Raw genomic sequence first — 56,155 nt, 5'->3', positions numbered from 1 at the left:
CCTGTATCCGATGCTGGGCATCGCTGCGGTGTTCATGGTCGGGCAGGCACTGGAGGGTATGGTGCTGACCCCTCTGCTGGTGGGCGATCGCATCGGCCTGCACCCGGTTGCGGTGATCTTTGCCATCCTCGCCGGGGGTGAACTGTTCGGCTTCACCGGTGTGCTGCTGGCGCTGCCGGTGGCGGCGGTGATCATGGTGCTGCTGCGGCATGTGCATGCCCTGTACAAGGAATCGGATATGTACGCCGGGAACATCGACCCGGAGCTTTGAACACCCCGTGTTTCGTCTTGAGCTGTTTCGCGCCCGCGAAATTGAGCGCCGCCTCGCGGCGCCCGATCTCGCGGGCGCTGAGCACGGTTTGTCCTGCATCCGTCGTTCGCTTGTGCAGCGCAACTTGTTGATTTTGCTTGCCCTATCTGCAGTCGAGATTGTGCGCCCCGCGTTGCGGGTATAGACTTTGCAGATTGTTCACCAAAGGCCCCCAGCGGTCCCGTCGACCGCCCGCGAGCATGAAACCACCGATCCAGTTGCCCCTGGGTGTGCGCCTGCGCGATGACGCCACCTTCATCAACTACTATCCGGGCGCCAATGCTGCGGCATTGGGTTACGTCGAGCGGCTATGCGAAGCCGACGCCGGCTGGACCGAGAGCCTTATCTACCTGTGGGGCAAGCAGGGTGTTGGCCGTTCCCACCTGCTGCAGGCCGCCACCCATCGCTTCCAGCAACGTGGCGAGCCTGCTGTCTACCTGCCGCTGGCGCAATTGCTCGATCGTGGCGTCGAACTGCTCGACTACCTGGCCCAGTACGAACTGGTGTGCATCGACGATCTGCACGTGATCGCCGGCAAGGCTGATTGGGAAGAGGCCATGTTCCACCTGTTCAACCGCCTGCGCGACAGCGGCCGACGCTTGCTGCTGGCTGCCTCGGCATCACCGCGTGAGCTGCCGATCAAGCTGCCGGACCTGAAGTCGCGGTTGACCCTGGCCCTGGTGTTCCAGATGCGCGGCCTGTCCGACGAAGACAAGCTGCGCGCCTTGCAGCTGCGAGCTTCGCGCCGTGGCCTGCACCTGACCGACGAAGTCGGCCATTTCATCCTCACCCGCGGCGCGCGGAGCATGAGCGCGTTGTTCGACTTGCTCGAGCGCCTCGATCAGGCGTCGCTGCAGGCACAACGCAAGCTCACCATTCCGTTTCTCAAGGAAACCCTCGGCTGGTAACCCCCTGAAAACCTTGGGCCAGAGCGGTAAAACAAAAAAGTCACATCTTTTTCGATAAAATTTGCAAATGGCCATGATAGAGGGCATAGTTTCACCCTTCTAAAGGATTACAGACACGGTCGTGCCCATGCTGAAGCGCTTCGCACCCCTCGTGCCACTCGCACTCGTGACCCTGCTTTTTGGCTGCGCGGCCCAAGGCCCGGTATCCCAGCCCCAGGATCACACGCCGATCACTGCACAATCGGCAATCAACGCCAAAGCCTCTTCTTCGTCGGTGTTCGGCGAGCCGGAAGAGCTGGCCACCGAAGATGACCTGGCGTCTTTCTCCGGCAGCAAGCCTTACCAATTGCCGGTTCTGGCTGACAGCATTCTCGAGCGCGGCATGTCGTTGATCGGCACCCGCTACCGCTTCGGTGGTACCTCGGAAAAGTCCGGCTTCGACTGCAGTGGCTTCATCGGTTACCTGTTCCGCGAAGAGGCGGGCATGACGCTGCCGCGCTCCACGCGTGAAATGATCAACGTCGATGCCCCGAAAGTGGCCCGCAACAAGCTCAAGCCAGGTGACCTGCTGTTCTTCAGCACCAATGGCCGTGGCCGGGTAAGCCATGCCGGGATCTACCTGGGTGACAACCAGTTCATCCACTCCAGCAGTCGCCGCAGTGGTGGTGTGCGCATCGACAGCCTCGGTGATCGTTACTGGAGCAAGACCTTCATTGAAGCCAAGCGAGCCTTGGCCATGGCGCCGACCAACATCGCGCGCAACTGATATCAAAATGATGTACCCTGCCGCGGCGGTGATGCTTTAAAAAAAGCTCGCCGCCGTGCGCATTTACAGAAAGCGTCTAATCTAAATTCTCAACTCTTTTCGGCTGCAGCGCAGCGGTCTCAGACAGGATGTTCTGGCCATGGTAAAGATGGCGCGCTTCGCATTTTTCTCCTTGGCAGCCTTGCTGGCTGCATGCTCCAGCCGTGCGCCTGCGCCGGCCCCTGTGGTACAGCCGCAGGTGACCTATAGCCAGCCCAGTCCTTCACCGATTGCCGATGACGTACTGATCCGCGCCATTGGTCTGGTTGGCACGCCCTATCGTTGGGGGGGCAATACGCCGGACTCCGGCTTCGACTGCAGCGGCCTGATCAAGTATGTGTACCGTGATGCTGCTGGCATCAGCCTGCCGCGCTCGACGCGAGAGATGATTGTCATGCGCGCACCGACGGTGGATGTCAGCTCGCTGCAGTCTGGTGACCTGGTGTTCTTCGCCACCAGTGGCGGCTCGCAGGTCAGCCATGCCGGCATCTATGTCGGGGACGGGCGCTTCGTGCATGCACCTTCCACCGGTGGCACCGTGCGCCTGGACTACCTGTCGAACAGCTACTGGGCCAAGGCCTACCTGCAGGCCAAACGGGTGATACCGCAAGGGCATCTGGCACAGAACCCTTGATATCCATGCCTGTAAGCGGTCCCGTTGAGCTTGGGGCCGCTACAGGCTGCCGAGATTCAGGGGGCTACGCCCACCCGCCAAAATCACATTGCCGCCATCGTCGGCCACCGGTATCCCGCCTTGGCCGGCTTCAGTTGGCCTCGCGCCGGCCTCATTGAAGTCGCGCATACTTTGGCGGCATCACCCGCTTCGATTGACGCTCCCGGTGCAACCCTCTAACCTTCGCGGCGTGTTTCAGGTGCCCTGCCAGCCCCGACTGGGCAGGGTGAAACTGGGAAGCCGGTGGGCGCCAGCATGGCGCGATTCCGGCGCTGCCCCCGCAACGGTGGATGAGTAAAAGGCCGCGCAGGGCCACTGGATGCCAGCATCCGGGAAGGCGCGCAGGCCAGGGCCAAGGCCCACTCACAAGCCCGGAGACCGGCCTGATACTGCCAACGGCATCACGGAGGGTGATGCGCGGTGCACCGTGGCGCCCAGCCATGGCCTCTGCGCGTTCTCCGTTTGCCTGCCTATTACCTGTCGCCGCGCATTGCCGTGGTGCCAGCCAGCGGAGAACCCTGATGAGCGATTCCACCGAACGCGACGAACGCCACCTGGCGCGCATGCAGCGCAAGAAGGCGGTCATCGACGAACGCATCGCCAATTCCCCTAACGAATGCGGCCTGCTGCTGGTGCTGACCGGCAATGGCAAGGGCAAGAGCAGTTCGGCCTTCGGCATGCTCGCGCGCGCCTTGGGCCACGGCATGCAATGCGGTGTGGTGCAGTTCATCAAGGGCCGCAACAGCACCGGCGAGGAGCTGTTCTTCCGCCGCTTCCCTGAACAGGTGCGCTACCACGTGATGGGCGAGGGCTTTACCTGGGAAACCCAGGACCGCCAGCGTGACATCGCCGCTGCGCAAGCCGCCTGGGCGGTGTCGCGCCAGTTGCTGCAGGACCCAGGTGTACAGTTCGTGGTGCTGGACGAGCTCAACATCGCCCTCAAACATGGCTACCTCGACCTGGACCAGGTACTGTCCGACATTCAGGCCCGCCCGCCCATGCAGCATGTGATTGTCACTGGCCGCGCTGCGAAGCCTGAGATGATCGAACTGGCCGACACCGTGACCGAAATGGGCATGCTCAAGCACGCCTTCCAGGCCGGTATCCGCGCACAGAAGGGCGTCGAACTGTGAGTCGATCGCGCCACTGCCCCGCCGTGTTGATCGCGGCACCCGCCTCAGGCCAGGGCAAGACTACCGTCACTGCTGCGTTGGCCCGCCTGCACCGCAACCTCGGGCGCAAGGTGCGGGTGTTCAAATGCGGGCCCGACTTTCTTGACCCGATGATTCTCGAACGGGCCAGTGGCGCGCCGGTGTATCAGCTGGACCTGTGGATGATCGGTGCCGAGGAAAGCCGTCGGCTGCTGTGGGAAGCTGCTGGCGAGGCTGACCTGATCCTCATCGAAGGGGTGATGGGGCTGTTCGACGGCACCCCGTCAAGCGCTGACCTGGCGCGCCACTTTGGCGTGCCGGTGCTGGCGGTGATCGACGGCACAGCCATGGCCCAGACCTTCGGTGCCCTGGCCCTGGGCCTGGCGCGGTACCAGGCCGATCTGCCGTTCGCCGGCGTGCTGGCCAATCGGGTAGGCAGCCTGCGTCATGCGCAACTGCTCGAAGGCAGCCTGACCGAGGGCTTGCGCTGGTATGGCGGCTTGTCCCGCGAACGCGGCATCGAGCTGCCCAGCCGCCACCTGGGCCTGGTGCAGGCCAGCGAGCTGAATGACCTGGACACCCGCCTGGACGCTGCCGCCGAAGCGCTGGGCGCCAGTTGCGATGCGGCGTTGCCACCGCCTGTGAGCTTTGCCGAGCCTGAACCGCAAGCCTGTGTTGCTACGCTGGCCGGTGTGCGCATTGGCGTTGCGCGGGACGAGGCGTTCGCCTTCACGTATGGCGCTAACCTCGACTTGTTGCGCAACCTGGGTGCCCAGCTGGTGTTCTTCTCGCCGCTGCACGACCACGAACTGCCGGCGGTAGACAGCCTGTATCTGCCGGGTGGTTATCCTGAGCTGCATCACCATGCGCTGGCCGCCAACGCACCGATGTGCGAGGCGATCCGCGCCCACCACGCGCAGGGCAAGCCATTGCTGGCCGAGTGCGGCGGCATGCTTTACCTGCTCGATGCCCTGACTGACGTGGCCGGTGAACGTGCCGAACTGCTCGGCCTGCTGCCGGGTGAGGCGACCATGCAGAAGCGCCTGGCCGCCCTGGCGCTGCAGGCGGTGGAGCTGCCGGAGGGGACCTTGCGCGGTCACACCTATCACCATTCGCTGACCAGCACTGCGCTGGAACCGATTGCCCGAGGTCTGAGCCCCAACGGCGGGCGTGGCAACGAGGCGGTTTATCGTCTGGGCCGGCTCACGGCCTCTTACGTGCACTTCTATTTCCCTTCCTGCCCGGATGCGGCGGCGGCGCTGTTGCGACCATGAATGATCACGCCTATAGCGACGCCGAGCGCGCCGCCATTTACCGGGCCATCGGCGAGCGCCGCGACATGCGCCATTTTGCGGGTGGCCAGGTGGCGCCCGAACTGCTTGGCCGCTTGCTGGCCGCCGCGCATCAGGCGCCCAGTGTCGGGCTTATGCAGCCGTGGCGCTTTATCCGCATCACCCAGCGTGACCTGCGCGGGCGCATCCAGGCCCTGGTGGAGGCGGAGCGGGTACGCACGGCCGAGGCGTTGGGCGAGCGATCCGATGCCTTCATGAAATTGAAGGTGGAGGGCATAAACGATTGTGCCGAGCTGCTGGTGGCGGCGTTGATGGACAACCGCGAGCCACACATCTTCGGCCGCCGCACCCTGCCGGAGATGGACCTGGCCTCGCTGGCCTGTGCCATCCAGAACCTGTGGCTGGCCGCGCGTGGCGAAGGGCTGGGCATGGGCTGGGTATCGCTGTTCGACCCGCAGGCGTTGGCCGCGCTGCTGGGCATGCCCGCCGGGGCCAAGCCGGTGGCGGTACTGTGCCTTGGGCCGGTCGCCGCGTTCTATCCGGTGCCGATGTTGGTGCAGGAAAGCTGGGCCGAAGAGCGGCCCCTGAGTGAAATGCTTTACGAAAACCAATGGGGAGAGCGTCAATGAGCGTGGCCTTGCTGACCGTGGCCGGGGTGGCCCTGGACGCTTTGCTGGGCGAACCACAGCGGCGCCACCCCTTGGTGGCGTTCGGCAACATGGCCGGCACCCTGGAGCGCCGCCTGAATGCGGGCGGGCGCGGCTGGCGCAGCCACGGCGTGAGCGCGTGGTTTCTGGCGGTGGTGCCGCTGACCCTGGTGGCGCTGGTCCTTTCGTGGCTGCCGTATATTGGCTGGCTGGTTGACGTGCTGGCGCTTTACTGCGCCGTGGGGCTGCGCAGCCTGGGCGAGCATGTGCTGCCGGTGGCCAACGCCTTGCGCCAGGGCGACCTGGCGGAGGCGCGGCACCGCGTTGGCTACCTGGTCAGCCGCGAAACGCGCGAACTGGACGAGCCAGCAGTGGCCCGAGCGGCGACCGAGTCGGTGCTGGAGAACGGCAGCGATGCAGTGTTCGCCGCGTTGTTCTGGTTTGTGGTGGCCGGTGCGCCCGGGGTGGTGCTGTACCGCCTGAGCAACACGCTGGATGCCATGTGGGGCTACCGTAACGAACGTTTCGAGCGCTTTGGCTGGTGCGCGGCGCGCATCGACGATGTGCTCAACTACATACCTGCAAGGCTGGTAGCCCTGACTTATGCGCTGTTGGGCAAGACCCGTCTGGCCCTGGCCTGCTGGCGCAAACAGGGCCCGCTGTGGGACAGCCCCAACGCCGGGCCGGTGATGGCTGCCGGCGCCGGCGCGCTGGGCGTCGAGCTTGGTGGCCCGGCGGTGTACCACGGCGAACTGCATGAGCGGCCGCGTCTGGGCGAGGGGCCAGTGGCCGATGCCGATGCCATCGAGCGCGGCTGGCAGCTGGTGCAGCGCGGCGTGTGGCTGTGGCTGCTGATGATTTGCCTGGGGGCCTATATCAATGCTTGAACATGGTGGCCGCCTGTTACGCGCGGTGCAGCAATACGGTATCCCCCGTGAGCAGTGGCTCGACCTGTCCAGCGGCATTGCGCCCTGGCCATTTCCTGTACCGCCGATTCCCGTCGACGCCTGGGCCCGCCTGCCAGAAACCGAGGACGGCCTGGAGGACGCCGCGCGCGCGTATTACGGCGCCCGCCAGTTGCTGCCGGTAGCCGGCTCCCAGGCCGCTATCCAGGCCTTGCCGCTGCTGCGTACAACGGCCCGGGTTGGCGTGCTGACGCCGTGCTATGCCGAACACCCTTATGCCTGGCAACGGGCGGGGCACCAACTGCTGGCGCTGGATGAGGCGCAAGTTGAGGCTGCGCTCGACGGCCTCGATGTGCTGGTGCTGGTGAACCCCAACAATCCGACCGGCCAACGGGTGTCGCGCGAACGCCTGCTGGCTTGGCATGCTCGCCTGGCGGCCCGCGGTGGCTGGCTGCTGGTCGACGAAGCATTCATGGACAACACCCCGGCGGACAGCGTGGTGGACTGCGCCGAACGCCCGGGGCTGATCGTGCTGCGCTCGTTTGGCAAGTTCTTCGGCTTGGCTGGCGTGCGCCTGGGCTTCGTTGCCGCCGAACACAGCTTGCTGCTGCGCCTGGCCGAGCTGCTCGGCCCCTGGACCGTCAACGGCCCGACCCGGGTGCTGGCCCAGGCCAGCCTGACCGATCAAACTGCCCAGCGCGCGCAGGCCGAACGCTGTGCTGCTGCCGGCCAGCGGCTTGCGCACGTGTTGCGCAGTGCCGGCCTGGCGCCTAGTGGTGGCTGCGACTTGTTCCAGTACGTGCGTAGCGAGCACGCTGCACGCCTGCATGAATTTCTCGCCCGGCGCGGCATCCTGGTACGGCTGTTCGAACAGCCAGCAGCCGTGCGCCTGGGGCTGCCTGCCTGCACGGCGGACGAACAGCGCCTGGCCCAGGCCCTGGCGGCTTATCAGAAGGAAACGGCATGACGACCCTCATGGTGCAAGGCACCACCTCCGACGCAGGCAAGAGCACACTGGTGACCGCATTGTGCCGCTGGCTGTTGCGCCAGGGCGTCGCTGTGGTGCCCTTCAAGCCACAGAACATGGCGCTGAACAGCGCGGTGACGGCTGATGGCGGGGAAATCGGCCGTGCCCAGGCGGTGCAGGCCCAGGCCTGCCGGCTACAACCGCACACCGACATGAACCCGGTGCTGCTCAAGCCCAACAGCGACACCGGCGCCCAGGTCATCATCCACGGTCGCGCGGTCACCAGCATGAATGCAGTGGCCTACCACGACTATAAAACCACGGCCATGCAAGCGGTGCTGGCGTCTCACCAACGCCTGAGTGCCGCGTACCCGGTGGTCATGGTCGAGGGTGCGGGGTCGCCGGCAGAGATCAACCTGCGTGCCGGCGATATCGCCAACATGGGCTTTGCCGAAGCGGTGGACTGCCCGGTGATCTTGGTGGCCGACATCAACCGCGGTGGTGTGTTCGCCCATCTGGTGGGCACGCTGGAACTGCTGTCGACCACTGAACAGGCGCGGGTCAAAGGTTTTGTCATCAACCGCTTCCGTGGCGATATCGCCCTGCTGCAGCCAGGGCTGGACTGGCTGGAACAACGCACCGGCAAACCGGTACTGGGCGTACTGCCTTACGTTACCGACCTGCACCTGGAAGCCGAAGACGGTATCGATGTGCGTCAAGGCGTCAAGCACGCGCGTGTGCTCAAGGTGATCGTGCCAGTGCTGCCGCGTATCAGTAACCACACCGATTTCGACCCGCTGCGCCTGCACCCGCAGGTGGACTTGCAGTTCATCGGCCCTGGCCAGCCGATTCCGGCTGCCGACCTCATCATCTTGCCGGGCTCCAAGAGCGTGCGGGGCGACTTGGCACAACTGCGCGAGCGCGGTTGGGACAAGGCCATCGAGCGGCACCTGCGCTATGGCGGCAAGCTGATCGGTATCTGCGGTGGCCTGCAGATGCTGGGGCGGGAAGTGCATGACCCGCTGGGGCTGGAGGGGGCCGCAGGCTCTAGCCAGGGGCTCGGCCTGCTCGACTATGCCACGGTGCTCGAAGCCGAGAAGCAACTGCGCAATGTGGCCGGCACGCTGAGCCTTGAAGCGGCAACGGTAACCGGTTATGAAATTCATGCTGGCGTTACGACGGGGCCTGCGCTGGCGCAACCCGCGGTCCAACTGGCTGATGGCCGCCATGATGGCGCTGTCAGTGCCGATGGCCAGATCCTCGCCACCTACCTGCATGGCCTGTTCGAAGGCAGCCAGTCGTGTGCCGCGCTATTGCGCTGGGCCGGGCTGGAGGATGTGCAGGCTATCGACTACGAAGCGTTGCGCGAACACGACATCGAGCGCCTGGCCGATCTGGTGGAGAAGCACCTGGACACCGCGCAGTTGCGCCAGCTGTGTGGGGTAGCCTGACATGCGTAACCTGATTCTCGGTGGCGCCCGGTCTGGCAAAAGCCGCCTGGCCGAACAACTGGCCAGTGCCAGCGGCTTGCCGGTGACCTACATCGCCACCAGCCAGCCGCTGGATGGCGAAATGAACGAACGCGTGTTGCTGCATCGTCAGCGCCGGCCGGATGACTGGGGGTTGATCGAAGAGCCCTTGGCCCTGGCCGCGGTACTGCGCGCCGAAGCGGCCGAAGGGCGCTGCCTGCTGGTGGATTGCCTGACCCTGTGGCTGACCAATTTGTTGATGCTGGAAGATGACCAGCGCCTGGCCGAGGAGCGTGATGCCCTGCTGGCGTGCCTGGAACAGTTACCTGGCACCCTTATCCTGGTCAGTAACGAAACCGGCCTGGGCGTCGTGCCCATGGGCGAGCTGACCCGGCGCTATGTCGACCTGGCCGGCTGGCTGCACCAGGCGGTGGCCGAACGCTGTCAGCGTGTCGTGCTGACCGTGGCCGGCCTGCCCTTAATCCTCAAAGGACCTGCACTATGACCCAAGCCTGGTGGCGTGACGCCTGCCAACCCCTCGACAACGCCGCCATGGACCAGGCCCGCGCCCGTCAGCAGCAACTGACCAAACCTGCAGGCTCGCTCGGCCAACTTGAAGCGCTGGCGATTCAGCTGGCTGGCCTTCAGGGGCTTGAACGACCCACGCTGGATCAGGTTGCCATCACCATTTTTGCCGGCGACCACGGCGTGGTCGAAGAGGGCATCTCGGCCTATCCGCAGGCGGTAACCGGGCAGATGCTATGTAACTTCGTCGGCGGGGGCGCGGCGATCAGTGTGCTGGCGCGGCAACTGCAGGCCAGCCTGGACGTGGTCGACCTGGGCACCATTGACGCGCAGCTGGAACTGCCCGGCGTGCGCCATCTGCGCCTGGGCACTGGTACTGCCAACTTTGCCCGTCAACCCGCGATGACCGAAAACCAGCTGCAAGCGGCCTTGCAGGCCGGTCGCGACAGTGCCCAGCGCGGCGCCGAACAGGGCGCACAGCTGTTCATCGGTGGCGAGATGGGCATTGGTAACACCACAGCCGCCGCAGCCTTGGCCAGTGTTCTGCTGGGGTGTCCGGCGTCGGAGCTGAGCGGCCCTGGCACTGGCCTGGACAACGCCGGGGTACAGCACAAGGCTGAAGTCATCGAGAGGGCGCTGCGCCTGCATGGCCTGCGTGCTGAAGACCCGTTGCAGGTACTGGGCTGTGTTGGCGGTTTCGAGATCGCGGCGTTGGTCGGTGCCTACATAGGTTGTGCGCAGGCGGGTGTCGCGGTGCTGGTGGATGGCTTTATCTGCAGTGTCGCTGCGCTCGTGGCAGTGCGCCTCAACCCGCAGTGTCGGGCCTGGCTGTTGTTCGCTCATCAGGGCGCTGAACCCGGGCACAAGGCCTTGCTTGCTGCACTGCAGGCCGAGCCCCTGCTGGCTTTGGGCTTGCGCCTGGGTGAGGGCAGTGGCGCTGCCTTGGCGGTGCCGCTGTTGCGCCTGGCCTGTGCGCTGCATGGGCAGATGGCGACCTTTGCCGAGGCCGCGGTGGCGGACCGCCCGGCATGATCCTCGACTTGCTGCGCCATGGTGAAACGGAACAAGGCGGCCTGCGTGGCAGCCTTGATGATGCCTTGACCGACAAGGGCTGGGCACAGATGCGCCGCGCGGTGGCCGACGGCGGCCCATGGCAGGTGCTGGTCAGCTCGCCGCTGCAACGTTGTGGGCGTTTTGCCGATGAGCTGGGTGCGCAGTTGAACCTGCCTGTGCAGCGTGAGCCCGCCCTGCAGGAACTGCACTTCGGTGATTGGGAGGGCCAAAGTGCCGCGCAGATCATGGAGCACCAGGCTGATGCACTGGGCCGTTTCTGGGCCGACCCTTACGCCTTCACACCGCCCAATGGCGAGCCGGTCGAGGCGTTTGCCGAACGGGTGCTGGCGGCTGTCGAGCGTTTGCGCCTTCAACATGCCGGCAAGCGCGTGCTGCTGGTCACCCATGGCGGCGTCATGCGGCTGTTACTGGCCCGTGCCCGTGGCTTGCCCAGGGAGCAGTTGCTGCAGGTCGAGGTGGGCCATGGCGCGTTGATGCGGCTGGTGCCAGGTGGCGATGGGCAACTGGTCGAGGCGCCCTGAGATGTTGCCGTTCTGGATCGCCCTGCAATTTCTCAGCAGCCTGCCGGTGAGCCTGCCGGGCATGCCGGCACCGCGTGAGGTAGGGCGTTCGCTGCTGTACTACCCGCTGGTCGGGTTGCTGTTCGGCTTGCTGCTGTGGTTGGCCAGTCATCTGCTTCAGGGCACGCCGTCGCCGCTGCACGCGGCTTTGCTGCTGACACTGTGGGTACTGCTCAGTGGTGCCTTGCACCTGGATGGCCTGGCGGACAGTGCCGACGCCTGGCTAGGTGGTTTCGGCGACCGTGAGCGCACCTTGCGGATCATGAAAGACCCGCGCAGTGGGCCGATTGCCGTGGTCACCCTGGTCTTGGTGTTGTTGCTGAAGTTTTGCGCATTGTGGGTGCTGGTCGGGCAGGGCATCGGCGCGCAATTACTGCTGGCGCCGTTGATCGGGCGGGCGGCGATGTTGGGCCTGTTCCTTTGTACACCTTATGTGCGACCTGGCGGGTTGGGCCAGGCGTTGGCCGAACATATGCCCCGGCGCGCGGCGGGGTGGGTGTTGCTGGTTTGTGTGCTGTTCTGCCTCTTCTTGGGCGGATGGAGCGTGCTGCTGGCGCTGGCGGTGTTTGCCTGGTTGCGGCATCTGATGTGCCGGCGCCTGGGCGGGACCACCGGTGATACCGCCGGAGCGTTGCTGGAGCTGCTGGAGCTGGCCGTCGTGCTCGGGTTGGCGCTGGGGCTTTGAGCGCTTGATCTGGACGGCCCTTTAGCGGCTGCTTTGCGGTGCTTTCGCAGCACGCCATAGGTGTGGAGGGGCAGTAACTTCCAGAAACGGTCCGGAAGCGCCTGCCTCTTCCTTGCCGGCGTATCCTCAGCCTCCCCCCAGCAACCAGGTAGGCTTCCCGTGCGTCACTGGATCTTTGCCAGTCTATTGGTCCTGTCCACCCTCCCAGCCTCTGCTGCAGACCTCATGGCGTTCTGGGACACCCCACGCCACGGCGGCAACAGCTTCAACCGGCTGCCACCCGATCAAGCCTACTTCGATGCCCTGAGGGGGTACGGCGCCACATGGGTGCGGCTGTCGTACGACAAATGGCAACCCGTGAAACGTGATTTCCTCCTCGGCAGCGCCGATACCTATGAAGACCTGCCCGACGCCGACCTGGCTGTGCTGCGTGCCACCCTCGACCGGGCGCACCAGGCGGGGCTCAAGGTGGTCATCGCGCCACTCTCGCTACCGGGTATGCGCTGGTCGCAAAACAACCAGGGCCAGTTCGATGATCGCCTGTGGCAAGACAAACGCTACTGGTCCCAGGCTGCGGCGTTCTGGCGAGATATGGCGCGCGAACTGAAAAGTCATCCGGCCATCGCGGCCTACAACTTGATCAATGAGCCAGCACCGGAGAAACAGGGCGGCCTGGCTGAACATGCCGAACTCGGGCAGATGCAGCAGTGGTATGCGCAAGCGCAGGGCGGTGCGCGCGATCTGCCCTTGCTGTACCGGCAACTGATAGCGGCCATACGCGAAGAAGACACTGACACGCCGATCATGGTCGATGCCGGCTGGTATGCAGGCGCAGACGCGTTCGGCTACTGGTCGGCGCCGCTGGAAGACCCGCGAGTGCTGTACAGCGTGCACATGTACGAGCCCTATGCCGCAACCAGTGCGCCGAATATGGCGCGCAAACAGCCCATCGCCTATCCAGGCCCCGTATCTTTTGCCGGGCAGACACAGCTGTGGGATGGGCGGCGAGTTGAAGGCTACTTGCGCCAGCCGCTGGCATGGGCCGAGGCCATGGGGCTGCCGCTTTCTCGCCTGGTGGTGGGTGAGTTTGGCTGCATGCGCAGGCTGCCGGGTTGCCGGCAGTACCTTGAAGATGTACTCGTCGTGCTGGATCGTAACCGGTTGCACTGGGCGTTCTATAGCTTTCGTGAAGACAACTGGGATGGCATGGACTACGAACTGGGCACGGCGAAGGTGCCGTGGCGCTACTGGCAGGCGGTCGAGCAGGGCGCGCCAGACCCCTTGGCGCGCAAGGCCACGGTTGAGTTCGAGCCGATCCGCAGGCGCTTGAACCCGGACTGACGCTTCTCACTCTTTCGTGAAACTTCTTGCAACACTCAGTACGCGGGTATATACACGTATCCATGCTGACCAGTGAATGCATCTGTACCCACCTGCGTCGCGCCGCCCGCGGGGTGAGCCGGCATTACGACGAAGCCCTTGCCGGCTTCGGGGTCAATGTCGCCCAGTTTTCCCTGCTGCGGCACCTGCAGCGGCTCGACCGACCCAGCATCACAGCCCTGGCCGAAGCCATGGGGCTCGAGCGCAGTACCCTGGGCCGCAACCTGCGTGTGCTGGAGGCGGATGGGCTGGTAGCACTGGGGGATGGTGACGACCAGCGTAACCGCGTGGTGCTGTTGACCGAGGCGGGTAAGCAACTGCTGCACGTTGCCCACCCAGCCTGGGAGCAGGCCCAGAAAGAACTGGTTGAACGGCTTGGGGTGGGGCAGCGGGATGAACTGGTGCGACTGCTGGAACAACTGGCCTGAAGTGAAACGACTATAAGCGGGTATATACCCGCAAAACCTTGCGATGTGCTGGAGATAACGACAATGACTTCGGTGTGGCGAACCAGCGGATGGGTGTTGGTGGGGGCGGCCTTGATACTGGCGCTGTCTCTGGGCGTACGGCACGGCTTTGGCCTGTTTCTGGGGCCGATGAGTGCTGATTTCGGCTGGGGGCGTGGGGTGTTTGCCTTCGCCATTGCCCTGCAGAACCTGATCTGGGGCCTGGCGCAGCCGTTCGCCGGCGCCTTGGCCGACCGGCTTGGCGCGGCGCGGGTGGTCATCATCGGCGGTATTCTCTATGCCGTCGGTTTGATCTTGATGGGCTTGGCTGATTCGCCCTGGTCGTTGTCGCTGAGTGCGGGCTTGCTGATCGGCATCGGCCTGTCTGGCACGTCGTTCTCGGTCATTCTCGGTGTGGTCGGGCGTGCCGTGCCGGCCGAAAAGCGTAGCATGGCCATGGGGATCGCCAGCGCCGCCGGGTCATTCGGCCAGTTCGCCATGTTGCCGGGCACCCAAGGCCTGATTCAGTGGTTGGGCTGGTCGGCAGCGTTGCTGGTACTGGGCCTTTTGGTGGCGTTCATCGTGCCTTTCGTCGGCCTGCTGCGCGATCGCCCGTTACCCAGTCACGGTGCCGAGCAGACCCTGGGCCAGGCGCTGCGCGAGGCGTGCACGCACTCTGGCTTCTGGTTGCTGGCGTTGGGCTTTTTTGTCTGTGGCTTCCAGGTCGTATTCATTGGCGTTCACCTGCCGGCCTACCTGGTTGACCAGCACTTGGCTGCGGCCACCGGTACGACAGTGCTGGCGCTGGTCGGCCTGTTCAACATCGTCGGTACCTTCACTGCTGGCTGGTTGGGCGGGCGCATGTCCAAGCCGCGCCTGCTGACCGGGTTGTACCTGCTGCGTGCGGTGGTGATCGTGCTGTTCCTGTGGGCGCCGGTGAGCGAGTTCAGTGCTTACCTGTTCGGCATTGCCATGGGGCTGCTGTGGTTGTCCACGGTTCCGTTGACCAATGGCACTGTGGCCACGGTGTTTGGGGTGCGCAACCTGTCCATGCTGGGCGGTATCGTGTTCCTGTTCCATCAGTTGGGTGCGTTCCTGGGGGGCTGGCTGGGTGGGGTGGTGTATGACCGCACCGGTAGCTACGACCTGGTCTGGCAGATTTCCATCCTGCTCAGCTTGTTGGCCGCTGCCCTTAACTGGCCGGTGCGCGAACGCCCGGTTTCACGCCTGCAGGCACAGGCTGCATGAACCGTTACCTGGTCCGCGGGCTGTTGGCTATTGCCGTGCTGCTGGTGCTGGCACTGGTGTGGTGGGGCTGGCATCAGGGAGGGATGGCGTTGATGCAACTGGGCATGGGTGTTTGTTAGGCGCTACCCTGCAAGTTCAAAGGTAGCGATGCAGGAGAGACGAGTCATGCGTGCACATTGGTTGACGGTGCCGGTGCTGGCCCTGCTTGCCAGTACATCGAGCTGGGCTGCAGATTGCCCGGCATTGTTGCAGGGCAGCCTGCCGGAATTGCGCGGCAAGGGGCAGGTCGAGCTGTGCAAGCGCTTTGCCGGCAAGCCGCTCGTGGTGGTGAACACGGCCAGTTATTGCGGTTTTGCCCCGCAGTTCGAGGGGCTTGAGGCGACCTACAAGGAGTATCACGAGCAAGGCCTGGAAATGCTCGGCGTGCCGTCCAATGACTTCAAGCAGGAAGACGCCGACAGTGAGAAGACTGCCAAGGTTTGCTATGCCAACTACGGTGTCACCTTCACCATGACCAAGACGCAGGCGGTGCGGGGCAAGGATGCGATACCGCTGTTTGCGGAGCTGGCCAGCCAGAGCAGTGCGCCGAAGTGGAATTTCTACAAGTATGTTGTCGATCGCAAGGGCAAGGTGATCGGTAACTTCTCCAGCCTGACCAAACCGGATGATCCTGCGTTCCGCGCCGCTATCGAAAAGGCCATCGCCTCACAGCAGTAACCAGGCTGTGCTTGCTGCGGCTTTTGCGTCTAAGCGCGCGGTAGTTCAGGCGACGCAGATTGCGACTTCAGGAGGCCGAGCGCAGGCCTCCTGAAGTCGCGAAGATCAAGATCAAAAACAGGAAGTGGCTGGCTGCGGTTGACTTCACCGTGCATGCACGGTAATCGCCACCAACCGCACCACCACCGGCCGGACCACCAGCACACACACAAATGCCACCGGCATCGCCAGCTGATAGGCCTTGAGCACATTGCCCAGATACTCCGGGGTAAACCCGGCATTGGCCGCCGTGATCACGAAGCACATCAACAGCGCCATGATCGACGACATGTAGAACGCGAAAACGTAGGGGGTAGCGACCGGGTGCAATTTACGTCGACTGCGCGATCGGGGCAGGTTGCTCATGCGAACTCCTGAAAACTGAGTGGAAGCGCAGATTAGCAACCTGCACGTCTGCAGCTGTAGACCCGCGGCATTGAGTTCTTTATAAAGAAATTCTTACGAATCCAGGCGCTCCCCATGGACCTGCTCAACGCCATTCGCTGCTTCATCAAAGTGGTCGAAGCCGGTAGCATCGCCGCTGGTGCCCGTATCCTCGGCCTTAGTCCGGCAGCCGTCAGCCAGAACCTGGCGCGGCTGGAAAGCCACCTGCAAGTTCGCCTGCTCAGTCGAACCACCCGCAGCATGGCCATGACGCCCTCTGGCGCCCAGTATTACGAGCGTGTAAAGCATATCGAACGTGATTTGGCCCTGGCCGAAAAGGCGGTTACAACACCCGACAGCGAGCCTCAGGGGCGGCTGTGCATTGCCTCGACCTCTGCCTTCGGCCGCCATGTGCTGGCGCCATTGATTCCTGCTTTCAGTGCCCGCTACCCTTTACTTTCGATAGAGTTGGTAACGACTGATCGTCGGGTCAACCATGCCCGTGAAGACGTTGACGTCAGCCTGCGCATTGCCCCGCAGCTCGAAGACCAGCTGTTGGCCCGGCGCATCGCCCGCATCCCGTTCATTTGTTGTGCCTCACCCGGTTACCTGCAAAGTGCTGGCGTACCTGCCACGCCCGAGGCCTTGCGCGGGCACCGTTGCCTGGTGTTTCGCTATCCGGTGGATGGCCGCTTCTTGCGCTGGGGCTTCATGCGGGACGGCCTGCGCTTCGAAGCGGAATTCGGCACTGTATTGATCAGCGACGATATCGATGCCCTGACCCAGATGGCCTTGCACGATGGTGGCATCACCCGTCTGGCCGAGTTCATCGTGCGGCCGCACCTGGCCTCGGGGGCCTTGGTGCCGCTGTTCGAATACTGCGACAGCAGCCAGGCTTACGCCCAGACCGAGCCCATGGACATCTACCTGTGCCTGGCCGATCGCTTTGCCATGACCACCAAGGTGCGCGCATTCATGGACTATCTGCGCGAATGCCTGGGCGACAGCTGGCAAGTGCAGGCATGAAAAAAACCGCCACGAGGGCGGTTTTCATGTCACGCACAGGAATCAGAAGCGGTAGGTGAGGGATGCACCGATACCGTGAGCGCTGTTCTCGTACTTGGCCTGGTAGCTGCCTTTCAACAGCCCTTGTTGCTGCGAGCTTGGCAGGTTGTTGACCTTGGTATCCTCTTCCCACAGATACGAATAGGCAACGTCGATGGTCATGTCATCGTTCGGGCTCCAGCCGGCACCAAAGCTGACCGCTTTACGATCGCCAGTCGGAATGCGTGGCGAGCGATCATGGTTGTTGGTGGGCGACTGGTCGACGGAGAAGCCTGCGCGCAGGGTCCACTCCTTGTTCACCTTGTAGGACGCACCAATGGCGTGGGCCCAGGTGTCGTGCCAGTTCTGCTCTTCGGTGATGGTCTTCAACGGGTAGCCTGCCGGCGCTTCGTTCTCGACGACGATGCTTTCCAGGCGGCTCCAGCGCGTCCAGGTGCTACCCGCATACAGTGTCCAATGGTCATCCAGTTCATGAGTGACCGAGAAGTCCACTGACTCTGGTGTCTTGATTTTCAGGCTGGCGTCGAACTTGCCGTTCAGGCCAAGCTGTGGAATCGGGTAGGAAACGCGGGTATTGCCTTCAAGCTTGTAGTCGACCATCGAGTGATAGGTCAGGCCCAGACGGGTACGGTCCGTAGCTTGTACCATAACGCCGATGTTGTAACCGATCGCAGTGTCGTCGCCCTTGATCTTGGTCTCGCCATCAGGGCCATTGGGCCCCAGGAGGGCCTTGCTGCTCAGGTTCGAACCCAGTTCACCCTTGATACGGTTGATAGTCGGGCCAAAACCGATCGACACTTTGTCGTTGAAGGCGTAGCTGACGGTTGGCTGGAAGGTGACAACCTCGACCTTGCTCTTCTTGCCCCAGTAGCGTGCAGCGTCATCGCTGCCGTAGTCGGTGATCAGGCCATATGGCACGTAAACGCCGAAGCCAACGCTCCAGTGATCATCAATCGGCTTGACGTAATAGCCCATGGGTACGCCAACGAGAGGCACCATGTCACCATCGGTTTCCCCCCCGAAGTTGCTGCCTGGGCCCGATATGTCGGTCTTGGCGATGACGGCAGCGCCGCCCACGGTGAATTGTTCGCGCTTGAGGCGGGACATGCCGGCCGGGTTGCCATACACAGTGCTGGCATCTTCGGCAGAGGACGAGCGCCCCGCAAAACCGGTTCCCATGCCGCTGATACTTTGTTCGTTCAGCGCGAACCCGGCGGCGAGCAGTTGGCTGGAAGCAAGCGCAACAGCTACGCCGAGGGAGGTTTTGAGCATTACTTTTTTCATTATTAGAAAACTCCTTGGGTCTCCGGGGCGAAAAGCTACCAACAAATCACGCGCTGCGCTATAGGCTCAATCGCAGGAGTTAGAGCGGTTTTGTAGGACAATCCGACCAAAATTCCATTTTTTCCGGTTTACTTGTAGGACGCGTCTCAAGATGCCTGTGGCAATTTCTGATCTATGCAGGCATGCCAGGCATGGGTGAAGTCGCGCAGACGACCCTGGGGGTTGAAAATCTGTCGCCAGATACGCGCCAGGGCCAGCAGATCGTCTGCCGCAGGCAATGGGGTGGCCTGCTCTTCGATGAGCATCCAGGCAATGGCAGTGGAATAGCGCAGGTTGACGGTGAGCTCCAGGTGCGGGCCACCCAGGAAGGCGTGCTGGCTGGCCAGGCCGCGGACCAGGCTGGCCAGGTCGGGGTCACGGGCCAGGTATTCGTCCCAGAGCGCCTGGTGACGATGTTCGCCGATGCGGTAAAGGCCGTGCCCGCGTCGGTCGTGCAGGGCTGAGCCGAGTGCTGACTGGCTGGCGGCGATACCCAGTAGCAAGGCTTCGGCGCTGGCGCAGTGACGGTTCAGGTAGACCAGGGTGGGTCGGATCACATACTGACACAATTCATTCGCCGCAATACCCATGATGCCCTCGAGCAGGTAAGGGCCGGACGGGCGCTGGAGCTTGGCAGCTGGTGAATGATCAGGCCCGCCGGGAGCGGAAAGCACCGCTCGAGTTGAAGTGTAGTGTGATAATCGTGGTGTAAAGAGCTGTTTTTAAATCGATTACTGCCTGATGCTCCGGGCTATATGCCCTAAGGCAATTACGCCAAAAGCGTTCAGGCAGTCTTGCGATTGGATGATTCAGCGCTTGAATACCCCGGTATTCGCCGGTCACGCGGTGAGCGACTGACGCGTCCGGGCGATCACCGCCTGCAGCGGTTCATGGCGGCTGTACTGCTCGTGGTACAGGCGTTCGGTGTGGCAGGCAACGCCGTGTTCGTCTACCAAGGTAAAGCTGAAGCTGCCCTTGCGTGGGGCAACGATAAGGCACTTCAACGGCGAGAAGGCCTGGGAGAGGGTGCCAATGGCAGCCTGAATCTGATGATGAGTTTGCATATTGTTGGAGGTTCCTGCTTTAAACACGGGGGATATGATCCGTGCATGATAGAAACGTTCCAGTGACGCCTTTATTAAGGGACGAACGAACCTGACTGGAACAGGGCAGCCAGAGGGGGCGCAATCAAATGTGGGCGCTTGGGCTGACTGGTAGGTACTTCGGAAGGCAGGCAGCACGCCGGGGCCAAGGTTCTAGGCCGTCGAGGTGGGATCCTGATCAATCTGTCATGTGATTCGTGCTTGCGCAGCGTAAGGCTGGCGAGGAAATCATTGAATGGGCCGGTCCTTGTTTCAGCAGGGACGCTCTTGGGGGGAGCGAGTCTGCAAGGACGCATGCGGCCAGAATTGACTTTCAGCTTGGTACTAACGAGGGGCACCTTACCGGAAGCGAAGATGTTTGCCAAGCACTACGTTTGTTCAGGTGAGCCGCGCAGTATGGCGCGAATTTTCGCTGCTGGGAAGAGGGGGTAAATGGCCCGAATGCCGTCCGATGTGCCCTTTTCGTGCACCCAAATGGAGGCTTATGGTGCACTTGTTCACATTCGGGGCAGCGCTTGTAACGGCTTGGCAACACCACCCAGCAGCCTCGCCAATGCCTTGACTGCGTGGTTAAGTCAATGAAAAAAAACACTATTTTTAGCTGGTGAAAAAATCGTCAGTTTGACCAAAGCCCCCAATTCACGGGGGTTTGAGGGGTGTGAGAGGGGGTTGTCCACCGAGTTATCCACAGGAACTGTGGATTGTCCCGAGCGCTTGCTCTAGCACGGGCGTGCCAGCAATGGGATGAACTGTCCGACAATCGCCATGCTCCAACAGACCGGTTGGTCATCCACCTGGAAACGTCAAGAAAAGATCATTGAAATTTTTTTCAATCCTCCAGAAATCGACAGGCCAGGGCGAGAAAAAAAGAGTAGAGTGGCGCGCCTTTCGAGTTACCAAACCTGTTGCTCATGAAGTTTCGCGGTAAACCCTTTCCAGCCCCGCTGCATCGACACCTGCACCTCCTGCCAAACGCTTTTCCCTGAAAGTGGCCTTGTGGTTGCTCGACAGCCCGCGCCTGGGCGACAACCCTCAGGTCAAGCACCTGGCCGGGCGCTTGCTGAAGCAGCCTGCGCGCCAAGGTGTGGTTGTGGCGCAGAGCCGCCTGGGTCAGATGCTGTGCCGCGATTGTGGCAACGCCCGTGACCGGCGTATAGGCCATGAGCTGCTGCGTCAGGCTGCCCGCGCAGGGGATCGGCGGGCGCAGCTGGAGTACGCTCGGCTGTGTCAGCACAACGAGCCGGAGCAGGCGCGCTATTGGCTTGAGCTTGCGGCAGGGCAGGGGTCGCAGGAAGCGCGGCGCTTGTTGCGACAGTGGTTTTCTGTCTGAGCTTTTTTGCCTGCGCGGGCCCTTTCGCGAGCAATCACCGATGTGTGTCCACCGCCGTGGTAGGAGCGGGTTTACCCGCGAATACGGTGGCGGCGGCAACGGTGAATGGCGGGTGGAGATTGGCCAGCAGGGCCGGCCTCTTCGCGGGTGAACCCGCTCCTACGGGCGACCGTGCAGGCATTACCTTTGCCTTCAGGCTTGCGCAGCGGGCAGGCCCGCGATGAGGCCGATGCAGGCAACACGCCAGTCAGGCTGATAAGCTGCACTCTATTTGCATCAGAGCGTTCGGGGTAAGCATGACAGTGGATCTGGCCAGCATTCTGCTGGGCTTGGTGGCAGGCGTAATACCCTGCCTGGTGTGGGTCATGCAGGTGCAGCGCCGCCAGGGCGCACGGCAAGGTGAGCAGGCCTTGCTCGAAGAGCGCCTCAACGCTGCCCAACTTGCCCAGGCTGGCCTGCAGGCGCAACTGGACGCCAGTCGCGACGAGGTCAGCGACCTCAGTGAGGCCAACGCCGTCAAACAGGCCCAGCTGGCCGCCCAAGGCCGTGAGCTGGAGCTGCTGCAGATCGACCGCGACAATGCCCGTGATGCGGCCCACGCCTGGAGCCTTGAGCGCGCCAACCGCGAAGCCGAACTGCGCCGCCTGGAAGCGCAAACCGCGCGCCTGGACGCAGAACTGCGTGAACAGCAGGAAAGCCACCAGCAACGCCTGGAAGACCTGCAGGAGGCCCGTGACACCTTGCGCGCCCAGTTCGCCGACATGGCCACCAAGATCTTCGACGAGCGCGAGCAGCGCTTCGCCCAGACCAGCCAGCAGCACCTTGGCCAGTTGCTCGACCCGCTCAAGGAGCGCATCCAGGCCTTCGAAAAACGTGTGGAGGAAAGCTATCAACAAGAGGCCCGCGAGCGCTTCTCGCTGGGCAAGGAGCTGGAGCGCCTGCAACAGCTCAACCTGCGCCTGTCCGACGAAGCCACCAACCTTACCCAGGCCTTGAAGGGCCAGAAAACCCAGGGTAACTGGGGGGAGCTTATCCTCGAACGCGTGCTGGAGCATGCCGGCCTGGAAAAGGGTCGCGAATACCAGACCCAGGTCAGCCTGAAAAGCGCCGATGGCGAGCGTTTCCAGCCGGATGTGCTGATCATGCTGCCCGGCGACAAGCAGGTGGTGGTGGACGCCAAGGTCAGCCTCACTGCGTACCAGCAGTTCGTTGCCGGCAACGACGAAGCTGCGCTCAAGCAGCATGTGCAGTCGCTGCGCAGCCACGTCAAAGGCCTGTCGAGCAAGGACTACAGTCGCCTTGAAGGCCTGCACAGCCTGGATTTCGTGTTGTTGTTCGTGCCCATCGAGGCGGCCTTTTCGGCGGCCCTGCAGGCCGAGCCGAACCTGTTCCAGGAGGCCTTCGACCGGCAGATCGTGATTGTCAGCCCTACCACGTTGCTGGCGACCTTGCGGGTGATCGACAGCCTGTGGAAGCAGGAGCGTCAAGGGCAGAACGCCCGCGAAATTGCCGAGCGTGCCGGCTGGCTCTACGACAAGTTCGTGCTGTTCATCCAGGACCTGGACGAGCTGGGCAGCCGCTTGCAGCAGGTAGACAAGGCTTATGCCGCTGCGCGCAACAAGCTGTGCGAAGGGCGTGGCAACCTGGTCAGCCGCAGCGAGCAGCTTAAGCTACTGGGCGCCCGTGCCAGCAAGAGCTTGCCGGCAGACCTGCTGGAGCGGGCGCTGTCCGACGAGGCGCTACCCGACGTAGCGGTTACTGAGCCAGGCTCAGATGGCGATTGAGCAGGGCGCGCAAGGCCGCCGGCTTGACCGGTTTGGCCAGGTAGTCCAGCCCTGATGCATGTACCAGGGCGATGGTTTCCTTGCTGCCGTCGGCGCTGATCACTACACCGGGTACCGGCTCACCCAGCCGTGCTCGAAGCCAGCCCATCAGCCCGGTGCCGGTCTCGCCGTCGTCCAGGTGGTAGTCCACCAATGCCAGGTGCGGGCGCATGCCTTTGGCCAGCAGGGCTTCGCATTCGGCCTGGTTGCGCGCGGTCCATACCTGGCAACCCCAGCGGCTCAGCAGGCTGTTCATGCCGATCAGGATGCTGTCTTCGTTGTCCACGCATAGCACGTGCAACCCGGCCAGTGGCTGGCCGCCCTGTTGTTCCACGGGCGCGCTTGGCGCCGCGGCGGCCTGGTGTGCAATCGGTACGCTGACGCGGAACACCGTGCCCTTGCCTGGCCATGAGCGTACCTCCAGCGGATGCCCCAGCACCCGACACAGACCGTCTGCGATGGCCAGGCCCAAGCCTAGCCCCTTCTCGGCACGGGTCTGGTGGCTGTCCAGGCGCTTGAACTCCTGAAAGATCACTTGCAGCTTGTCGTCAGCAATGCCCGGGCCACGGTCCCAGACCTCCAGCCACAGGCGCTCGCCCTGTCGGCGCGCGCCTAGCAGGATCGGGCTCTTGCCGTAGCGCAGGGCATTGGTGAGGAAGTTCTGCAGCACCCGGCGTAGCAGTTTCATGTCGCTGTCCACCCGCAGGCGGCTGCCGCGCAGGCGGAACTCCAGGCCTTTCTCGGCCGCCAGCAGCTTGAACTCGGCGCCCAGGGTGTCGAACAGCTCGTTGAGGGCGAAGGGTTTGGCATCCGGGGTGATCTTGCCGTTTTCCAGGCGCGAGATGTCCAGCAGGTCGCTGATCAGCTCTTCAGCCGAGCGCAGCGAGCTGTCCATGTGCTGTACCAACTGCTGGGCCTCTTCGTTCATGCCCTCGGCCTGTTGCGACAAGGCGGCAGAGAAAAGCCGTGCGGCGTTCAACGGTTGCATCAGGTCATGGCTGACGGCGGCCAGGAAGCGGGTCTTGGACTTGCTCACCGCTTCGGCCTGGCTCTTGGCTTCGGACAGCGCCTGGTTCAACTGCGACAGTTCGTGGGTGCGCTCCGCCACGCGTTGTTCAAGGCGTTCGTTGGCATCGCGCAGGGCCTGCTCGGCCTCGCGGAACGGGGTGATGTCGGTGAAGCTCATGACAAAGCCGCCGCCCGGCATCGGGTTGCCGATCAGCTCGATCACCCGGCCATTGGGGAACAGCCGCTCGGAGGAGTGCGCGCGGCCCTGACGCATCCAGTGCAGCCGCCGCGCCACATGCACTTGCGCCTCGCCGGGGCCGCACAGGCCGCGCTCGGCGTTGTAGCGGATGATGTCGGCAATCGGTCGCCCTACGCTGATCAGCCCGTCCGGGTAGTTGAACAGCTCCAGGTAGCGGCGGTTCCAGGCCACCAGGTGCAAATTCTGGTCGACCACGCTGATGCCCTGGTTGATGTTCTCGATGGCGCCTTGCAGCAGGGCGCGGTTGAACTGCAGCACCTCACTGGCTTCGTCAGCGATGCGCACCACGTCTTCCAGCTGCATGTCGCGGCCTTCGATGGCCGCTTTGACCACGGCGCGGGTCGAGGAGGTACCGAGTACCCCGGCCAGCAGGCGTTCGGTGTGCTCGATCCAGTCGCCATCGGCGTTCTGGTTCGGGTTGAAGCCCTTGCCCTGGCGGTAGGCAAAGCGGATGAAGCTCTGCCGTGCGCGCTCTTCCCCGACAAAGCGCGAGGCCAGGGTCAACAGGTCGTCGATCTGCACCGCCAGCAGCGGCTTGCTGCTGGGCCGCGCGCTGGTCTGCTGGCCAATGAACCGGCCGGCCTGCCAGTGCTCGGAAACCCGTGTGCGCGACAGCACCGAAACCCAGGCGAACAGGGTGAAGTTGCCCGCCAGTGACAGCACCACACCTTGGGTCAGTGGACTGATCGGCAGGTTCAGCGGGTTGCCGTGCAGCCACGCCAGGCCAGGGAACAACTGCAACGACCAGCCCAGGCTGTGCGCGGCAATCGGCAGCACCAAGGTGTAGAACCACAGGAAAATGCCGGCGGCCAGGCCGGCGAACACGCCGCGACGGTTGGCCTGCTTCCAGTACAGCGCGCCAAGCATGGCCGGGGTGAGCTGGGTCACAGCGGCAAAGGCGATCTGGCCGATGGTCGCCAGGCTGGCGGTGGAACCCAGCAGGCGGTAGCTGACATAGGCCAGCAGCAGGATCACCACGATGGTTACCCGGCGAACCGAAAGCATCCAGTGGCGAAATGCTTCGAAAGGCCGCTCGGCGTTGTTGCGGCGCAGCAGCCAGGGCAGCAGCATGTCGTTGGACACCATGGTCGACAGCGCCACTGCCTCGACGATCACCATGCCAGTAGCCGCCGAGGCGCCGCCGATGAACGCCAGCAGGGCAAGGCTCGGGTGCGCCTCGGCCAGCGGCAGGCTGATGACAAACGAGTCGGAGATCACCGTGCCGGGCAGCATCATCTGCCCGGCCAGGGCAATCGGCACCACGAACAGCGCGGCCAGTGCCAGGTACATGGGGAATACCCAGCGCGCCAGGCGCAAGTCCTGCGGTTCGATGTTCTCGACCACGGTAACGTGGAACTGCCGGGGCAGGCAGATGATTGCCATCATCGCCACGGCGGTTTGCACCACCATGGACGGCCAATTGATGGTTTCTTTCCAATAGTCCTGCAAGTGGATCGACTGGCGGGCCTGGCTGAACAGGTCGTCGAAGCCGTCATACAGGTTGAAAACGATGAAGATGCCCACGGCAAGAAACGCCAGCAGCTTGATCAGCGATTCGAAGGCGATCGCCAGGACCATGCCGCGGTGGTGCTCGGTCACATCCAGGCTGCGGGTACCGAAGACGATGGCGAACAGCGCCAGTACCAGCGATATCACCAGCGCGGTGTCCTGCACGCGGGTGCCGGTGGCGTCGGCGTTGGCGCCGATCAACAGGTTCACGCCCAGTACGATGCCCTTAAGCTGCAGGGCGATATACGGCAGCACGCCGACCAGGCAGATCAGCGCCACCACCACTGCCAGGGTCTGCGACTTGCCGTAGCGTGCGGCAATGAAGTCGGCGATCGAGGTGATGTTCTGCTGCTTGCTGATCAACACCATCTTCTGCAGCACCCACGGCGCGAAGATCAGCAGCAGTACCGGGCCCAGGTAGATGGGCAGGAATGCCCAAAGCTGTTCGGCGGCCTGGCCGACCGCGCCGAAAAAGGTCCAGCTGGTGCAGTACACGGCCAGCGACAGGCTGTACACCCAGGCACGCAGCTTTGGCGGCAATGGCGTGCTGCGGCGGTCGCCATAGAAGGCGATGGCGAACATGATGGCCATATAGGCCAGGGCGACCACGGCGATCAGCCCGCTGGACAACGACATGAAGACTCCGAAGCAAAAAGGTAACGCGGTCCCGATCAATCAGTCTGGCACGCAAGTGCCGCTTCGTCAGCGCAGACGATGGTTGTAGGAGCGGGTTCACCCGCGAAGAGGCCGGAACAGGCAACATCAACCCCTGCGGGTACCCAACCCATAGAACACCCCTGCCAGTATCACCGACAACACCAGCAGGTAGAAGACTGCCCCCGGCCACAGGTGTACCAGTGCAAACCCCACCATCACCGGCCCCAGCGCCGCCCCCAGGTTGGACAGGTTCTGCGCGCCGTAATACACCCCGCGCAAGTGCTCCGGTGCGATCAGGTCGATAAACATGTACTCGGCCGGGATCACGATGATTTCGCCCAGCGTGAACACCAGCATCGCCAGGCACCAGGCCAGTACCGAGCCCGCCAGCGCAAAACCCAGCAAGCCGGCGATGAACAGGCCCATGCCGGCCAACAGCCACGGCATCAGGCGCTGGCGGCTGATGCGCCGGCCAATCAGGTACTGCAAGGCAATGACTGTCACGGCGTTGGTGGTGACCAGATAGCCGATCAGCCGTGCCGCTTCGGCCGGGTTGCTGGTGACCACCAGGTACTGGGACAGGTAGGCGGTGAACTGGCCGAACACCACCGCGCTCAGCACCCCACCCACGGTAAAGCACACCAGCCGGCGATCCCGCGCCAGCCCCAGCGCCACTTGGCCGAAGCCGGCCGCAGGTTTGTCCGGCGCGCTGACCTGCAGGCTGCGATCACCCAGGCGCCAGTAAGCCAGGCACATGGCCAGGCCAAGCAGGGCAGAGGCGAGGAACGGCACATGGTCGTTCAGTTCAAGCATGGCCACGCCCAGCAACGGGCCGGCGGCGTAGCCGACGTTGCTGAGGGTGTACTTGATGGCGAATACCTCGGCCCGCTCATCCACCGGCAGTAACGCGCAGAAGCCCGCCTTGGCAGCAATGTCGACCACTGCCAGGGCCAGGTTGATCAATACCAGACAAAAGAAGAACGGCAGTGCCGAACGGCTGGCGACCGCGCCGACGAAGGCCAGGGCGAACAGCAGGGTACTGGCGCTGACCAGCGTGTGGTTGCTCAAGGTGTCGACCAGATGGCCACCGTACAGACTCAATAGCGAGGCGACGATCAGCGCGCCACCGATCAGCAGGCCGATCTGGCTGATCGGCAGCTGGAAATTGTCGGCCAGGTAAACCACCAGGTAGGGCAGGGTGAGGGCGCGGGCGACGGTAAGCGCGAAGGTGGTGGTGAGCAACAGGCGAACGGTGTGCGGGTAGCGTTTAATGGCGGCGAGCATTGCCACGTCCTTGTTGTGCGGGTTTGCCGAGCACAAGCATAAGCCACATGCGGTCCTTGCAGCAGCACCGGCAACGTTCAAGAGAAGATGGCAATGCTCCGGCTGGCTCACAGCCCTTCGCGACACAAGGCCGCTTCACGGACAAAGGGCGACAGGCGGAGGATTGACAGTCTGTCAGGCTCAGGGAATACTCTCGAAAAATTCATATATATGTTTATATAACAAGACGAGAGCGAGACCCATGCACCCATTGACCGGTGATGCTCGACTGCCCCGCTACCAACAACTGCGCGACCACATGGTCGCGCAAATTGCCAACAACCGCTGGCGCCCGGGGGAAGCGATCCCCACCGAAGCAGCCTTGGCCACCGAGTTCGACCTGTCGATCGGTACCGTGCGCAAGGCCGTCGATGTCCTGGTGGCCGAAGGCGTGCTGGAGCGCCAGCAGGGCCGCGGCACCTTCATTCGCCGCCCACAGTTCCAGTCGTCGCTGTTCCGCTTCTTCCGTTTCGAGGCCGCCAATGGCGAGCGCATAGTGCCGGAAAGCCGCATTCTTTCCATCGAGTCGCTGCCGGCGCCTTCGGCAGTGGCCGAGGCATTGGGCCTGGCAGGGGAGGCAGAAGTGATCCGCATCGTTCGCACACGTCTGCTTGGCGCCCAGCCGGTGCTGGCCGAAGAAATCTGGCTGCCGCGCCAAACCTTCCAGCCGCTGCTGGACGTGGATTTGAACAGCAAGGGCCCACTGCTGTACCCGATCTACGAAGCGCTGTGCGGTCAGGTGGTCGCCTACGCCGAAGAAACCCTGACCGCCGAAGCGGTCGACGCGGTGCATGGCCGCTTGCTGCAACTGCCGGCCGACAGCCCGGTGGTCGTGATCGAGCGCCTGGCCCGCGACTATGCCGGCAAACCTCTGGAATGGCGCCGCTCGCGCGGCCATGCGCAGCACTTCCGCTACCGCATCGACATTCGCTAAACCGGTCGCTTCACCCTTTTACCTGTCTGCGCCGTGCTGCCATGGCGCAGTGGCTTCGCCTGCCCGTCACACCACGAATAGAAGGATAACAATCATGTTCAGCTGGTATCGCGAGATCACCTCACGGGAACGCAAGACATTCTGGGCCTGTTTCGGCGGCTGGTCGCTCGATGCGCTGGAAGTGCAGATGTTCGGCCTGGCCATCCCCGCGCTGATCGCCGCGTTCTCCCTGACCAAGGGCGATGCCGGCCTGATCAGTGGCCTGACCCTGGTGACCTCGGCAATCGGCGGCTGGCTGGGTGGCACACTGTCCGACCGCTATGGTCGCGTGCGTACCCTGCAATGGATGATTCTCTGGTTCTCGTTCTTCACCTTCCTTTCGGCGTTCGTCACCGGCTTCTACCCGTTGCTGTTCGTCAAGGCCATGCAAGGCTTTGGCATTGGTGGCGAATGGGCAGCCGGCGCTGTGCTGATGGCCGAAACCATCAACCCCAAGTATCGCGGCAAGGTCATGGGCACGGTGCAGAGTGCCTGGGCTGTGGGGTGGGGGCTGGCGGTGGCACTGTTTACGCTGATTTACTCACTGGTGCCGCAGGAGTTTGCCTGGCGGGTGATGTTCTTCGTCGGTCTGCTGCCATCGCTGCTGATCATTTGGGTACGCCGCAACGTGCCTGAGCCGGACAGCTTCCAGCGCCTGCAGAAAGAAAAAGCCATTCCCTCCAGCTTCTTGCGGTCGATGGCTGGCATCTTCCGCCCGGAACTGCTGCGTGTGACCCTGCTGGGCGGCTTGCTCGGCCTGGGTGCCCACGGTGGCTACCACGCGGTGATGACCTGGTTGCCGACCTTCCTCAAGACAGAGCGCAACCTTTCGGTGCTGAACTCGGGCGGTTACCTGGCGGTGATCATCCTGGCCTTCTGGTGCGGCTGCGTGGTCAGCGGCCTGCTGATCGACCGTATTGGCAGGCGCAAGAACATCCTGCTGTTCGCCCTGTGCTGTGTACTGACCGTGCAGGCCTACGTGTTCTTCCCGCTGACCAATACCCAGATGCTGTTCCTCGGCTTCCCGCTGGGCTTTTTCGCCGCCGGCATCCCGGCCAGCCTGGGTGCGTTTTTCAATGAACTGTACCCGGCTGACGTGCGCGGCGCCGGGGTGGGCTTTTGCTACAACTTCGGTCGCGTGCTGTCGGCCGTGTTCCCGTTCCTGGTCGGGCACATGAGCGAGTCGATGTCCCTGGGCAGTGCCATCGGCATCGATGCCGGCATCGCCTATGGCGTTGCGGTGATCGCAGCCCTGTGCCTGCCCGAAACCCGTGGCCGCAACCTTGAATCTGCACCTGCGCCGGAAACGGCCGGTGCCGTCGCCAAGTAACCTGAACCTGTTTGTATGAGAACCATGCCCGACGCACCCGCTTTGCACCTGACTGCCATCGACAGCCACGCCCACGTGTTCAGCCGTGGGCTGAACCTGGCCCGCCAGCGGCGTTATGCGCCCAGTTACGATGCGCCGCTGGGCGACTACCTGGGCCAACTGCGGGCCCATGGTTGCAGCCATGGCGTACTGGTCCAGCCCAGCTTCCTGGGTACTGACAACCGCTACCTGCTCAGCGCCTTGCAGACCGCGCCAGGGCAACTGCGCGGGGTGGTGATGCTGGAGCGGGAGGTCGAGCGGGCGACCTTGGCGGAAATGGCCCGGTTGGGAGTCAGGGGGGTACGCCTCAACCTCATGGGGCAAGACATGCCTGACCTGACCGGCGCGCAGTGGCGGCCCCTGCTGGAGCGCATCGGCGAGCAGGGTTGGCACGTGGAACTGCACCGTCAGGTGGCGGACATCCCAGTGCTGGTGCGGGCATTGCAGCCCTATGGGCTGGACATCGTGATTGACCATTTCGGCCGCCCGGATGCCCGCCTTGGCCTGGGCCAGCCGGGGTTTGCCGAACTGCTGACCCTGAGCGGTCGGGGCAAGGTGTGGGTGAAGGTGTCCGGCATCTACAGGCTGCAGGGCTCGCCGGAAGAGAACCTGGCATTCGCCCGTCAGGCGCTGTGCGCACTGGAAGCCCATTACGGCGCAGAGCGGTTGATGTGGGGCAGTGACTGGCCGCATACCCAGCATGAGTCGGAGGTCAGTTTCGGTACCGCTGTCGAACAGTTCGAGGCCTTAGGGTGTTCAGCGCAGTTGCGTCAGGCACTGATGGTGGATACCGCGCGGGCGTTGTTTGGCTTCGAGTGACGTAGCGCCAGTGCTGCAACTGCTGGCAGGTCCTTGAACGCAATCTCGCTTGGTCATGCCTGAGCCGGTGCTTGCCAGTCAGCGCATTTCCCATGCAGATTTGTGGCCCGGCGCGCTTGGCGAGCCTCCAATTGAAAAGCCCTCAGGACCAAGGACGATGAGTCACTCTTCGCAATTCACCTTGCTCGGCAAGCGGCGTTTCCTGCCGTTTTTCATCACTCAGTCGCTGGGTGCCTTCAACGACAACCTGTTCAAGCAGTCGCTGATCCTGGCGATTTTGTTCAAGCTCAGCCTGGGCGATGGTGACCGATCGATCTGGGTCAACTTGTGTGCCTTGCTGTTCATCCTGCCGTTTTTCCTGTTTTCGGCGCTGGGCGGGCAGTTTGGCGAGAAGTTCGCCAAGGATGCGCTGATCCGTGCAATCAAACTGGCCGAAATCGTGATCATGGCGATTGGTGCGCTGGGCTTTGTCACCAACCATCTGTGGCTGATGCTGGTGGCGCTGTTCGGTATGGGGACCCACTCGGCGCTGTTCGGCCCGGTGAAGTATTCGATCCTGCCGCAGGCCCTGCGCGAGGAAGAGTTGGTGGGCGGTAACGGGCTGGTGGAAACCGGCACCTTCCTCGCCATCCTCGCCGGCACCATCGGCGCGGGGGTGATGATGTCGGCCGACAGCTACGCAACAGTGGTGGCCGGTGGCGTGGTCGGCACGGCGGTACTCGGCTACCTCGCCAGCCGCTGGATCCCTCGGGCGGCTGCCGCCTCGCCGCAAATGCCGCTGGACTGGAACATCTTCAAGCAGTCGTGGGTGATCTTGCGCATGGGCCTGGGCCAGCCGCCGGCGGTGTCGCGCTCGATCGTCGGCAACTCGTGGTTCTGGTTTGTCGGCGCCATCTACCTCACGCAGATCCCGGCCTATGCCAAGGATTGGCTGCACGGTGATGGCACCGTGGTGACCCTGGTGCTGACCCTGTTCTCGGTGGGCATTGCCCTGGGCTCGCTGCTGTGTGAGCGGCTCAGTGGACGCAAGGTGGAAATCGGCCTGGTGCCGTTCGGCTCGTTCGGCCTGACCCTGTTCGGCCTGCTGTGGTGGTGGCACTCCGGTGATGTACCGGCTGCAGCAGCGCCGCACGACTGGCTGGCACTGCTGGGCATGAGCCAGGCGTGGTGGATCTTGCTGTCGATCGTCGGCCTGGGTGTCTTCGGCGGCTTCTACATCGTGCCGTTATATGCGTTGATCCAGGCCCGCACGGCCGAGGACGAGCGCGCCAGGGTGATCGCGGCCAACAACATCCTCAATGCCTTGTTCATGGTGGTGTCGGCGGTGCTCACCATCATCCTGCTAGGCGTGGCCAAGCTGAGCATCCCGCAGCTTTTCCTGGTGGTGTCGCTGCTCAATATCGCAGTCAACACCTATATCTTCAGGATCGTGCCCGAGTTCACCATGCGCTTCCTGATCTGGCTGCTCAGCCATTCGATGTACCGCGTGCAGCACCGAGACCTCGAGCGCATCCCCGACGAAGGTGCAGCGTTGCTGGTGTGCAACCACGTGTCGTTCGTCGATGCGTTGCTGCTGGGCGGGGCCATACGCCGGCCGATCCGCTTTGTCATGTACTACAAGATCTACAACCTGCCGGTGCTCAACTTCGTGTTTCGCACTGCCGGTGCCATCCCGATTGCCGGGCGTAACGAAGACCAGGCGACGTACGAGCGGGCCTTCGCGCGGATTGCCGAGTACCTGGCTGATGGCGAGCTGGTGTGCATCTTCCCGGAAGGCAAGCTGACGGGCGATGGCGAAATCGATGTTTTCAAGGGTGGGGTCAGCCGCATCCTCGAAGAAACGCCGGTACCGGTGATTCCGCTGGCCTTGCAGGGGTTGTGGGGTAGCTTCTTCAGCCGCGACCCGGCCAAGGGCTTCTTCAAGCGCCTGTGGTCGCGGGTGACCATCGTGGCAGGCGCCGCCGTCCCGGTGGAGGCGGCGCAGCCTGAAGTGTTGCGCGAACAGGTCAGCCGCCTGCGCGGCCATCTGCGATAGGGGGTTAGCTGGCGCTGACTTTCAGGCCGACGAGGCCGCAGACGATCAGCGCCACACTGACCAGCCGCACCAGGGCCATGGACTCGCCGAACAGCATGATCCCGGCGATGACCGTACCGACTGCGCCTACGCCGGTCCAGATGGCATAGGCGGTGCCCAGCGGCAACTCCTTCATGGCCAGGCCCAGCAGGCCCAGGCTGATGACCATGGCGCCGACGGTAAGGACAGTGGGTAGTGGTCGAGTGAAACCGTCGGTGTATTTGAGGCCGACGGCCCAGCCAACCTCGAACAGGCCGGCGAAAAACAGGATGATCCAGGACATGAGTGTGTCTCCATCGTTTGAATGATGGGGCCGTCCCCGGAATGGTCACGCGGTGCGTCGTGAGGTCGTCCTCACAGTGGGCATCATGGTGCCTGTCTGCGGCCTTCCGGGCAAGGTCGGGCCTGCTGGCCAATTTCCACCCGTCGTTCACCGTTGCGGCCGCTACCGTATTCGCGGGTAAACCCGCTCCTACACAATTGGTGGTGGGCACACATTGGTGATTGGGCGCAGGCCGTCGTAGGCGCGGGTTTACCCGCGAAGAGGCCGGTGCTGGCAGAAAACAGGCCAGCACCGCATCTCATACCCGTCAGACCCCTTGCGGAATCTCTTCACCACCCAGCGCCTCGAACAGCACCGGCAGGAATTCGGCAAAGGTCATCATCATCAGCTGGAAGCTGGCGTCGAACTGTTGCGCAGCCTCATCGCCACCGTCCTGCTCGGCCTGCTCCTGCAGCAGCTCTTCGAACTTCAGGCGCTTGATGACCATCTTGTCGTCGAGAATGAACGACAGCTTGTCTTGCCAGGCCAGGGCCAGCTGGGTCACCACTTTGCCAGTGCTCAGGTGCAGCTGGATCTCTTCGCCAGTCAGGTCCTGGCGCTTGCAGCGCACGATACCGCCATCTTCGGCGGTGTCGCGCAGTTCGCACTCGTCCAGCACATAGAAGCCTTCGGCGGCTTGCTGCGATTTGACCCAGTCGGTCATGGTGGCCACCGGCGCAATCTTCACCGTGGCCGGGCGCACGGGCAGCGAACCCATCACTTCACGCAGGGTCGACAGCAGGTCTTCGGCGCGCTTGGCGCTGGCCGAGTTGACCAGGATCACGCCCAGGCGCGGGGCAATGGCAGCGAAGATCATCGAGCGGCGGATGAACGCACGCGGCAGGAACGCCTGGATGATTTCGTCCTTGATCTGGTCGCGTTCCTTTTTATAGACCTTGCGCATTTGCTCGGTCTCGATCTCTTCGACCTTTTCCTTGACCGCGTCGTTGACCACGCTGCTCGGCAGGATGCGTTCTTCCTTGCGCGCGGCAATCAGCAGGTACTCGCCGCTGACATGCACCAGGGGAGCGTCTTCGCCTTTGCCGAACGGCGCGACGAAACCATAAGTGGTCAGCTCCTGGCTGGCGCAGGGGCGGGCCGGTTTGCTGGCCAGGGCGGCTTCCAGCGCTTCAGGCTCGAACGGAACTTCCTGGGTCAGGCGGTAGGTCAGCAGGTTCTTGAACCACATGAGGGGCAATCTCTCCTTAATGCATAAGGCGGGCATTATTCTCCGAGCGGTGAATTCAGGCCAGCCCTGTCAGAGGGCCAGCAGTGGCTTATGCACGAAAGAATCGCCCGACAACGCTAGGTCTTTGAAAGGCCTGAGGTTTTTTTTGCAAAAAGTTTAAAAAGTGCTTGCCAGGGTGCGGGGCGCTCCGTAGAATGCGCGCCACACCGAGACGAAGGGTGATTAGCTCAGCCGGGAGAGCATCTGCCTTACAAGCAGAGGGTCGGCGGTTCGATCCCGTCATCACCCACCACTCGATGTATAGCGCAGCGGTAGTTCAGTCGGTTAGAATACCGGCCTGTCACGCCGGGGGTCGCGGGTTCGAGTCCCGTCCGCTGCGCCATATTCCACTTCCAGGGCCCACTGAACACCCGGAAGTAACAAAGAAAGCGACCTTAGGGTCGCTTTTTTTGTGCCTGTTTTTTGGTGTTTGACCGAAGTGTGAAAAAACTTCGATAAGTGCTTGCCAGAGCGCCAAGTCGCCCGTAGAATGCGCGCCACACCGAGAGACATGGGTGATTAGCTCAGCCGGGAGAGCATCTGCCTTACAAGCAGAGGGTCGGCGGTTCGATCCCGTCATCACCCACCACTCGATGTATAGCGCAGCGGTAGTTCAGTCGGTTAGAATACCGGCCTGTCACGCCGGGGGTCGCGGGTTCGAGTCCCGTCCGCTGCGCCATATTCCACTTCCAGGGCCCACTGAACACCCGGAAGTAACAAAGAAAGCGACCCTAGGGTCGCTTTTTTTGTGCCTGCATTTTGTACCCCTACCTGCACGCGTTTGCCGCAGCTTCAGCCACGACGTTCCTCCTCCCGCAATGTCAGCACCTCATACCCACCCTCAGTCACCGCCACGGTATGCTCCCACTGCGCCGACAAGCTGTGGTCCCGGGTGATCACCGTCCAGCCATCCTTCAACTCGCGCGTGCCGCGGCCACCCTGGTTGATCATCGGTTCGATGGTAAACACCATCCCCGGTTTCAGCTTCATGCCCATGCCGCGCTGGCCAATGTGCAGCACCTCTGGCCCTTCATGCATCTGCTGGCCAATACCGTGGCCGCAATACTCGCGCACCACGCTGTAACCCGCCGCCTCGGCATGGGCCTGCACGGCATGGCCGATATCGCCCAGCGTTGCCCCAGGGCGCACCTGCTCGATGCCTTTCCACAACGCGTCATAGGTGGTGTCGACCAGGTGCCGGGCTTCTTCGCTGATCTTGCCGATGCAATACATCTTCGACGAATCGGCAATGTAGCCGCCCTGTTCCAGCGTGATGTCGACGTTGATGATCGAGCCTTCCTTGAGCACCTCATCGACCTTGGGGATGCCGTGGCATACCACGTGGTCCACCGACGTATTGAGCGAGTAAGGGAAACCGTACTGGCCTTTGCTTGCTGGCCGTGCCTTGAGCGTATCGACGATGAACGCCTCGGCGCGGTCGTTGATCTGCATCGTGGTCACGCCGGGGCGGATGAAGCTGTCGAGTTCGGTGAACACCTGGGCCAGTAGCTGGCCGGCGCGGCGCATCAGGTCGAGTTGGGCGGGGGTCTTGAGGATCACCTGGGACATGGGAGGAGGGCAGTTGCTCATGCTGGAAATTGCCCCAGCATAGCGCCAGCGGGTACCGGCTTGCCACTGCATGGTGCGTAACCTGTGCAGGCCTCTTCGCGGGCACGCCCGCTCCCACAGGTACGGCGCCGCCCTCAGGCCTTGCGATATCCCTGTGGGAGCGGGCATGCCCGCGAAAGGGCCGGTATAGCTGGCCCATAAATTGCTGATCTACCCTCATCCCGGGCTATCAACGTCGACAGCCCTCACCACTTCACGACAAAGGCGCCGTGTTGCCCCGCTTGCATCTGCATGCCGGGGCAGCCGGCGCCTTTTTGCGTTTTCCACAGGAGCCCGCCCATGGCCAACAGCGAAGTACGCAGCGTCTGCCCCTACTGCGGCGTGGGCTGCGGCATCGTCATGAGCGTTGCCGATGGCAAGGTCGGCAAGATCAGCGGTGACAAGCTGCACCCGAGCAACTTTGGCCGCCTATGCACCAAAGGCCTCACCGCACACCTGCCTCTGAGTGCCAGCGGGCGCATGGCCGACGCCTATGTGCGCCAGCAACGCAGCCAGCCGCCAGTGCGCACCAGCATGGACCAGGCCATCGCTGCCACCGCCGAGCGTCTGCGCAGCATCATCGACCAGCACGGCCCGGATGCCGTGGCGCTCTACGTGTCCGGGCAAATGTCGCTGGAGGCCCAGTACCTGGCCAACAAGTTGGCCAAGGGCTTTATCCGTACGCGCCACATCGAGTCCAACTCGCGCCTGTGCATGGCCAGCGCCAGCAGTGGCTACAAGCTGTCGCTTGGCGCCGATGGCCCACCTGGCAGTTACCAGGACTTCGAGCACGCCGACGTATTTCTGGTGATCGGCGCCAACATGGCCGACTGCCACCCGATCTTGTTCCTGCGCCTGCTTGATCGGGTCAAGGCCGGCGCCAGGCTGATCGTCGTCGACCCGCGGCGCAGCGCAACCGCCGACAAGGCCGACCTGTTTCTGCAGGTGCGCCCCGGCAGTGACATGGCCTTGCTCAACGGCCTTTTGCACCTGCTGCATCGCAACGGCCACACCAACCCCGATTTCATCGCCCGCCACACCGAAGGCTGGGACGAACTGCCGGCCTTCCTCGACGACTATACCCCCGAGCGCGTCGCCGCCATCACCGGGCTGGCCGAGGCCGATATCATCAAGGCCGCCGAATGGATCGGCAGCGCCAACAACTGGATGAGCTGCTGGACCATGGGCTTGAACCAGAGCATTCACGGCACCTGGCACAGCAACGCCATCTGTAACCTGCACTTGGCCACGGGTGCCATCTGCCGCCCCGGTAGCGGCCCGTTCTCGCTGACCGGCCAACCCAATGCCATGGGCGGCCGCGACATGGGCTACATGGGCCCCGGCTTGCCAGGCCAGCGCTCAGCGTTGGTGGAAGATGACCGCGCGTTCGTCGAACGGCAGTGGCAACTGCCACCCGGCAGCCTGCGCAGCGAGGGCGGCGAGGGTACGGTGGCGCTGTTCGGGCAGATGAAAGCCGGTGAAGTGAAAGCCTGCTGGGTCATCTGCAGCAACCCGGTGGCCAGTGTCGCCAACCGCCAGCAAGTGATCGACGGCCTGCGCAAGGCCGAACTGGTCATTACCCAGGACGCCTTCCTCGACACCGAAACCAACCGTTACGCCGACATCCTGCTGCCGGCCGCGCTGTGGGCCGAAGGTGAGGGTGTGATGATCAACAGCGAGCGCAACCTGACCCTGATGCCACGCGCTGTCGAGCCCCCCGGGCAAAGCTTGCCGGACTGGCAGATCATTGCCCGCGTGGCGTGTGCCATGGGCTATGCCGACGCCTTCGACTACCCCAATGCCGAAGCGGTGTATGAGGAAATACGCCGCTTCCACAACCCTGTTACCGGTTATGACCTGCGCGGTATCGGCTATGCCGAATTGCGGACACAGCCGCGCCAGTGGCCTTGTGCACCGGGCAGCGAGCAGCATCGTAGCCCGCTGCGCTACCTCAACGACGGCAGCAGCCAGGCGCTCCTGCTCGATGCCCGGGGTAGGCGGCCGGCACTGGCCTTTCCCACCGCCAGCGGCAAGGCGCGCTTCTTTGCGCGGCCCTGGTTGCCGGCAGCGGAAGTGCCGGACGATGACTACCCCATGGTGCTTAACACTGGCCGTGTGCAGCACCAATGGCACACGTTGACCAAGACCGGCAAGGTGCCGGCACTGAACAAGCTGGAGCCCGGCCCCTACCTCGAGATTCACCCCGAGGATGCCGCCCGGCTGGGTGTCGCTGAAAAGGACCAGGTAGCCGTTCGCTCACGCCGGGGGCACGCCGTGTTGCCGGCGCGCATCAGTGACCGGGTCATGCCGGGCAACTGCTTTGCGCCGTTTCACTGGAATGACCTGATCGGCGAGCAATTGGCGATCAATGCCGCGACCTGCGATGCGGTCGACCCGCTGTCGCTGCAGCCTGCCTTCAAACACTGCGCCGTAGCCCTGGAGCGGGTCGCAGGCGAGCGCATCGACGCCCTTGATCTGAACACTGCCACTGTAGAGCCTGTCCGCATGCCGACCGCCACCCTGTCCCGTCTGCTTGGCCTGCACACCCTGCCGGTTCCGGTGCTGGCCGAAGAAGAGCGTCATTACCTGCAAGGTTTCCTGCTGGGCCTGGACCAGGCCCGCGCCGAGGGCGTACCCCGCCTGCCGGCCAGTGCGCCGCTGGCTGCCAGTCGTCGTTTGTTTGTCGACGGTTTGCTGGCCGGGCTGTTCGCCCAGCCTGCAACTGCGCCCATCGCGGCACAGGCCGCGCCATGGCATCAGGTGCTGTGGGCCTCGCAGACCGGCAATGGTGAGCAACTGGCCGAACGCTGCGCCGCGCGCCTGCGCGATGCTGGTCTGAGCGTGCAACTCAGCTGTCTGGAGGCGGTCAGCCCAAGCCAGCTGCAGGGTGTTGCCAGTGTGGTGTTGATCGCCAGCACCTTTGGCGATGGCGACGCGCCCGACAGCGGCGCGGCATTCTGGCAGGCCTTGCAGGGCGAGGAGGGCGCCCACTGCGCCGGGCTGCCCTATGCCGTACTGGCCTTGGGCGACTCCAGTTACGACCAGTTCTGCGGTTTTGGCCGCAAGCTCGACCAGCGCCTGGCCGAGCTGGGAGGGCAGCGCCTGCTGCAACGGGTGGACTGCGAGCCAGACTTCGACGAAGCCTTTGCCAGTTGGCTCGAAGCGTTATTACCTGCACTGGACAGCACTGCGGCGCCACAACCGGCGAGTGAACCTGCACCCGTATCGGCCTTCAGCAAGCAGCAACCCTGGATGGCCACCGTACTGGAAAACCGCCTGCTCAATGGCCCCGGCGCCAGCAAGGAAACCCGCCAGCTGGTCTTCGACCTGGGCGGCAGCGGCTTCAGTTATGCTGCCGGCGATGCCTTGGGCGTATGGCCGCGCAACTGCCCGGCCCTGGTAGAAGAGCTGCTGACACTGATGCAGCTCGATGGCCAGGCGATGGTCGAGCTTAAAGGTCATTGCGCCATGCCATTGGCCGAAGCCCTGCAAACACACCTGGAAATTGCCAAGGTCACTGCGCAACAACTGCAGGCATTTGCCAGCAATGCGCCTGACCTGCAGCGCTTGCTGCAGCCTGAATGCAAGGCCGAGCTGCAAGATTGGCTGTGGGGCCGGCAGCTGGTCGATGTGCTGCGCGCTTTCCCCCAGCAGTTGCCGCTGGCCAGCTGGCTGGAACTGCTCAAGCCATTGCAGCCGCGGCTCTATTCGATCAGTTCCAGCCCGCTGGCGCACCCAGGCCAGGTGCATCTGACGGTATCGACGGTGCGTTATGGCGAACGTAAAGGCGTGTGCTCAAGCTTCCTTGCCGACCGTGCGCAGGTGCAGAAAGTGGCGATCTTCCCGCAGGTGTCGAAGCACTTCCGCTTGCCCGAGGACGACAGCGTGCCGGTGATCATGGTGGGCCCTGGTACTGGCATTGCACCGTTCCGTGCGTTCCTCGAGGAGCGAGAGGCACGGGGGGCAAAAGGCGACAATTGGCTGTTCTTCGGTGAGCAGTACGCAGCGACCGATTTCTATTACCAGGAGCAGTTGCAGGCCTGGCAGGCGGCGGGGCACCTGCGGCTGAACACGGCGTTCTCGCGGGACCAGGCCGAGAAGATCTATGTGCAGCAGCGCATGCTTGAGCAGGGTGCGCTGTTGTGGCAGTGGCTGGAGGCGGGGGCGTATTTCTATGTGTGTGGCGATGCGCAGCGTATGGCCAGGGATGTGGATGCGGCGTTGCGGGTAATCGTCGCCGAGCATGGCCGGATGGATGCGGCGGCGGCGGCGGCTTATGTCGAAGGCTTGAGCAAGGCCAGGCGTTATCGGCGCGATGTGTACTGACGTGCTCCAAGATGGGGTGTTGTGCACCTTGAATGTGCATTGGCTGGGCGCGCCCAGCGCAAGTGTAGGAGCGGGTTTACCCGCGAAGAGGCCGACACAGGCAACCCAGGCAACCCAGGCAACCCAATTGGCACGCTCCCTGCTTAACCTTGGATACAACAAAGCCCACTGATCAACGGCGATCAACCGGGCCCCCTACCGTGATGAATACAGGCAAAGGCGCCTGGAGCTTCGGCTCCAGGCGCTTTTTTTTTGATCGAGGATCGGCTTATGAAGGCAACAGCGAGCAGCGGGCAACGAGAGCGACTGGTCATCGTCGGCAACGGCATGGTCGGCCACCATTGCGTCGAACAACTGGTCAGTCGCGGCGCCCTGCAGCGCTTCGAGGTGCGGGTATTCGGCGAAGAGCGCCAACGCGCGTATGACCGCGTGCACCTGTCCGAATACTTCGGCGGCAGCTGTGCCGAAACCCTGGCCCTGTGTGAGCACGATTTCTACGACGCCAATGGCGTGCACCTGCACCTGGGTGAGGCCGTGCTGGAGATCGACCGTGAGCGCCGCGAAGTCGTCACTGCCGAAGGTCGCTATGGCTACGACCAACTGGTGCTGGCCACCGGCTCCTATCCCTTCGTACCGCCGATCGAAGGCTCCAGCGACAATGCCCGCCTGGTCTACCGCACCCTGGACGACCTCGATGGCATTCGTGCTGCCGCAGCCGGTGCCCGCCGAGGGGTGGTGGTCGGCGGTGGCCTGCTTGGCCTGGAAGCGGCCAATGCCCTCAAGTCGCTGGGGCTGGAAGCCCACGTGGTGGAATTCGCCCCACGGCTGATGCCGGTGCAGCTGGACGGCGAGGGCGGTGCCGCGTTGAAGGCGCAGATCGAAGCGCTGGGTGTGGGGGTGCACCTGGCGCGCGCCACCCAGTCGGTCAGTGCCGGTGAAACCTACCGCTACCGCATGAACTTCGACGGCGGTGAGCACCTGGAAACCGACCTGATCGTGTTCTCCGCCGGTATCCGCCCACAGGATGCACTGGGCCGGGGTTGCGGCCTGGACATCGCCGCGCGCGGTGGCGTGGTCATCGATAACCACTGCCGCAGCAGCGACCCACGCATCTTCGCCATCGGCGAGTGCGCCTCGTGGAACGGCAGCGTGTTCGGCCTGGTCGCCCCGGGCTACAGCATGGCGCGCAACCTGGCTGGGCTGCTGATGGGCGAGGCGGCGGTGGCGTTCACCGGCGCCGACATGTCGACCAAGCTCAAGCTGCTGGGGGTGGATGTCGGTTCGATCGGCGACGCCCACGGTGCCACGCCCGGCGCGCGCAGCTATCGCTTCATCGATGAAGCCAACAGCGCTTACCGCCGTTTGGTGGTGGATGCCAGCGGCAAGCACGTGCTCGGCGCGGTGCTGGTCGGTGACAACAGCTATTACGACACCCTGTTGCAGTACGCCCAGAACGGCATCGCCCTGCCGGCCGACCCGGCAGCGCTGATCCTGCCGCAAGGCGGTGGTGCGCCGGCCTTGGGCGCCGATGCGCTGCCCGACAGCGCGACCATCTGCTCCTGCCACAACGTCAGCAAGGGGGCGGTGTGCGCCGCGATCGACAGTGGCTGTAGCGACTTGGCTGCGGTCAAGGGCTGCACCAAGGCCGCGACCGGCTGCGGCGGTTGCGCGGCCCTGCTCAAGCAAGTCTTCGAGCACGAACTGACGGCCCGCGGCGTGGCGGTGGACAAGAGCCTGTGCGAGCACTTTGCCTACACCCGGCAGGAGCTGTACGGGTTGGTGCGGGTGGAGGGTATCCGCACCTTCAGTGAACTGCTCGAGCGCCATGGCAAGGGCGATCTGGGGTGTGACATCTGCAAGCCGGCGGTGGGCAACATTCTCGCCTCGTGCTGGAACCAGCCGATCATGGACCCGGCACTGGTACCGCTGCAGGACACCAACGACACCTTCATGGCCAACATGCAGAAAAACGGCACCTATTCGGTGGTACCGCGCATTCCCGGTGGTGAAATAACCCCCGACAAGCTCATCGTCATCGGCCAGGTGGCCAAGAAATACGACCTGTACACCAAGATCACCGGTGGCCAGCGCATCGACCTGTTCGGCGCCCAGTTGCACGAGCTGCCGCTGATCTGGGGCGAACTGATCGAGGCCGGTTTCGAAACCGGGCACGCCTACGGCAAGTCGACCCGCACGGTGAAGTCGTGCGTGGGGAGTACCTGGTGCCGCTACGGCGTGCAGGACAGTGTCGCCATGGCCCTGCGCCTGGAAGACCGCTACAAGGGCCTGCGCAGCCCCCACAAGCTCAAGTTCGCGGTATCGGGTTGCACCCGTGAATGCGCCGAGGCGCAGAGCAAGGACATCGGCGTTATCGCCACCGACAAGGGCTGGAACCTGTACGTGTGCGGCAACGGCGGCATGCGCCCGCGGCATGCCGAGCTGTTCGCCACCGACCTGGACGACGAAACCCTGGTACGCCTGATCGACCGCGTGCTGATGTTCTACATCCGCACGGCCGACAAGCTGCAGCGCACCTCGGTGTGGCGTGAAAACCTGGAAGGCGGGCTGGACTACCTGAAGCAGGTGATCATCGACGACAGCCTGGGCCTGGCCAATGAGCTGGAAGCGCAGATGCAGCAGGTGGTCGACCAGTATGAATGCGAGTGGGCCAATGCCCTCAACGACCCGGAGAAGCTCAAGCGCTTCCGCACCTTCGTCAACGACCGCCGTGCTGACCCGGACGTGCACTTCGTGCGCGAACGCGAGCAACGCCGGCCTGCTGCGCCATTGCACCTGATACCCACTGTCGAGGAGGCTGTCTGATGAACCTGGCCAATGCTGCTGTGAACACGCAAGAAAACTGGCAGACGGTGTGCCAGGCACAAGATCTGGTGGCCGACTCCGGCGTCGTGGTTTGGTTCGATGGGGCCCAGGTGGCGTTGTTCTACCTGCCGGGGCAGGCCCAGCCGCTGTACGCAGTGGACAACCGCGACCCACGCTCCGGCGCCAACATCATCGGCCGCGGGCTGGTGGGCAGTGTGCAAGGTGAGCTGGTGGTGGCAGCGCCGCTCTACAAGCAGCACTTCAGCCTGCTGAGTGGGGAGTGCCTGGAGGATGCCGGGCAGAGGTTGCGGGTGTGGCCGGTGCGGTTGAAGGGGGAGGCGGTGGAGCTGGCTTTGGCCTGACAACCCTTTGCTGCCTGTGTCGGCCTCTTCGCGGGCAATCCCGCTCCTACGGAATCTGCACCGCCTTCAAATACGGCGCTGCACCTGTGGGAGCGGGCTTGCCCGCAAAGAGGCCGGCACAAGCCGACTAAATAACCAACCCCTGCGGCGTGCGCCCGGCAAACACATCCACCAGGCTGGCTACCACCATCTCGCCCATGCGCGTGCGTGTCTGTACCGTGGCACTGGCTCGATGCGGTTGCAGGACTACATCTTCGCGCTCGAACAACGCCTCGGGCGCTCGCGGTTCATCGGCAAACACATCCAGCGCCGCGCCAGCGATCTCGCCGGCCTGCAATGCCGCGACCAACGCGGGTTCATCCACCAGCTTGCCGCGTGCGATATTGATCAGATACCCCTCGGCGCCCAACGCCCGCAGCACGTCGCGATTGATCAGCGCCTCGCCCTTGTCAGCCGCCGCTGCGAGGATCAGCGCATCGCTGTCCTTGGCCAACTGCAGCAGATCTGCCTCGAACCCGTAGGGCACATCCAGCGCCTGGAGATCGGTGTAGCGGATCGGGCAACCGAAGGCTGCCGCCCGCTGCGCGACTGCGCGGCCGACGCGCCCCATGCCGACGATGCCCACGCGCATGCCCGACACCTGCCGAGCCAGTGGCAACGGTGCCAGCGGCGTGGCACTGGTGGCCCAATGGCCGGCGCGAACGAAGCGGTCACCGGTGCAGATACCCCGGCACAAGCCGATCAGCAGGCCAATCGCAAGATCGGCGACGTCCTCGGTGAGGGCACCGATGGTTGCCGTCACCTGGATGCCACGATCGCGAGCATAGGCCAGGTCTACCGCGTCGGTACCGACACCATTGACCGCGATCACTTCAAGGTGGGGCAAGCGTGCCATCAGCGCCTGGCTGATACCGGTGTGGCCGCCGGTGATCACGCCGCGAATATTGCCGGCATGCTGGCTGACGTAGGCCTCCTTGTCGACCTGTTCGTAGTAGCGGTGTACGGTGAACAGCTGTTCCAGGCGCTCACGGATCTGCGGGATCAGGATAGGGCTCAGTTGCAGGACTTCGGGTTTCATCGGTCACTCCATCATAAACAGGGATCAGCCACGGCCAACGAACGGCATGTTGCTGGCCATCACGGTCATGTTCAGTACGTTGGCGTCGAGCGGCAGCGCCGCGATGTAGCGCACTGCATCGGCCACATGGCGCACGTCCAGCATCGGCTCGGCTGCGATCTCGCCATTGGCCTGGCGTACCCCCCGGGTCATGCGCTCGGACAACTCGGTCAGGGCGTTACCGATGTCCACCTGGCTACACACGATGTTGTACGGCCGGCCATCCAGCGCCAGCGCCTTGGTCAGGCCAAGCACCGCATGCTTGCTGGCCGTGTAGGGTGCAGTGAACGGGCGTGGGGTGTGCGCCGAGATCGAGCCGTTGTTGATGATTCGCCCACCTTGCGGTTGCTGGCGGCGCATCAGGCCGAAGGCAGCGCGGGCGCACAGGAACACCCCGTCGACGTTGGTGGCGATGACGTTGCGCCAGTTCTCCAGCGGCAGCTCGTCCACCGGCACGGCGGGCGCGTTGATGCCGGCATTGTTGAAGATCACATCGAGCCGGCCGTGCACTTCTTCGATGGTGGCGAACAGCTGCGCGACGCTCTGCTCGTCGCGTACATCGGTGGGCACGGCCAGCGCCTCACCGCCTGCTGCCAGCGCCTGTGCAACCACGGCTTGCAGGGGGGCGGCGCGGCGCCCGGCGAGCACCAGGCTGAAGCCGTCATCCAGCAGGGCGAGGGCGACGGCGCGGCCGATGCCGCTACCGGCACCGGTGACCAGGGCGATTTTCTTGTTCTGGGTCATGTCGGGTCTCCGTCAGGTTCAGGCTGCGTTGGCTGTTTGCCCGGCAGGGCGGGGGCCGACACGCAGGTGCAGTTCGCCGATACCGTCGATGCCGGCGTGTATCGTGTCTCCCGGTTTCAGCGGGGCCACGCCGGGCGGGCTGCCGGTCATGATCAGGTCGCCCGGGCGCAGCGGCAGCTGGCGTGACAGCCGGCTGATCACTTCGGCCAATGCCCAGGTCTGCTGGCTCAGGTGGGCACGCTGGCGCTCCTCGCCATTGACCTGCAGCCACAGCGACGTATCCAGCGGCCAGTCGCATTCGCTGGCGGGGACGATGGCGGTCATCGGTGCCGAAGCCTCGAACACCTTGGCGCCTTCCCACGGCAGGCCCTCGGCCTTGGCCTTGCGCTGGTGATCGCGACGGGTCATGTCCAGGCCGGCGGCAAAGCCGAACACGTGCTCCAGGGCGTGTTCCGGGGCAATGTCGGCACCGCCCTTGGCAATGGCCGCGACCAGCTCGATTTCATGGCAGAACTCCTCGGTCTGCGGCGGGAAGGGCAGCTCGCCCGATGCCTCGACGACGTTGCTCGCCGGCTTCATGAAAAACACCGGCTCCTGCGGCGCCGCGCCGTAGGATTCCGGCCACGGGTAGTTGCGGCCGAGGCAGAACACCCGGCCGACGGGGAAGCGCGCATCGCTGCCGCGGATCGGCAGGCTGACGATGGCCGGCGGGTTGAACAGGTAGGTCATGGGTGGATCCTCCGTACTGGAGTGGCCAGCGTATCCAGCGGCTGGCCGGCAAAGTTGGACGAAAGCGGGGTTGGGTTGGATTATCCAAGTAACCTGTACCGGCCCAATCGCTAGCACAGGCAGTGCAATCTCAAGCAGTTGTTTTCAGCTCGATGCGATACAGCTTCCCAAGCAGCAGCGAGTAAGACAGCGTGCCCATCAACGCCACGCCGCCGATGAACCAGAACGCCATGGCGAACGAGCCACTGGCGTGCACGATGGCGCCGATCACGATCGGTGTGACGATGCCGCCGATGTTCGCCGCCAGGCTGGTGATGCCGCCGGTCAGGCCGATCAGCTCCTTTGGCGCCACTTCCGACACGGCAGCCCACGACGACGAGGCGATGCCCTGGGCGAAGAACGCCAGGGTCAGCACGGCGATGCACAGCACATTGGAGTCGGTGAAGTTCACCAGCACGATCGACATCCCCAGCATCGAGCCCACCACCAGCGGCAGCTTGCGGGCAAACGACAGCGAGTAGCCCTTGCGGATCAGGAGGTCGGAGACAATGCCCGCCAGGAGGATGCCGACCGTGGCACCAATGAACGGCATGACCGCGAAGATGCCGACCTTGATCAGCGTCAGCTGGCGTTCTTCGATCAGGTAGGTGGGGAACCAGGTAAGGAAGAAGTACAGTGCCGAGGTGCTGGCGAACTTGCCCAGGCAGATCGCCCAGATCTGGCGATAGCGGAACAGCTCGGCAACCTGGCGCCAGTCGAAGCGGGTACGTTGCTGGCTGCTCTTCACCAGGCCACCGCCGTTCTCGATGTAGGCCAGTTCCTCCTTGCTGACCTTCTTGCAGTTCAGCGGGTCGCGGTACAGCACCAGCCACACGACGCCGAACAGGATGCCCACCAGGCCGGTGCTGTAGAACACGTGGCGCCAGTCATAGGTGGTCGCCAGCCACAGTAGCGCGCCGGTGAACAGCGCGGTGCCCAGGTACTGGCCACATACGTAGATGCTGCTGGCCATCCCGCGCTCGCGGGCGGGGAACCACACCGTGACCGCACGGCTGTTGGCCGGGAAAGCCGGGGCCTCCATGGCGCCGACCGCCAGGCGCAGGCCGAACAGTGAGGCGAAGCCGCTGGCCAGGCCCTGGGCCACGGTGACTGCCGACCAGCTGATCAGCGACACGCCGTAGGTCAGGCGCGAGCCGAAGCGGTCGGCGATGAAGCCGGCCGGCACCAGTGCCAATGCGTAGGTCCAGGCGAAGGCGGAGAAGATCAGGCCCATCTCGACCTTGTCCAGGCCTAGGTCCTTGGCCATGAACGGCGCTGCGATGGAAATGTTCACCCGGTCGACATAGTTGATGATGGTCGCCACCAGCAGCAGCGACAGCATGAACCAGCGGCGGCGGGAGGGCAGGCGCTGGGCAGGGGCCGCGTCCAGCGCGTACGACGACGCGGCGCGGGGGGTAGGCGTGCTCGACATGAGTCGACCTCGTTTGTTGTTGTTGGTAGAGGTTGGGCTGCAGTCCCTTTTCTACAGTGGTCGTACGACGCATCGAATGCAACGGCGGTTTTAGACCGTTTTTTTCGCTGAAGGCGGGGTAGGGCTGTGCTGTCCAAGAAAATCAGAAGGTGGGGTTTTGCGCGTATTTTCAGCTGTATGTCGCATTCCCAGCGGGTTGTGGACGGTTAGGGTTGCGCGAGTTTTTGCAGACAGGTTTAATTTGATGACTTTAGACATCGTACAACTTGTTGTGTCTGCCCCTGGTCTCTTCGCGGCCTCGCCCGTGAAGGGGCCAGACAGCGCCATCCTTGAAGACTGGAGCCAACCCAATGCCCCCCAAGCGCGAGGTTCCGACCTACGTCATGCAGCAGCGCAGCGAGCTGATGGATTTCTACATCCGCGACCAGCGCGGGCGCCCCGCCGAGACCGCGCCGCACCGTCACGAGTATTTTCAGATCCAGGTCAATTTAGGCGGCGACACGGTGCAACACATCGGTAGCGTGCAGCGCCCGTTCAGGCGCAACACCTTGGCTTTCATCCTGCCGCACCGGGTGCACGTGATCCCACATCCGGCGGACAGCGACTTCGTGGTGATCAATTTCTCCCAAACGTTCCTGCTGCCGCACCTGGCCTGCGACCCGATGGACCTGGAGGAAGTGTCGATCCTGCAGGCGCCAGAGCTGTCGCCGTTCCGCTTTCAGGAGCATCTCGACTTTTGCCTGGGTGAAGCCGACTTTGCCCAGGCGCGGCAAATCCTCGATCGCTTGCGTGAACTGGATGCCAACCGCCGCTTCGGCACCCGCGAAATGCTCAAGGGCCTGTTGCTGCAGCTGATCGGCCAGGTCTGCGGCCTGTACGCCGAGCCGCTGCGCGAACTGGCCGACAGCAACGCTGCCCAGCTCAGCCGCCGTGCTGCGCTGGGCCGCATGAGCGACTACCTGCGCCGGCATATCGACGACCCCGACCTGAACCTGCAGAAAGTCGCCGCCGCCACCTACCTGTCGCCGACCTACCTGACCCACTGGCTGCGCAAGGAAATCGGCAAGACCTTCAGCGAGCTGGTGCTGGAGCGGCGCATGCACGCCGCACGCAACTACCTGCTCAACGGCAGCCGCCCGGTGGGCGAGGTGGCGCGGCTTTGTGGCTTTGCCGACGAAGCCTACTTCTCTCGACGTTTCCGCCAGATCCACGGCCTGCCACCTGGCCAGTTCCGCCGCCAGCAACGCGACCCGGATACGCCGCAGGTAGCGATGCGGTAAGCTTGCTGCCATGAACCTCGACACCCGCATCAAATACCGCCACCTGCTGTGCTTCCTGGAGATTGCCCGGCAGGGCAGCCTGGCCAGGGCGGCCGATAGCCTGTCGATCAGCCAGCCGGCGATTTCCAAGACCCTCAAGGAGCTTGAGGACCTGCTCGAGGCGCGCCTGTTCGAGCGCAGCCGCCAGGGTGTCGAGCTGACCCCGGCCGGCACCCGCTTCATGCGTTACGCCGGGCCCAGCGTGCAGGCGCTGCGCGATGGCGTCAGCAGCCTGCGCGGTGAAGCGCGGGCGCCGTCGCAGGTGCGCATCGGCGTGCTGTCCACGGTCGAAGGCCTGCTCATGCCTGAGGTGCTGTGCCGCCTGCATCAGCGCCATGAAGCGCTGGTGATCAGCGTGGTCACCGGGGTCAGCGCGCAGTTGCTTGGCCAGCTTCACCTGGGGGAGCTGGAACTGGTGGTGGGGCGCATGACCGACAGTCCGCAAATCCAGGGGTTGTCGTTCGAGCACCTGTACAGCGAGTCGATGAGCCTGGTGGTGCGCCCGGGTCACCCGCTGCTGGCCAGCACGCCCGTGGAGCGGGGACAGGTGGGGCGTTACCCGCTGGTGCTGCCACCCGCTGGCACCACCATCCGCCAGCACGCCGACAGCCTGTTCGTGCAATGCGGCATCCAGATGCCGGCGCAGCGCCTGGAAACCCTGTCGCTTGCCCTGAGCCGGCGCTACCTGCTGGGCAGCGATGGCCTGTGGGTGGCGCCGCGTGATGCCGTGCTGCTCGACCTGCGCCGTGGCGAACTGGTCGAGCTTGACCTGGGGGGGCGCGAGCCGGGAGGGTCGGTGGGGATTTGCCGCAATGCCGCCTTGCCGTTGAGTTTGCCGGGCCAGTGGGTGGGAGAGGTGCTGCGGGAGGTGGCGGGGGAATATCGAGAGGGTCGGTATCCTTGAGGTTTTCGGGGGCTCCCTGACCTGTTTTAGCCCCTGTGAAAAGCGCCGATCACCCCGATGTTTCCGACCTCAGAACCTGCAGAAATAAAAAGCCACAAAAGCCCGGCAAACCCGGCACAAAGGGTCAATACTGGCCAATGGCTGTAAAGCTTCGATGAAGAAGCTTTTAATGACTGAACTTCCTTACGAAAACCCGCTCCTATGCCGGTAGCCATTGGTCATGGCCGCCTGATAAGCTCGCGGCTTTACCCTGATTGCCCTCATGGCGCATGAACAAGGAAATAGCATGAAACAGCATCGTTTGGCGGCTGCGGTTGCCCTGGTAGGCCTGGTACTGGCTGGCTGCGATCAACAAGCCAGCAGCCCCGAGCTGAAGACTCCGGCGCAGAAAGCCTCCTACGGTATCGGCCTGAACATGGGCAAGAGCCTGGCTCAGGAAGGCATGGAAGACCTTGATTCGAAAGCAGTCGCCCTCGGCATCGAAGACGCCGTTAGCAAGAAAGAACAACGCATCAAGGACGAAGAGCTGGTAGAGGCCTTCACCGCATTGCAGAAACGCGCCGAGGAGCGCCTGGCCAAGGCCAGCGAAGAAGCCGCCTCCGCCGGCAAGAAATTCCTCGAAGAAAACGCCAAGAAACCAGGCGTGGTTACCACTGCCTCGGGCCTGCAGTACGAAGTGGTCAAGAAGGCCGACGGCCCGCAGCCCAAACCGACTGACGTGGTCACTGTCCACTACGAAGGCAAGCTGATCGATGGCAAGGTCTTCGACAGCTCCGTCGAGCGTGGCAGCCCGATCGACCTGCCGGTCAGCGGTGTGATCCCAGGTTGGGTCGAAGGTTTGCAGCTGATGCACGTCGGCGAAAAGTACAAGTTGTTCATCCCGGCTGAACTGGCCTATGGCGCACAAAGCCCAAGCCCGCTGATCCCGGCCAACTCGGTACTGGTGTTCGACCTGGAACTGATCGCCATCAAGGATCCGGCCCAGTTGCAAGGTGCCGAGCCGCAGGCCGAAGCCCCTGAAGAAGCACCTGCCCAGTAACATTGGCTGGTTGTCGGAAAACGCCCCACATTGTTGGGGCGTTTTCGTTTGTGCCGATTGGACGAACCTGCAACAGCTGATACTGTCCGAGGAAATGCAGCGTGAAGAAGTAGGATGTTTCTGACGCAAATCGTTTGCGGCGCAGGTAGTCATGGCGTGAAACGACTGTGTAAAAAACGCCCGATCTGACCGGGCCCCTTGCCTGGCAGGCACCTGGGGTCGGAAACGTCGCCCTGTTCACAAGGTTATCCACAATAAATGTGGATAACCTTTTCCTCTCGGAGGCTCCATGAGCGCACCCTGGAATTTTGCCCGTTTCCTGCCATTGGCCGAGCGCCTGCTCAGCCGCGGTCGTTTGCCGGCCTTGTTGTTTGCGGTGGCGCGCAAAGGCCCGCGCCTCGGCCAACTGCGTGAAGATGTGAAGCTGCTGCAGTCGCTGTGCCTGGCCTGGTGGAGGGGGGAATACCGCGCCATCAGCCCCAAGGCTCTGGTCACTGTCGTGGCTGGCCTGCTGTATTTCGTCAGCCCCATCGATGCCATCCCGGACTGGTTGCTGGGGGTGGGTTTCCTTGATGACATCGCGGTCTTGGGCTGGGTGCTGAAAACCGTGGCCGACGAATTGGCGCGCTTCAAGGCCTGGCGCGATAGCCAGGCACCCGAGCGGCTACGCGTGGTCGAGCGCCTGCCGGCTACCCCGGAAGCGCTGCGGCTGGAGCGCAACAGGTAATGAAACCGGCCTGAATCTCACCTCAACTGCACAGACCTCGGAGTTGGTAATATAATTGGCATAAGGGTTATGCCTACGGATTACATGCTGTAATCCTTTTTAAAGGGGTTTGTAATGGGTATTCAGGTCATCAGCCGGGACGGTCAGCCCGAGTACGCCGTCGTTCCCTGGGAGCAATACCAGGCGTTGCTCCGCGCGGCAGGGCAGGCACCTGCCGAGGCGGTTTCCAGTGAGGCGCAGGGCGTTGCTGCCAGTGCGCCCCTGCCAGCCTTCAGCGAAGTCGCCCAGATTCGCCAGGCCAAGGGCATTGCCCCGGAGCAACTGGCGCGCAATGTCGGGGTGAGCCCGGCGTATCTGGCCATGATCGAATCGGGGGAACGCCAGCCAGATGCTGCCATCCGCCGCGCCCTGGCCTGGCATCTGGGGGTGGCTGGCTGGAGCGAGCCATCATGAGCCAGGTCAGGATCAGCCGTCAGCACTGGGATAACCTGCTGGGCGAGCTTGACCTGGCCCGTCGTCAACGTCACTTGCTGACATACCGAGCGCTGATCGAGCGCTTGCAGCTACCCAGCCCGGCCATGCAGACGCTGACTGCCGCGCTGGAATACCTGGCGGTGCTGGATGCCCGTGCCGAGCAGCCATTGCGCAGTTCGCTGGTGATCAGCCAAGGCGCCAGCCGTTTGCCGCGAACTGGCTTCTTTGAGTGTGTCGAGCGCCTGGGGCGGTTTACCGGGCCGGTCGATGGCATGGAGGCTGCCTCGTGGCATGCTTCTGAGGTGGTTCGGGTGTTCGAGTACAGCTATCCCGAAACGGCCTGAAGCGTTACCCATTCCAGCCTGTTCGCTACAGGTGGTGACCCTGAACGAAAGGGCAGGGCCTGCTGGCCAATTTCCACCCGCCGTTCACCGTTGCCGCCGCTACCGTATTCGCGGGTAAACCCGCTCCTACCACGGTGGTGGCCACACATCGGGGGTTGGAATCAGGCTGTTGTAGGAGCGGGTTCACCCGCGAAAGGGCCGGGCCTGCTGGCCAATCCCCACCCGCCGTTCACCGTTGCTGCCGCTACCGTATTCGCGGGTAAACCCGCTCCTACCACGGTGGTGGCCACACATCGGGGGTTGGAATCAGGCTGTTGTAGGAGCGGGTTCACCCGCGAAAGGGCCGGGCCTGCTGGCCAATCTCTACCCGCCGTTCACCGTTGCTGCCGCTACCGTATTCGCGGGTAAACCCGCTCCTACCACGGTGGTGGCCACACATCGGGGGTTGGAATCAGGCTGTTGTAGGAGCGGGTTCACCCGCGAAGAGGCCGGCACAGGCAGCGCATCCCTGTGAATCAACCCGCACCCCCTGCCATCGGCATCCACCACTTCCAATGCCTCCAAGTGCTGGTATCGGCCAAACAGCTCCAGCAGCTGCCCGATCGTGGCATTCAAGTGCACTGTCGGTTGTTCAGCGAGTGGCACCTGCGTCAGTGCTGGTAAAAGCCCGCTGTCGCGTACCCCCATCTCCTGTGGCCGCCCTAGCAAATAACCCTGCACCAGGTCCACGCCCATCTCCACCAGCACCGCCAGCTCTTCCGCCAGCTCGATGCCCTCGGCAATCACCTGTGCCTTCGATGCCCGGGCAATCTGCAAGATAGAGCCTACAAACTCGCGTTTGAGCGGGTCACGGTGGATGCCGTCAATGAAGTGCCGGTCGATCTTCACGTACTCGGGGCGCAGCTCCGACCACAGGCGCAGGCTGGAATAGCCCGCGCCCAGATCGTCGAGGGCAATCGAGAAGCCCATGTCGCGATAGTGGTGCACGGCATTGGACAGCAGCTGGAAGTCGTCGGTGGGCGTGTGCTCGGTCAACTCGATCACCACCCGGTTGGGCGGCAGGCCAACCTGTTCGAGCAGTTTCAGGGTCAGGCCAGAGGGGTAGTGCGGCTCCAGCAGCGATTCGGGTGAGATGTTGAGAAACAGTTTGCCCTGCAGTTGCTGCTCGCTGAAGCGTCGGCAGGCGCTTTCTCGGCAAGCGGCTTCCAACTCGGTCAGGCGGCCGGCCTGGCGGGCGATGGTGAACAGGTTGAGCGGCGCATGCAGCGGGCTATTGGATGGGCCACGGCTCAGCGCCTCATGGCCAAACACCCTATGTTCACTCAGGCACATGATTGGCTGGAACAGACTGTGAATACGGCGTTGAGCCAGGATGGCACTCAAGGCACTGAGCTGTTCGGCAACGGTCATGATGGATTCCTGAAAAATGAGGGCCGGGCATCTGCATGCCCGGCCCTCATATTTCACGACAGCGCGATGACTGTTTGATGACAGGTCGCATTATTCTGCCATCATTGCTGAGGTGCCTTACTTCTTGGCCACCTTGGTGCTGGCACTGAGGTAGTCGATCAGGATGCGACCGGTTTCCGCGAGGTAAGCGTCGTCTTCCGGCTTGGTATTTTCATCCTCGACCGGCAGAGCGTCTTCGTCCTCTTTCTTCAGTTCCTTCAGCGGTTCTTCACCCTTGGCCTTACGGCGGGTGTTTTCCAGCGCCAGTTGCTTGGCCTCGACGCTGTCGTGGCGTGCGCGGCGTTCCTGCTCGTTGAGGCTGACGGTTTTCTCGTTCATCAGCTTCTGGGTCAGGGCCAGGCGGTCGCGGATGTAGGTGAACTCGGCATCCTTGTCGCTGCGCGCCTCATGTTGCGCCTTGAGCTGGGCCAGGAACGGCCTGAACGGATCGGCCGCAGGCTTGACCACCGGGCGGATGGTGTCCCACGGCATGGCCTCTGGCAGGGCGCTCTCGCCGATTTCCTTGGTGTCGATGATCGAGGGGTAGTCGATGTCCGGCAGCACCCCCTGATGCTGGGTACTCTGCCCGGAAACCCGGTAGAACTTGGCCAGGGTCAGCTTCAGCTCGCCATGGTTGAGCGGCTGGATGGTCTGCACGGTGCCTTTGCCGAAGGTCTGGCCACCGATGATCAGCGCGCGGTGGTAGTCCTGCATGGCACCGGCGAAGATCTCCGATGCCGAGGCCGACAGGCGGTTGACCAGCAGTGCCAGCGGGCCCTTGTAGAAGGCCCCCGGGTTTTCGTCTTCCAGCACGTCGACGCGGCCGTCGCTGTTGCGTACCAGCACGGTCGGGCCTTTCTCGATGAACAGGCTGGTCAGCTCGGTGGCTTCCTGCAGCGAGCCGCCGCCGTTGTTGCGCAGGTCGATGACCACGCCGTCGACTTTCTCTTTCTGCAGCTCGGTGAGCAGCTTCTTCACGTCACGCGTGGTGCTCTTGTACTCCGGGTCGCCAGCGCGGTAGGCCTTGAAGTCCAGGTAGAAGGCCGGGATCTCGATGATGCCCAGCTTGTAGTCACGCCCGTCCTGCTTGAGCTTGAGCACCGACTTCTTCGCCGCCTGTTCTTCAAGCTTCACCGCTTCACGGGTGATCGACACAATTTTGCTGGTCTGGTCGCTAGGCGCATTGCTGGCCGGGATGATTTCCAGGCGCACCACCGAGCCTTTCGGGCCGCGGATCAGCTTGACCACTTCGTCCAGGCGCCAGCCCACCACGTCGACCATTTCCTTGTTGCCCTGGGCCACGCCGATGATCTTGTCAGCCGGGGCCACCTGCTTGGTCTTGGCTGCCGGGCCTGCTGGCACCAGGCGCACGATCTTGACCTGGTCGTTGTCGCTTTGCAGCACTGCACCAATGCCTTCGAGCGACAGGCTCATGTTGATGTCGAAGTTTTCGGCGTTGTCCGGCGACAGGTAGTTGGTGTGTGGGTCGTAGGACTGGGCGAAGGTGTTGATGTAGGCCTGGAAGATGTCCTCGGCACGGGTTTGGTCCAGGCGCGCGAGCTGGTTCTTGTAGCGCTTGATCAGGGTTTCCTGGATCTGCTTGGGTTCCTTACCGGCGATCTTTTGGCGCAGCACTTCGTCTTTCACGCGTTTGCGCCACAAGTCGTCGAGCTCGGCCTGGTTCTTCATCCACGGCGCATCCTTGCGGTCGATCAGCAAGGTTTCCTTGGTGGTGAAGTCAATCTTGTCCACGCCCTTGTTCAGTTCAGCCAGGGCGAAGTCCAGGCGTTGCTTGACGCGGTCGAGGTAGCGCTTGTAGATGGTGAAGCCCGGGTCCAGGTTGCCACTCTTGAGGAAATCGTCGAATTGCGTTTTCCATTTATCGAATTCGGCAATGTCGGCAGCGGTGAAGTAGCTGCGCGCCGGGTCCAGCAGCTTGATGTAGCTGTCGTAGATAATGACCGAACGGGCATCGTCCAGGGGCGGCTTGCTGTAGTGGTGGCGCTTGAGCAATTCCACCACGTTGAGGCTGGCGACGATCTCGTCGCGGTCCGGCTGCAGGCTGTCCCACTTGTTGGCGGCCGCCGCATTGCCGCCGAGCGTGAGGCTGCCCAGGCCGATCATCACAGCCAGTGCGGTGCTTGGAAGGAAATGCTTCATGCTGATTCGACGTGGAGGCAATTGATCACGCATAGTAGGCCGTCTTTTCCGTTGCCGGTTCCATGGAGCCGGGCAAATACTGCAAAAGGCCTGAGGTAAGCGACCTCAGGCCCAGTCATGATTCAACTATGGAGGCACTGTGAAGGCATTGCAAGGCGTTGACGGACATGTGGAGTGGGTCGAGGCCGA

Annotated in this window: 50 protein-coding genes, 4 tRNA genes, 1 pseudogene and 1 riboswitch (2 of these 56 only partly in view); of the genes and pseudogenes, 40 read left to right on the top strand and 15 right to left on the bottom strand. The window is 63.3% G+C overall.

Features of this window, described 5'->3' with window-relative positions; genetic code table 11:
* The 19 genes from REH59_RS22200 to REH59_RS22110 all read left to right on the top strand — a co-directional run.
* On the top strand, positions 1-271 hold the final stretch of the coding sequence (locus tag REH59_RS22200) for an AI-2E family transporter (RefSeq protein WP_128573756.1). The gene continues 803 nt to the left of window position 1, outside the view; 271 of the gene's 1,074 nt are visible here — the last part of the coding sequence; its start codon lies off the left edge, out of view; it ends in the stop codon at positions 269-271.
* 239 nt (positions 272-510) lie between these two features.
* Positions 511-1,218 carry a DnaA regulatory inactivator Hda gene (gene hda / locus REH59_RS22195; RefSeq protein ID WP_003252443.1) on the top strand — a complete coding sequence of 236 codons (708 nt, stop codon included), beginning with the start codon at positions 511-513 and terminating at the stop codon, positions 1,216-1,218.
* A gap of 127 nt (positions 1,219-1,345) precedes the next feature.
* Positions 1,346-1,984 (top strand): C40 family peptidase, encoded by a 639-nt coding sequence (locus tag REH59_RS22190; RefSeq protein WP_003252444.1) that lies wholly within the window; start codon positions 1,346-1,348, stop codon positions 1,982-1,984.
* Positions 1,985-2,123: 139 nt separating this feature from the next.
* Positions 2,124-2,657: a C40 family peptidase gene (locus REH59_RS22185; RefSeq protein ID WP_003252446.1), complete on the top strand. Its 534-nt coding sequence runs from the start codon at positions 2,124-2,126 to the stop codon at positions 2,655-2,657.
* Between the two features lie 219 nt (positions 2,658-2,876).
* Positions 2,877-3,098: riboswitch (cobalamin riboswitch) on the top strand.
* Positions 3,099-3,217: 119 nt separating this feature from the next.
* Positions 3,218-3,829 carry a cob(I)yrinic acid a,c-diamide adenosyltransferase gene (gene cobO, locus REH59_RS22180; RefSeq protein WP_003252448.1) on the top strand — a complete coding sequence of 204 codons (612 nt, stop codon included), beginning with the start codon at positions 3,218-3,220 and terminating at the stop codon, positions 3,827-3,829.
* Entirely contained in the window at positions 3,826-5,121 is a 1,296-nt protein-coding gene (locus REH59_RS22175; RefSeq protein WP_108078898.1) for a cobyrinate a,c-diamide synthase, read from the top strand. Before cobO ends, REH59_RS22175 begins: the two co-directional genes overlap by 4 nt.
* Positions 5,118-5,768 carry a 5,6-dimethylbenzimidazole synthase gene (gene bluB / locus REH59_RS22170; protein WP_003252453.1) on the top strand — a complete coding sequence of 217 codons (651 nt, stop codon included), beginning with the start codon at positions 5,118-5,120 and terminating at the stop codon, positions 5,766-5,768. Before REH59_RS22175 ends, bluB begins: the two co-directional genes overlap by 4 nt.
* Positions 5,765-6,673, top strand: coding sequence for an adenosylcobinamide-phosphate synthase CbiB (gene cbiB, locus REH59_RS22165; RefSeq protein ID WP_003252455.1), 909 nt, complete (start codon positions 5,765-5,767; stop codon positions 6,671-6,673). Before bluB ends, cbiB begins: the two co-directional genes overlap by 4 nt.
* Entirely contained in the window at positions 6,666-7,658 is a 993-nt protein-coding gene (cobD, locus tag REH59_RS22160) for a threonine-phosphate decarboxylase CobD (protein ID WP_014860999.1), read from the top strand. The genes cbiB and cobD overlap by 8 nt, the downstream gene beginning before the upstream one ends.
* Positions 7,655-9,109: a cobyric acid synthase gene (locus tag REH59_RS22155; protein WP_014860998.1), complete on the top strand. Its 1,455-nt coding sequence runs from the start codon at positions 7,655-7,657 to the stop codon at positions 9,107-9,109. The genes cobD and REH59_RS22155 overlap by 4 nt, the downstream gene beginning before the upstream one ends.
* Position 9,110: 1 nt before the next feature.
* Positions 9,111-9,632 (top strand): bifunctional adenosylcobinamide kinase/adenosylcobinamide-phosphate guanylyltransferase, encoded by a 522-nt coding sequence (gene cobU, locus REH59_RS22150; RefSeq protein ID WP_003252463.1) that lies wholly within the window; start codon positions 9,111-9,113, stop codon positions 9,630-9,632.
* A complete protein-coding gene (cobT, locus tag REH59_RS22145) occupies positions 9,629-10,684 on the top strand; it encodes a nicotinate-nucleotide--dimethylbenzimidazole phosphoribosyltransferase (protein ID WP_003252465.1) in 1,056 nt (351 codons plus the stop codon). Before cobU ends, cobT begins: the two co-directional genes overlap by 4 nt.
* Positions 10,681-11,247, top strand: a complete 567-nt coding sequence (locus REH59_RS22140; RefSeq protein ID WP_004575326.1) for a histidine phosphatase family protein — start codon at positions 10,681-10,683, stop codon at positions 11,245-11,247. The genes cobT and REH59_RS22140 overlap by 4 nt, the downstream gene beginning before the upstream one ends.
* A gap of 1 nt (position 11,248) precedes the next feature.
* Positions 11,249-11,971, top strand: coding sequence for an adenosylcobinamide-GDP ribazoletransferase (locus REH59_RS22135; RefSeq protein ID WP_014860997.1), 723 nt, complete (start codon positions 11,249-11,251; stop codon positions 11,969-11,971).
* 225 nt (positions 11,972-12,196) lie between these two features.
* The gene (locus REH59_RS22130; RefSeq protein ID WP_128573755.1) at positions 12,197-13,312 is read left to right on the top strand and encodes a glycoside hydrolase family 5 protein; all 1,116 of its coding nucleotides are present in this window, start codon (positions 12,197-12,199) and stop codon (positions 13,310-13,312) included.
* A 62-nt stretch (positions 13,313-13,374) separates the two neighbouring features.
* The gene (locus REH59_RS22125) at positions 13,375-13,779 is read left to right on the top strand and encodes a MarR family winged helix-turn-helix transcriptional regulator (RefSeq protein WP_003252473.1); all 405 of its coding nucleotides are present in this window, start codon (positions 13,375-13,377) and stop codon (positions 13,777-13,779) included.
* A gap of 63 nt (positions 13,780-13,842) precedes the next feature.
* Complete coding sequence (locus REH59_RS22120; RefSeq protein ID WP_003252475.1) at positions 13,843-15,045, top strand: MFS transporter; 1,203 nt, start codon at positions 13,843-13,845, stop codon at positions 15,043-15,045.
* Positions 15,042-15,164, top strand: a complete 123-nt coding sequence (locus tag REH59_RS22115; protein WP_003252477.1) for a hypothetical protein — start codon at positions 15,042-15,044, stop codon at positions 15,162-15,164. Before REH59_RS22120 ends, REH59_RS22115 begins: the two co-directional genes overlap by 4 nt.
* A gap of 46 nt (positions 15,165-15,210) precedes the next feature.
* Complete coding sequence (locus tag REH59_RS22110; protein ID WP_014860995.1) at positions 15,211-15,762, top strand: glutathione peroxidase; 552 nt, start codon at positions 15,211-15,213, stop codon at positions 15,760-15,762.
* Positions 15,763-15,906: 144 nt separating this feature from the next.
* Here REH59_RS22110 and REH59_RS22105 read toward each other — a convergent pair whose 3' ends face one another.
* Positions 15,907-16,167: a DUF2798 domain-containing protein gene (locus REH59_RS22105; RefSeq protein WP_003252481.1), complete on the bottom strand. Its 261-nt coding sequence runs from the start codon at positions 16,165-16,167 to the stop codon at positions 15,907-15,909.
* Between the two features lie 114 nt (positions 16,168-16,281).
* Here REH59_RS22105 and REH59_RS22100 point away from each other — a divergent pair, with 114 nt between their 5' ends.
* Positions 16,282-17,211: a LysR family transcriptional regulator gene (locus REH59_RS22100; RefSeq protein WP_014859880.1), complete on the top strand. Its 930-nt coding sequence runs from the start codon at positions 16,282-16,284 to the stop codon at positions 17,209-17,211.
* Positions 17,212-17,253: 42 nt separating this feature from the next.
* Here REH59_RS22100 and REH59_RS22095 read toward each other — a convergent pair whose 3' ends face one another.
* From REH59_RS22095 to REH59_RS22085, 3 genes are all read right to left on the bottom strand, one after another.
* A complete protein-coding gene (locus REH59_RS22095) occupies positions 17,254-18,534 on the bottom strand; it encodes an OmpP1/FadL family transporter (protein ID WP_003252486.1) in 1,281 nt (426 codons plus the stop codon).
* 146 nt (positions 18,535-18,680) lie between these two features.
* On the bottom strand, positions 18,681-19,163 hold the full coding sequence (locus tag REH59_RS22090; protein ID WP_003252489.1) for a hypothetical protein: 483 nt from the start codon (positions 19,161-19,163) through the stop codon (positions 18,681-18,683).
* Positions 19,164-19,412: 249 nt separating this feature from the next.
* Positions 19,413-19,637, bottom strand: a complete 225-nt coding sequence (locus tag REH59_RS22085; protein ID WP_010952743.1) for a hypothetical protein — start codon at positions 19,635-19,637, stop codon at positions 19,413-19,415.
* Between the two features lie 950 nt (positions 19,638-20,587).
* On the opposite strand from REH59_RS22085, the pseudogene REH59_RS22080 reads away from it, so the two are divergent.
* Both REH59_RS22080 and rmuC read left to right on the top strand, forming a co-directional pair.
* Positions 20,588-21,006, top strand: a pseudogene (locus tag REH59_RS22080) (tetratricopeptide repeat protein).
* Positions 21,007-21,416: 410 nt separating this feature from the next.
* Positions 21,417-22,790, top strand: a complete 1,374-nt coding sequence (gene rmuC, locus REH59_RS22075) for a DNA recombination protein RmuC (protein ID WP_161774447.1) — start codon at positions 21,417-21,419, stop codon at positions 22,788-22,790.
* On the opposite strand, the gene REH59_RS22070 is transcribed toward rmuC, so the two are convergent.
* On the bottom strand, positions 22,762-26,241 hold the full coding sequence (locus REH59_RS22070) for a PAS domain-containing hybrid sensor histidine kinase/response regulator (protein ID WP_014859883.1): 3,480 nt from the start codon (positions 26,239-26,241) through the stop codon (positions 22,762-22,764). The genes rmuC and REH59_RS22070 overlap by 29 nt on opposite strands.
* Positions 26,242-26,367: 126 nt before the next feature.
* Positions 26,368-27,546 (bottom strand): MFS transporter, encoded by a 1,179-nt coding sequence (locus REH59_RS22065; RefSeq protein WP_014859884.1) that lies wholly within the window; start codon positions 27,544-27,546, stop codon positions 26,368-26,370.
* A 241-nt stretch (positions 27,547-27,787) separates the two neighbouring features.
* Between REH59_RS22065 and REH59_RS22060 the strand changes: the two genes are divergently transcribed.
* From REH59_RS22060 to REH59_RS22045, 4 genes are all read left to right on the top strand, one after another.
* Positions 27,788-28,519, top strand: coding sequence for a GntR family transcriptional regulator (locus REH59_RS22060; protein WP_014859885.1), 732 nt, complete (start codon positions 27,788-27,790; stop codon positions 28,517-28,519).
* Between the two features lie 94 nt (positions 28,520-28,613).
* Entirely contained in the window at positions 28,614-29,888 is a 1,275-nt protein-coding gene (locus REH59_RS22055; RefSeq protein WP_014859886.1) for an MFS transporter, read from the top strand.
* Between the two features lie 24 nt (positions 29,889-29,912).
* Entirely contained in the window at positions 29,913-30,746 is an 834-nt protein-coding gene (locus tag REH59_RS22050; RefSeq protein ID WP_003252504.1) for an amidohydrolase family protein, read from the top strand.
* A 157-nt stretch (positions 30,747-30,903) separates the two neighbouring features.
* Positions 30,904-32,781, top strand: a complete 1,878-nt coding sequence (locus REH59_RS22045) for an MFS transporter (protein ID WP_004575312.1) — start codon at positions 30,904-30,906, stop codon at positions 32,779-32,781.
* 4 nt (positions 32,782-32,785) lie between these two features.
* On the opposite strand, the gene sugE is transcribed toward REH59_RS22045, so the two are convergent.
* The gene (gene sugE / locus REH59_RS22040) at positions 32,786-33,103 is read right to left on the bottom strand and encodes a quaternary ammonium compound efflux SMR transporter SugE (protein ID WP_003252507.1); all 318 of its coding nucleotides are present in this window, start codon (positions 33,101-33,103) and stop codon (positions 32,786-32,788) included.
* Between the two features lie 307 nt (positions 33,104-33,410).
* Entirely contained in the window at positions 33,411-34,331 is a 921-nt protein-coding gene (gene rdgC, locus REH59_RS22035; protein ID WP_003252510.1) for a recombination-associated protein RdgC, read from the bottom strand.
* 216 nt (positions 34,332-34,547) lie between these two features.
* Here rdgC and REH59_RS22030 point away from each other — a divergent pair.
* The 4 genes from REH59_RS22030 to REH59_RS22015 all read left to right on the top strand — a co-directional run bounded on the left by REH59_RS22030 (position 34,548) and on the right by REH59_RS22015 (position 35,049).
* Positions 34,548-34,623 (top strand) — tRNA-Val (locus REH59_RS22030).
* A gap of 13 nt (positions 34,624-34,636) precedes the next feature.
* Positions 34,637-34,713 (top strand) — tRNA-Asp (locus REH59_RS22025).
* 170 nt (positions 34,714-34,883) lie between these two features.
* A tRNA-Val gene (locus REH59_RS22020) sits at positions 34,884-34,959 on the top strand.
* Between the two features lie 13 nt (positions 34,960-34,972).
* Positions 34,973-35,049, top strand: a tRNA-Asp gene (locus REH59_RS22015).
* Positions 35,050-35,162: 113 nt separating this feature from the next.
* Here the strand turns inward: REH59_RS22015 and map are convergent.
* The gene (gene map / locus REH59_RS22010) at positions 35,163-36,011 is read right to left on the bottom strand and encodes a type I methionyl aminopeptidase (protein ID WP_014861539.1); all 849 of its coding nucleotides are present in this window, start codon (positions 36,009-36,011) and stop codon (positions 35,163-35,165) included.
* 267 nt (positions 36,012-36,278) lie between these two features.
* On the opposite strand from map, the gene REH59_RS22005 reads away from it, so the two are divergent.
* The 3 genes from REH59_RS22005 to nirD all read left to right on the top strand — a co-directional run bounded on the left by REH59_RS22005 (position 36,279) and on the right by nirD (position 43,489).
* The gene (locus REH59_RS22005; protein WP_014861540.1) at positions 36,279-40,304 is read left to right on the top strand and encodes a bifunctional nitrate reductase/sulfite reductase flavoprotein subunit alpha; all 4,026 of its coding nucleotides are present in this window, start codon (positions 36,279-36,281) and stop codon (positions 40,302-40,304) included.
* 270 nt (positions 40,305-40,574) lie between these two features.
* Positions 40,575-43,127: a nitrite reductase large subunit NirB gene (nirB, locus tag REH59_RS22000; RefSeq protein WP_014861541.1), complete on the top strand. Its 2,553-nt coding sequence runs from the start codon at positions 40,575-40,577 to the stop codon at positions 43,125-43,127.
* A complete protein-coding gene (gene nirD, locus REH59_RS21995; RefSeq protein ID WP_014861542.1) occupies positions 43,127-43,489 on the top strand; it encodes a nitrite reductase small subunit NirD in 363 nt (120 codons plus the stop codon). The genes nirB and nirD overlap by 1 nt, the downstream gene beginning before the upstream one ends.
* Positions 43,490-43,616: 127 nt before the next feature.
* Here nirD and REH59_RS21990 read toward each other — a convergent pair whose 3' ends face one another.
* The 4 genes from REH59_RS21990 to REH59_RS21975 all read right to left on the bottom strand — a co-directional run bounded on the left by REH59_RS21990 (position 43,617) and on the right by REH59_RS21975 (position 47,550).
* Positions 43,617-44,567: a 2-hydroxyacid dehydrogenase gene (locus tag REH59_RS21990; RefSeq protein ID WP_014861543.1), complete on the bottom strand. Its 951-nt coding sequence runs from the start codon at positions 44,565-44,567 to the stop codon at positions 43,617-43,619.
* 24 nt (positions 44,568-44,591) lie between these two features.
* A complete protein-coding gene (locus tag REH59_RS21985; RefSeq protein WP_014861544.1) occupies positions 44,592-45,350 on the bottom strand; it encodes an SDR family oxidoreductase in 759 nt (252 codons plus the stop codon).
* An 18-nt stretch (positions 45,351-45,368) separates the two neighbouring features.
* Positions 45,369-46,079, bottom strand: a complete 711-nt coding sequence (locus REH59_RS21980) for a fumarylacetoacetate hydrolase family protein (protein ID WP_014861545.1) — start codon at positions 46,077-46,079, stop codon at positions 45,369-45,371.
* A 130-nt stretch (positions 46,080-46,209) separates the two neighbouring features.
* Complete coding sequence (locus REH59_RS21975; protein ID WP_014861546.1) at positions 46,210-47,550, bottom strand: MFS transporter; 1,341 nt, start codon at positions 47,548-47,550, stop codon at positions 46,210-46,212.
* A 350-nt stretch (positions 47,551-47,900) separates the two neighbouring features.
* Here REH59_RS21975 and REH59_RS21970 point away from each other — a divergent pair, with 350 nt between their 5' ends.
* From REH59_RS21970 to REH59_RS21945, 6 genes are all read left to right on the top strand, one after another.
* On the top strand, positions 47,901-48,830 hold the full coding sequence (locus REH59_RS21970) for a helix-turn-helix transcriptional regulator (RefSeq protein WP_017147889.1): 930 nt from the start codon (positions 47,901-47,903) through the stop codon (positions 48,828-48,830).
* Positions 48,831-48,840: 10 nt separating this feature from the next.
* Positions 48,841-49,773, top strand: coding sequence for a pca operon transcription factor PcaQ (pcaQ, locus tag REH59_RS21965; RefSeq protein WP_014861548.1), 933 nt, complete (start codon positions 48,841-48,843; stop codon positions 49,771-49,773).
* Between the two features lie 286 nt (positions 49,774-50,059).
* The gene (locus REH59_RS21960) at positions 50,060-50,812 is read left to right on the top strand and encodes an FKBP-type peptidyl-prolyl cis-trans isomerase (protein WP_003252534.1); all 753 of its coding nucleotides are present in this window, start codon (positions 50,060-50,062) and stop codon (positions 50,810-50,812) included.
* 289 nt (positions 50,813-51,101) lie between these two features.
* Positions 51,102-51,539 (top strand): YkvA family protein, encoded by a 438-nt coding sequence (locus REH59_RS21955; protein WP_003252536.1) that lies wholly within the window; start codon positions 51,102-51,104, stop codon positions 51,537-51,539.
* 114 nt (positions 51,540-51,653) lie between these two features.
* The gene (locus REH59_RS21950; protein ID WP_003252538.1) at positions 51,654-51,992 is read left to right on the top strand and encodes a helix-turn-helix domain-containing protein; all 339 of its coding nucleotides are present in this window, start codon (positions 51,654-51,656) and stop codon (positions 51,990-51,992) included.
* The gene (locus tag REH59_RS21945) at positions 51,989-52,357 is read left to right on the top strand and encodes a hypothetical protein (RefSeq protein WP_003252539.1); all 369 of its coding nucleotides are present in this window, start codon (positions 51,989-51,991) and stop codon (positions 52,355-52,357) included. Before REH59_RS21950 ends, REH59_RS21945 begins: the two co-directional genes overlap by 4 nt.
* A 363-nt stretch (positions 52,358-52,720) precedes the next feature.
* Here the strand turns inward: REH59_RS21945 and REH59_RS21940 are convergent, their stop codons facing one another.
* Positions 52,721-53,767 (bottom strand): EAL domain-containing protein, encoded by a 1,047-nt coding sequence (locus tag REH59_RS21940; RefSeq protein ID WP_265536534.1) that lies wholly within the window; start codon positions 53,765-53,767, stop codon positions 52,721-52,723.
* 117 nt (positions 53,768-53,884) lie between these two features.
* Positions 53,885-55,966, bottom strand: coding sequence for a carboxy terminal-processing peptidase (locus REH59_RS21935; protein WP_162996144.1), 2,082 nt, complete (start codon positions 55,964-55,966; stop codon positions 53,885-53,887).
* A gap of 139 nt (positions 55,967-56,105) precedes the next feature.
* Between REH59_RS21935 and REH59_RS21930 the strand changes: the two genes are divergently transcribed.
* Positions 56,106-56,155, top strand: partial view of an NAD(P)H-quinone oxidoreductase gene (locus REH59_RS21930; RefSeq protein ID WP_014860246.1) — the 5' portion only. Its footprint extends 913 nt past the window's final position; 50 of the gene's 963 nt are visible here — the first part of the coding sequence; its start codon is at positions 56,106-56,108; its stop codon lies beyond the right edge, outside the window.

The organism is Pseudomonas sp. BO3-4 (assembly GCF_034044115.1).
Classification (GTDB): domain Bacteria; phylum Pseudomonadota; class Gammaproteobacteria; order Pseudomonadales; family Pseudomonadaceae; genus Aquipseudomonas; species Aquipseudomonas alloputida.
This window is presented reverse-complemented; position numbering and strand designations above follow the sequence as displayed.

Bases quoted from the DNA above. Each gene is read 5' to 3' on its own strand.
- hda (WP_003252443.1), top strand. From the start codon at position 511: ATGAAACCACCGATCCAGTTGCCCCTGGGTGTGCGCCTGCGCGATGAC.
- sugE (WP_003252507.1), bottom strand. From the start codon at position 33,103: ATGTCCTGGATCATCCTGTTTTTCGCCGGCCTGTTCGAGGTTGGCTGG.
- REH59_RS22115 (WP_003252477.1), top strand. From the start codon at position 15,042: ATGAACCGTTACCTGGTCCGCGGGCTGTTGGCTATTGCCGTGCTGCTG.
- REH59_RS21975 (WP_014861546.1), bottom strand. From the start codon at position 47,550: ATGTCGAGCACGCCTACCCCCCGCGCCGCGTCGTCGTACGCGCTGGAC.
- REH59_RS21960 (WP_003252534.1), top strand. From the start codon at position 50,060: ATGAAACAGCATCGTTTGGCGGCTGCGGTTGCCCTGGTAGGCCTGGTA.
- rdgC (WP_003252510.1), bottom strand. From the start codon at position 34,331: ATGTGGTTCAAGAACCTGCTGACCTACCGCCTGACCCAGGAAGTTCCG.
- nirB (WP_014861541.1), top strand. From the start codon at position 40,575: ATGAAGGCAACAGCGAGCAGCGGGCAACGAGAGCGACTGGTCATCGTC.
- REH59_RS22060 (WP_014859885.1), top strand. From the start codon at position 27,788: ATGCACCCATTGACCGGTGATGCTCGACTGCCCCGCTACCAACAACTG.
- REH59_RS22105 (WP_003252481.1), bottom strand. From the start codon at position 16,167: ATGAGCAACCTGCCCCGATCGCGCAGTCGACGTAAATTGCACCCGGTC.
- cbiB (WP_003252455.1), top strand. From the start codon at position 5,765: ATGAGCGTGGCCTTGCTGACCGTGGCCGGGGTGGCCCTGGACGCTTTG.
- REH59_RS22005 (WP_014861540.1), top strand. From the start codon at position 36,279: ATGGCCAACAGCGAAGTACGCAGCGTCTGCCCCTACTGCGGCGTGGGC.
- REH59_RS21945 (WP_003252539.1), top strand. From the start codon at position 51,989: ATGAGCCAGGTCAGGATCAGCCGTCAGCACTGGGATAACCTGCTGGGC.
- REH59_RS21970 (WP_017147889.1), top strand. From the start codon at position 47,901: ATGCCCCCCAAGCGCGAGGTTCCGACCTACGTCATGCAGCAGCGCAGC.
- nirD (WP_014861542.1), top strand. From the start codon at position 43,127: ATGAACCTGGCCAATGCTGCTGTGAACACGCAAGAAAACTGGCAGACG.
- REH59_RS22125 (WP_003252473.1), top strand. From the start codon at position 13,375: ATGCTGACCAGTGAATGCATCTGTACCCACCTGCGTCGCGCCGCCCGC.
- REH59_RS22110 (WP_014860995.1), top strand. From the start codon at position 15,211: ATGCGTGCACATTGGTTGACGGTGCCGGTGCTGGCCCTGCTTGCCAGT.
- cobU (WP_003252463.1), top strand. From the start codon at position 9,111: ATGCGTAACCTGATTCTCGGTGGCGCCCGGTCTGGCAAAAGCCGCCTG.
- REH59_RS22185 (WP_003252446.1), top strand. From the start codon at position 2,124: ATGGTAAAGATGGCGCGCTTCGCATTTTTCTCCTTGGCAGCCTTGCTG.
- REH59_RS22045 (WP_004575312.1), top strand. From the start codon at position 30,904: ATGAGTCACTCTTCGCAATTCACCTTGCTCGGCAAGCGGCGTTTCCTG.
- REH59_RS22055 (WP_014859886.1), top strand. From the start codon at position 28,614: ATGTTCAGCTGGTATCGCGAGATCACCTCACGGGAACGCAAGACATTC.
- REH59_RS21935 (WP_162996144.1), bottom strand. From the start codon at position 55,966: ATGAAGCATTTCCTTCCAAGCACCGCACTGGCTGTGATGATCGGCCTG.
- cobT (WP_003252465.1), top strand. From the start codon at position 9,629: ATGACCCAAGCCTGGTGGCGTGACGCCTGCCAACCCCTCGACAACGCC.
- pcaQ (WP_014861548.1), top strand. From the start codon at position 48,841: ATGAACCTCGACACCCGCATCAAATACCGCCACCTGCTGTGCTTCCTG.
- REH59_RS22135 (WP_014860997.1), top strand. From the start codon at position 11,249: ATGTTGCCGTTCTGGATCGCCCTGCAATTTCTCAGCAGCCTGCCGGTG.
- REH59_RS22100 (WP_014859880.1), top strand. From the start codon at position 16,282: ATGGACCTGCTCAACGCCATTCGCTGCTTCATCAAAGTGGTCGAAGCC.
- REH59_RS21990 (WP_014861543.1), bottom strand. From the start codon at position 44,567: ATGAAACCCGAAGTCCTGCAACTGAGCCCTATCCTGATCCCGCAGATC.
- REH59_RS21955 (WP_003252536.1), top strand. From the start codon at position 51,102: ATGAGCGCACCCTGGAATTTTGCCCGTTTCCTGCCATTGGCCGAGCGC.
- REH59_RS22065 (WP_014859884.1), bottom strand. From the start codon at position 27,546: ATGCTCGCCGCCATTAAACGCTACCCGCACACCGTTCGCCTGTTGCTC.
- REH59_RS22095 (WP_003252486.1), bottom strand. From the start codon at position 18,534: ATGAAAAAAGTAATGCTCAAAACCTCCCTCGGCGTAGCTGTTGCGCTT.
- REH59_RS21950 (WP_003252538.1), top strand. From the start codon at position 51,654: ATGGGTATTCAGGTCATCAGCCGGGACGGTCAGCCCGAGTACGCCGTC.
- REH59_RS22190 (WP_003252444.1), top strand. From the start codon at position 1,346: ATGCTGAAGCGCTTCGCACCCCTCGTGCCACTCGCACTCGTGACCCTG.
- cobO (WP_003252448.1), top strand. From the start codon at position 3,218: ATGAGCGATTCCACCGAACGCGACGAACGCCACCTGGCGCGCATGCAG.
- map (WP_014861539.1), bottom strand. From the start codon at position 36,011: ATGCAGTGGCAAGCCGGTACCCGCTGGCGCTATGCTGGGGCAATTTCC.
- REH59_RS22090 (WP_003252489.1), bottom strand. From the start codon at position 19,163: ATGGGTATTGCGGCGAATGAATTGTGTCAGTATGTGATCCGACCCACC.
- REH59_RS22120 (WP_003252475.1), top strand. From the start codon at position 13,843: ATGACTTCGGTGTGGCGAACCAGCGGATGGGTGTTGGTGGGGGCGGCC.
- REH59_RS22140 (WP_004575326.1), top strand. From the start codon at position 10,681: ATGATCCTCGACTTGCTGCGCCATGGTGAAACGGAACAAGGCGGCCTG.
- REH59_RS22155 (WP_014860998.1), top strand. From the start codon at position 7,655: ATGACGACCCTCATGGTGCAAGGCACCACCTCCGACGCAGGCAAGAGC.
- REH59_RS21940 (WP_265536534.1), bottom strand. From the start codon at position 53,767: ATGACCGTTGCCGAACAGCTCAGTGCCTTGAGTGCCATCCTGGCTCAA.
- bluB (WP_003252453.1), top strand. From the start codon at position 5,118: ATGAATGATCACGCCTATAGCGACGCCGAGCGCGCCGCCATTTACCGG.
- REH59_RS22070 (WP_014859883.1), bottom strand. From the start codon at position 26,241: ATGTCGTTGTCCAGCGGGCTGATCGCCGTGGTCGCCCTGGCCTATATG.
- cobD (WP_014860999.1), top strand. From the start codon at position 6,666: ATGCTTGAACATGGTGGCCGCCTGTTACGCGCGGTGCAGCAATACGGT.
- REH59_RS21985 (WP_014861544.1), bottom strand. From the start codon at position 45,350: ATGACCCAGAACAAGAAAATCGCCCTGGTCACCGGTGCCGGTAGCGGC.
- REH59_RS22050 (WP_003252504.1), top strand. From the start codon at position 29,913: ATGCCCGACGCACCCGCTTTGCACCTGACTGCCATCGACAGCCACGCC.
- REH59_RS22085 (WP_010952743.1), bottom strand. From the start codon at position 19,637: ATGCAAACTCATCATCAGATTCAGGCTGCCATTGGCACCCTCTCCCAG.
- REH59_RS21980 (WP_014861545.1), bottom strand. From the start codon at position 46,079: ATGACCTACCTGTTCAACCCGCCGGCCATCGTCAGCCTGCCGATCCGC.
- REH59_RS22130 (WP_128573755.1), top strand. From the start codon at position 12,197: ATGGCGTTCTGGGACACCCCACGCCACGGCGGCAACAGCTTCAACCGG.